Raw genomic sequence first — 55789 nt, 5'->3', positions numbered from 1 at the left:
CACGGCGCTGGTACGGGTGAATTAATCCAGATGCAGAAATTTTGAATCCCCTGAAAAACCCGGGGTCACCTATAAGGAGAGCAAGAAGACGACAAAGCAGTGGAGGAATTTATGAGCCTTGCAATGACAATCTTCAGCATGATCGCGGCTTGGATGGCAGTAGCCTTGGCGATGTTGTGGGGAGTGCTGCGAATCGCACGCCGTTATCAACCACCTGTTGCAGTGAGCGTTTATCGCGAACGCCGCGCGCCGATGGCCCGAGGCTGGGCGGTCAGCCTGAGTTCAAATTGATGTACTGGCGCTGATGCACCCGACCACGCCTGACGGGCGTTATTTTGTGGTGAAAGGCCAGTTGTGGCGCTGCAGCAATCCTTCGCTGAGTGAAGCTGAGCGACAAGGTTGGGTCGACGAGCTGATGGCCGCGCGGCGCGAGGTCAAAGCGGCGAAAGCGTCTGGCGACCCTGCGCAGATGAAGGCTGCGCGGGCTCATGTGCAGACGGCTAAAGTGGCGCTCGGCGAGCGCGGGCCGGTTTGGTGGGCGGACGGTGAGCCTGACTTTAATCGGCGACAGGTGCGCAATACGCCTTATGCGGATTGGTTCGAGGCGGTTAGTGCCGATGTTTCCTCCAACGAGAAATCCCCCGCCCCGCTTAAAAAAAGAAACCCCGATCAATGACCGGGGTTTCTGAACTTGCCGCGTTAGTTTGTTAATTCGTAACTCTGATCAAAGCGTCCATTTCAACGAGAACATCACGTTGCGCGGATCGCCATAAGTGCCGCTGCCGCTGGCGGTCGGGATGCCCTGCCAGTATTTCTCGTCGAAGACGTTGTTCAGGTTGACCCGCGCGTCCCAGTGCTCGTCGATTTCGTAGCCGGCCATCAGGCCCACCACGGCATACGCGTCCTGCTCGGCGTGGCCAGTGCCGACGCGGCCGTAGGTCGAACTCTGCCCAAGTACGTTGGCGCCGATGCGAGCCTTTTCCAGGTTGCCCGGCAAGTGGTAGGTGGTCGCGGCTTTGAACAGGTGTTTTGGCTGGTTCGGCGCGAACAACTCACCTTTGTCGTAAGTGCGGTCCTTGACGTATTGGCTCAGCACCAAGGTGTACGCCGCCGAGGCTTGCCAGTTAGGCGTGAGTGCGCCGCTGATTTCGGTGTCGATGCCGCGGCTGCGGACTTCGCCGGCGGCTTCGTAGCAGGTGCGGTTGGTGGCGCGGCAGCTCGCCGGTTGGTCAGGAATCGCATAGGCGCGGTTTTCCTGGGTCATGTCGAACAGCGCAACAGAAGCGTTCAAACCGCCGTTGAAGTATTCACCTTTAAGGCCGATTTCGTAGCTTTCGCCAGTCATCGGGTCCAGCACGGCGCCGCTGACGTCTTGCTGGGTTTGTGGCTTGAAGATTTCGGTGTAGCTGGCGTAGACCGAGTACGTGTCGTTCAGGTCGTAGATGATGCCGGCGTACGGCGTGACTTCCTGGGTGACCTTGTAGTCGCCGGCGCCCGAGCGGTTGTCGTAGTCGTACCAGCTCAAACGGCTGCCGATGATCACGTGCAACGGGTCGATCGGGTTGAAGCGCGCGGCCGCGTAAATGCCTTGCTCGGTTGCGGTGTTGCGGCTTTCGTAGGGTTGGCGATTGGCGATGTCAGGCTTTTCAATCACGCTGTGATCGAAGTTGTAGATATCGACCGGCGTCGCCGCGTTCCAGAAACCACCCTTCTGATCGAACTTCTCCTGCCGACGGCTCGCGCCAATCGTCAGCTCGTGTTCGCGCCCAAACAATTGGAACGGGCCCGACAGCGAGCCGTCGAGGTTGGTTTGCACGTCGGTGGTGTCGTACTGACCCGAAGACTGGGTAAAACCGCCGCCGGCCGCCGGGTTCAAGTAGCTGGAGAAGGTGTTGGATTCGGCCCAGATCTTCGCGAACGCGAGTTTCGAGGTCCAGCCGTTGTCGAAGCGCGTGGTCAGGTCGGTGAACATCGAAACGCTGTCGCGATCCCAGTACGCCCAGTCGTTGCTGAGGAACGTCGAGCGCGGCAGGTTCAAGTCTTCGCCATTGCGCCCGGAAGGCAGGCTGCCCCAGTCGGAGGTGGCGTCGTCACGCTGCTTGGAGGCGCCGAGGGTCCACGTGGTCGAATCGCTCAGGTCCGCTTCCAGCACGCCGTAAAAGGTTTGGCGCTGTTTGTCGCGAACATCGATGTAGCTTTTATCGTCTTCATAAGCCGCGACGACGCGACCACGAAGGGTGCCGGCTTCGTTGAGTTTGTTCGAGGCGTCGACTTCAGTGCGGTAGCGATCCCAACTGCCGGCGCTGGTGGTGATGCTGACTTGCGGCGTCGCGGTCGGACGCTTGCGCACCAGGTTCAAGGTTGCCGAGGGGCTACCGGCGCCGGTCATCAGGCCCGTCGCGCCGCGCACCACTTCGACGCGGTCGTACATCGCCAGGTCAGCGCCGGTAATCGTATCGAGCGTGAAGGTGCTGAGGCTGGTCGGCAGGCCGTCGTACATCAGGTTATCGATGGTGAAACCGCGCGCGAGAAACTGCTGACGGTCGCCGCCGAACTTGCGCAGGGTCAGGCCGGGAGCGTATTTGACCACGTCGTTGACGTCGTTCATGCCCTGGTCATCCATGCGCTGGCGCGTGATGACGCTGACCGATTGCGGGGTCTGGCGAATCGACAACGGCAGTTTGGTCGCGGTGGTCATCGCGCCGGTGGTGTAGGAACCGGTGCCTTCGGTGGTGGAGCTGCCAGCGATGCCCGCTTCGGCGTTGATGTTCACATTCCCGAGGGTCAACTGGCCTGCGCCATCCTGGGGTTTTGGCGGTTCCGTCGGTGGGGTCTCGGCCATGACAACCGCGGAAAAGCTGAGCGCCAGGGCACCGGTGAACGTGGGTGTGAACGAACGAAGCATCTCGAAGATCCTGCAAAGGGAAAGGAGACGTATCGACTTTGCAGGCCAACCTTCAGGCGTGAGGCGCTTGATGCAGGGCAAAGGGTTTACGCTTGGCCCGGCATATTAACGAATCATTCTCATTTGTGAACAGCAATTGTTAACAAATGCGACAGTTTTGTATCTTCATGTGACACAACTGTCTCTGCCCTCACGGCGCTGCCTCTATTGCGCGGCTTGGTGTTAAATAGCGCACTGAGATTTCCCGGACGCTGGCATCCCACGCGGTGCACCCCGTCCCTTTACGAATAGCCAATTTGAGAGAACAACATGATCGAGGTCACCGAGGTTTCCATTGCCGAGCTGCGCGCTGCGCTCGAATCGGGCCAGACCACGGCGGTTGAGTTGGTGCAGGCCTATCTGGCGCGAATCGACGCCTACGATGGCGCCGACACCGCCACCGCCCTCAACGCCGTGGTGGTGCGCAACCCCGAAGCCCTCTACGAGGCAAAAGCCGCCGACGCCCGTCGCGTCAAAGGTCAAACGCTGGGCCCGCTCGATGGCATTCCCTACACGGCCAAGGACAGCTATTTGGTCAAAGGTTTGACCGCCGCGTCCGGCAGCCCGGCCTTCGCGGATCTGGTCGCCTATCGCGATGCCTTTACCGTCGAACGCCTGCGCGGCGCCGGGGCGATTTGCCTGGGCAAAACCAACATGCCGCCGATGGCCAATGGCGGCATGCAGCGCGGGGTCTATGGCCGCGCCGAAAGCCCGTACAACGCCGATTACCTGACTGCGCCGTTCGCCTCCGGCTCATCGAATGGCGCCGGCACCGCCACTGCCGCGAGCTTCGCTGCGTTCGGTCTGGCGGAAGAAACCTGGTCGAGCGGTCGCGGCCCGGCCTCCAACAATGGCCTGTGCGCCTACACGCCTTCGCGCGGGGTGATTTCGGTGCGCGGTAACTGGCCGTTGACGCCGACCATGGACGTGGTCGTGCCGTTCGCCCGGACCATGGCCGACCTCCTGGAAGTGCTGGATGTGGTGGTCGCCGAAGACACCGAAACCCGTGGCGACTTGTGGCGCATGCAGCCGTGGGTGCCGATCCCGAGCGTGGCTTCGGTGCGCCCGGCGTCGTACGCCGAACTTGCCGCGAAACCCGAAGCGCTGGCCGGCAAACGCCTCGGTGTGCCGCGTATGTACATCAACGCTGACGCTGACGCAGGCACCTCCGAGGCGCCGGGCATCGGCGGCCCGACGGGGCAGCGGATCAACACGCGTGAATCGGTCATCGCCCTGTGGAAACAGGCTCGTCAGGTGCTCGAAGCGGCGGGCGCTGAAGTGGTTGAAGTCGACTTTCCGCTGGTGTCCAACTGCGAAGGCGATCGTCCGGGAGCGCCGACCGTGTTTAATCGCGGCATCGTGTCCAAGGAGTTTTTGCACCACGAATTGTGGGACCTGACGGCGTGGGCGTTTGATGATTTCCTACGTGCCAACGGTGATCCGAAACTGAACCGTCTGGCCGACGTCGATGGCCCGCTGATCTTCCCGCACGACCCCGGCACCCTGCCCAATCGCGAGGGCGACTTGGCCGCGGGCATGGACGAATACGTGCGCATGGCCGAGCGCGGCATCACCCCGTGGGACCAGATCAGCACCGTGCCGGACGGGCTGCGCGGACTGGAGCAGACGCGCAAGCTGGATTTGGAAGACTGGATGGATCGGCTGGGACTGGACGCGGTGTTGTTCCCGACGGTGGCCGATGTCGGGCCGGCGGATGCCGATGTGAATCCTGCGTCGGCAGACATTGCCTGGAGCAACGGTGTTTGGGTGGCCAACGGTAATTTGGCGATCCGCCATTTGGGCGTGCCAACGGTGACCGTGCCGATGGGTGTGATGGCGGATATTGGCATGCCGGTCGGGCTGACGTTTGCCGGGCGTGCTTATGATGATTCGGTGTTGTTGCGGTTGGCTGCAGCGTTTGAGGCGACCGGGTCTAAACGCCAGATTCCGCCTAGGACCCCGGCTCTTTCCGCTGGCTAAACACACATCTGCAGCAACATAAACACCCTGTGGCGAGGGGGCTTGCCCCCGTTCGACTGCGCAGCAGTCGCAAAACCATTGCCCGCGGTGCAACTGACGGTCCGCGGTTGCATGTATCAGGGCCGCTGCGCGACCCAACGCGGGCAAGCCCGCTCGCCACAGGGTTGAGGTTGTCTTGGGGGATTTGCCTTCCAACCCCCGAAACTCGCGTTCAATTCACAAATTTAATGAACCCTGCCCGCCTTCGCCTACCTAACGACATGACACTCAGGAGGTGGCTAATGCAAATCGAATACGTCTGGATCGCGCTCGCGGCAGTACTGGTAATTATTGAATTGTGGGCAATCAACAAAGTGATCAAGAGCGGCAGCAAGGTCGACAACAAAGGCGTGTGGATCGTCGTGATCGTGTTTGTGCCACTGTTTGGCCTGATCGCCTGGGCACTCGCCGGGCCGAAACACAGCACCCACCGTGCGCAATAGCCGAAGCACATAAAAAACAGCCCCGTTAACCCGGGGCTTTTTTATGCCTGCTCAAATCTTTCCGCGAATATCAAACCTGTGGCGAGGGGGCTCGCCCCCGTTGGATCGCGCAGCGGCCCCAAAACCTCCCGCCACCCTCACCATCCCTGCCTACTTCTGCGCCTCACACTGACTGCGCAAGTCACTGTCACGAATATTGCCGCAGCTCTGACCGTTCTGCTTCGCCGCGCACAACGCACGCTGGTCATTGTCGGAAATATTGCCGCAGGAACCGCCGTTCATCTCGGCAACACATGCCGCTTTCAAATCCGAATCCCGGATATTGCCGCAGCTCTGGCCATTGTTTTTCGCCATGCAGTAAGCGCGCTGGTCGTTGTCGCTGATGTTGCCGCAGGAGCCGCCATTCATCTCGGCAACACACGCCGCTTTCAAATCCGAATTCTGGATATTGCCGCAGCTCTGGCCATTGTTTTTCGCCATGCAGTAAGCGCGCTGGTCGTTGTCAGCAATGTTGCCGCAACTGGCGAAAGCGTAACCACTGAACATCAATAAAACGGCAAGGACTAGTTTCATTTCACACTTCCATGATTGACCAGGAACAGCCTGGCACTGCTTTAACTGCATTGCTGAGCGCCGCGGAAGGCTATCAGATTGACATCAGCCGCAGGAGAAGTTCCGGAGACGGGGCTGAGTTGATAATGGTTTTTTGCGCGCCAGGGAAATACGTTTCGATACCGGTGAAATTGCTTGAATCAACGTCTGAAAATCTTGTAGGAAAACAGCCTCTGCGATGAGGGAGCTTGTGCGTATTGGGCTGCGAAGTGTCCGCGATGTTCTGTCGCCGATTTCCGAAGAGGGGTTGTAACGGCCGGTTTATAAGGGCGGCACGGGCTGAGGGTGCAAGATGGGTATCGCCACACTGGTCCTACAGGCCTTCTGCCGCCGGGTTGTGAGTGGGTGGTTGGGTACCTATATTCGATCCGTCGCTGACTCAATTGGCGATAGGGTTTCGCAGCCCTCAAAGAAGAGCACCAAATTCCGCCATGGTTATGGCGGTTGTGATTTTCTTTATCGAACTGATACCCCATGACAAATCAAAAACCGCCCCGCCGCTTCACCCCAATGTCCCAACTCGCAACCGACTACCCTGTGCTCCACATTGACGCCAACGCGCCCATCCGGGAACTGTACAACTGCCTCAGTGAACGCCTCAACGCCGTGCTCAAATACCTCAACCTCATGGCCTGCACCAGCCTCCCCGACTACGCCGAACACGACATCAACACCGTCACCAACATCGCGCGGATTTTGCTCCAGGATATTAACGACGTATTTCGCGTGATTGAGCAGCGCGGGTTTGATGAACCAAAACCGAAGTAACTAAATTCAAGTCAAAAAAACCCGCAGCTTTGCGGGTTTTTTGCGTGCACGCGTTAATCCATGGGCAACTTCTGTAATCGGATTATCCGAGTGACCGTAGGACGGTTCTGTTTTCCATCTCAACAATCAACTCAACAGATAAACCCCATAAACTCCTGTTTCCGAGCATCTCCTGATGCACGATGATCACCCACTAAAAGGATATATTCGTGGCGAGCATTAGTTACATGAGCATAACGGGTAACAGACAAGGTCTGATTTCCGCCGGTTGTTCCAGCATCAGTTCTATTGGCAACAAATGCCAAATCGGCCATGAAGACGAAATAATGGTGCTGGCCTACTCGCACAACATGATCGCGGGCAACGATGGCGGAACGTCAAATGGGCGGGGTCAACACATGCCCATCATGATCACCAAAAACATCGATAAAGCCTCACCACTGTTGGCAACCGCCCTGCACGAGCAAGAGGAAGTCGACTGCATCATCAACCTCTACAGAACCTCCCCGGCCGGCGGCCAGGATAAATACTATTCAATCAAACTGACCGGCGCACGAGTTGCCCACATCACACTGCAAGTCCCCCACGCCCTCCATATGAATGAAGCCCAACCTCAAGAACTGGTTTCCATTAGATACCGCGATATCAGCTGGACACATATCCATGCAGGCACAAGCGCATACAGTACTTGGGGCAACCAGAGTGAATGAGTCAACGTGCGACATCCATGACGTAACAAGAGCCGCGTCAGACCTGGTCGCGTTCGGTTGCACACTGGGCGCGACTCAGTTTTTCGATAGCTTCATGCAGATTCAATTCAGTTCGATTATTTCTTCTTATGCGAATGAAATAATCGCCGCGGTAGACGAAGGAATTATCAGTGCGCAGGAGGCCTTGCAAGAAATCAGATTGGAATACGCGGAGCTTTCTTCGAAAGCGCTTTTTTATGCTCAAAACGGCGCCGGGGTTATCGCAGGCGCTGTGCAACTGGAATCAGGAATATCCAAGCTAGGGAATACCAGAGGTTTGGGTCTGATAGCCGGCGGACCGTTGATTGCACATGGAGTTAACAATATCTATGAAGGGTTTGGAAATATTTACAATGGCCCTGGCGCACCCAGCGTCGTAGGCCCTATTCGCAAAATATACCAGGAGCAATTAGAAGATCCCCAGACGGGTAATATGGCTTACTACTCCGTCGACCTGTATGTATCGATCCAGGGGTTGACCAGTTTCGTCCGCAGACCCAATTCGGTGCAGTTGTTTGGCCGCGACCCACTCAATTATCAAATGGCCTATGAACAGCTAGGAAAGCCAGCACTGGCGTTCGAGGCGATTATGGATGGGATAACCACTACATCAATCATTAACGAAATTAATACAGCGAATGCTCTAACTGAAAACAAATAAAAAATGGTTCAGCGAGCCCGCCGAGAAGCTTTATTAAGAAAACTGAACACCATCAGAATTAGCGCAAAGAAAAAAAACAATATAACAGCCATTAACACTACAGGCATATGACTCACAACTTGTATTTTTTGAACTTGCGGAAGAAAAATCATCGTTCCAGTTGCTGAGCCAAGCACGATCCCAATCCAGGATCCCGGAAGGCTAAGATATTTTTCCTCCATTGTCCCGCCTAACCATACATTGCGTAGCCTGGGGATATAGAAAAACAATCCGCAAACGCTCATTATCAGGAATGCGACTACTTGGATCATCTGAAAAAAACTGCTATCCACTGAAATGAATTGTTTCACGCCTCCGACGATTATCACCGTATAAAATCCCGCACATCCAAATACCATGGAGCACACCCATATGTAATATTGAATATCTTTCATTTTCATCATGATCAACCTCCCACCCATCTATAATTGCAACTATTGTAAAAATTCGCAGCAGGGAAAAACAGGGTATCGTTTCGGTGCTGGATTTTAACCTTTATTAAACTATTTAAAGCAGAAAAAACACTCATGCCTGCAATATGGGAATGGTCTTACAGAATCAACCTACTCATCGGACACCCTTATTTGATCCAGCGGGCATGCTTGTCAGATATTTATCTTCAGCCTTATTTCAAAATACAAAAAAGCTACAGATCAATTCATTCAGATCGACCTGTAGAACTTTCGCATCAATTCAACCCACTAGCGTCGAATGCGAAGTGAGGATAGCTGTGTACGGCACGTCTGATGTCGAACATCTCAATCTCCATTAACCATCCGTGGACGGAGAACTAAAAAGCCCCGTCCATTGCTGGCGGGGCTTTGGGTAGCTGCGTCAAATCTTATGAACGCGTGACCTCAGGGCCCGCCGGAAGCGGTTATGCAGGTGCACATCATGTTCATCTGGCGTGTGTAGGTCATGGGTCGATAGTGTTTGGGATGGTCCAGGTTGTCAATTTTGGGGGCGAAATAAATGCGCTCCCTTTCCCTAACGAGCTTCAGTCCAGCAATGCAATTTTCTTCAATAAATCGTAAAGACCTTCAGGCACCAACGGCGATTCGTTCGTAAAGCTCGCGGATGAATGCCACGCCGCTGTAAAAGCAGCACCATCACTCTCTTGAGCATTCAAGTACGGCAGTTCGTACACAGCTGAATCCACAAACATCGCATCGTAAACTCGCACAATCTCGTGCCCAGGCTTACCGGCATACGTAAAGAGGCTTTCAAGCGTGCCGATCAATTGGACATCGGTGATCGGCAAATCGAGTTCTTCCTGCACCTCTCGCACAATGGCGTCGGCGCTGGTTTCGCCAAAGTCGATTCCTCCGCCGATGGGTCGGAAGAAGGTTTGTTTGGTGATGGGGTCGGTGAATTCGTTGACCAGTATCTTTCCATCGTGATGGAAGACACAGAGCGCTAGTGCGCGGATGCGGTGGGTAGCCATGCGGTAAATCCATTTACTTTGAAGGATGCCTGTAGCAACGGATGAAAGTCGCTACAGGTCAGTGTCCATTTTTGATATCAGAAGTTAGCTGGCGTATTCGCGCTGATAATTTCCGCTTCATCCTGGCCAATATTGCGAAACCGGTGCGGCAGTGTCGTTGGGAAGTAATACCCATCGCCGGCGTTCAGCACACTGATCTGCCCATCCACGGTCAACTCCACCGTCCCGCGCGTCACCAGCCCGCACTCCTCGCCTTCGGCGTGGACGATGGGTTCTTCGCCCGAGCTCGCGCCGGGCGCGTATTGCTCGCGCAGCAAGCGCATCTGCCGGCTCGGCACGGAAGCGCCGATCAGCAGCAATCGCAGGCCATGACGGCCGAGATCCGGTTGTTCATTGGCGCGGAACACGTATTGGTGCTCACGCGGCGGCTGGTCGAAGGTGAAGAAGTCCGCGAGGGACATGGGGATGCCTTCGAGCAGTTTTTTCAGTGAGCTGACGGAGGGGCTGACGCGATTCTGTTCGATCAGGGAGATGGTGGCATTGGTGACGCCGCTACGCCGGGCCAGCTCGCGCTGGGACAGTTTGTAGCTTTCGCGTACTAATTTGAGTCGTGAGCCCGTGTCCATGACAGCCTTATGTGTGAACGACTTAAGGGGTTATGGGGGTGGATGGCGGGCGACTTTTGGCCGCGAGGTACGCCGCTTCCCTGTCCCAGAAACGTGAAAGGCGGGTATTAAATCACGTTTGGGGGTGTTGCTCAGCAGGTTCGATGGGCGGGGGGTAAAAAAGCCTGGCGGGGTTGGGTCAGGTCGCGATTGCGGTAGCTCGGGCGGGATTGATGGTGACTGATATGGTCTCATCGCGAGCAGGCTCACTCCCACAGTTTGACCGTGGCTGGGCGCAGTTTTTTTGTCTGGCAGAAATCCTGTAGGAGCTGAGCTTGCTCGCGAAAGCGGTGGGTCAGGTGACAGCAGTTCTGACTGTACCGCCGTCTTCGCGAGCAAGCTTCGCTCCTACAGTTTGACCGTGGCTGGGCACAGATTTTTGTTTGGCAGAAATCCTGTAGGAGCTGAGCTTGCTCGCGAAAGCGGAGGGTCAGGTGACAGCAGTTCTGACTGTACCGCCGTCTTCGCGAGCAAGCTTCGCTCCTACAGTTTGACCGTGGCTGGGCGCAGTTTTTTGTCTGGCATGGAGATCCTGTGGGAGCTGAGCTTGCTCGCGAAAGCGGTGGGTCAGGTGACAGCAGTTCTGACTGTACCGCCGTCTTCGCGAGCAAGCTTCGCTCCTACAGGGGTTGGGTGGTCAGATGCCGAAGCGGTCGCGCAGGGCGTAGTACGCGGCGCCCATGGCGGTGAGTGGGGCCTGGAAGGTGCGGCCGCCGAGCATCGGCATGTGTGGCAGCGAGGCGAAGGCGTCGAAGCGTTCGGCGTCGCCACGGATCATTTCCGAGATCAGTTTGCCGGCCAGGTGTGAGCAGGTGACGCCGTGGCCGCTATAGCCTTGCATGTAGTAGGCGTTTTTCTCGATGCGGCCGAATTGCGGCATGCGTGACATGGTCAGCAGGAAGTTGCCGGTCCAGCGGTAGTCGATTTTCACGTCCTTCAACTGCGGGAAGGTCTTGAGGATTTTCGGCTTGATCAACTGCTCGATGTCGTCCGGCTCGCGCGCGCCGTAGACCACGCCGCCGCCGTACAGCAAGCGGTTGTCGGCAGTGAGGCGGTAGTAATCGAGCAGGTAATTGCAGTCTTCAACGCAGTAATCGTTTTTGATCAGGCTGCGTGCGACTTGCTCGGACAGCGGTTCGGTGACGACGATTTGCGAGCCGCAGGGCATGCTTTTACGCGTCACGCGGTTGTCGAGGTCTTGCGGCAAATAGGCGTTGCCGGCGATCAGCAAATACTTGGCGCGGACCAGGCCTTTGGCGGTGCGCACGGTGATCGGCTCGCCGTAGGTGATTTCCACTGCGGCCGACTGTTCGTAGATTTTGCCGCCCAGGCCGATGATCGCCGAGGCTTCACCGAGCGCCAGGTTTAGCGGATGAATATGGCCACCCTGCATGTCGAGCAAACCGCCGACGTAGTTGTCGCATCCGACTTCGCGCTGGATATCCGCCGCGTCGAGCATTCGCAGGTTTTTGTTGCCATAGCGTTCCCAACTGCTTTTCTGCTCGGCCAAACCTTTGAGTTGCTTTTTGTTCAGCGCGGCGAAAATGCCACCGGGCTTGTAGTCGCACTGGATGTCGTAGTGCTGGATGCGCTGACGGATGATATCGGCGCCTTCGAAGATCATGCTGCCGAGGACTTCGGCGGTCTTGTCGCCGTAGCGTTCTTCGATCACATCAACGTCGCGGCTGTACGAGTTGACCAGTTGCCCGCCGTTGCGACCGCTGGCGCCGAAGCCGACTTTGGCGGCTTCGAGCACGGTCACGCTGTAGCCCGCTTCGGCGAGGAACAGCGCCGAGGACAAACCGGTGTAACCGGCGCCGATCACGCAGACGTCGCAGTCCACCGCTTGTTCCAGCACCGGGAATTCACCGGTGAAATTGCGGGTGGCGGCGTAGTAGCTGTTTACATGTGTGGTGTGTTTCATAAAGTTCTCCGATGGCCGTCGGCAATCGCCGGCGGCCGCCGTTGTAGAGGTGTCAGAGCTTGATCCAGGTCGCTTTGAGTTCGGTGTATTTGTCGAACGCGTGCAGCGATTTGTCCCGACCATTACCCGACTGCTTGAACCCGCCAAACGGCGCGGTCATGTCGCCGCCGTCGTACTGATTGACCCAGACGCTGCCGGCGCGCAAACCGCGGGCGAAGGTGTGGGCCTTGCTCAGGTTGCTGGTCCACACGCCCGCCGCCAGACCGAAGATGCTGTCGTTGGCAATCGCCAGCGCTTCATCGAAGGTGTCGAAGGTGATCAGCGACAGCACCGGGCCGAAGATTTCTTCCTGGGCGATGGTCATGGCGTTGGTCACGCCGTCGAAAATCGCCGGTTCCACGTAGAGGCCACCGGTGCTTTCGAGGGTGCGGCTGCCGCCCGCGATCAGTTGGGCGCCCTGGTCCTTGCCAACCTGGATGTAGCGCAAAACGTTGTCCAATTGGCGCTGATCGACGACCGCGCCGACGCTGGTTTCCGGGTCGAGTGCGTGCCCCGGTTTCCACGCTTGCAGCGCCTCGACCAGCAGCGGAATGAACTGCTCGCGGATCGAACGCTCGACCAGCAAGCGCGAACCGGCGGTGCAGACTTCGCCCTGGTTGAAGGCAATCGCGCCCGCTGCCGCTTGTGCTGCCGCGCGCAAATCCGGCGCGTCGGCGAACACCACGTTTGGACTCTTGCCCCCTGCTTCGAGCCAGACGCGTTTCATGTTGCTTTGCCCTGCATAGATCAACAGTTGCTTGGCGATCGCGGTCGAGCCGGTGAAGGCCAGCACGTCGACGTCCATGTGCAACGCCAGCGCCTTGCCGACGGTGTGGCCGTAGCCTGGCAGGACGTTGAACACGCCTTTCGGAATGCCCGCGTCCAGTGCCAACTGCGCGATGCGGATCGCGGTCAGCGGGGATTTTTCCGACGGTTTGAGGATGAACGAGTTGCCCGCCGCGAGCGCCGGGGCGAACTTCCAACTGGCCATGATCAACGGGAAGTTCCACGGCACGATGGCGGCGACCACGCCCGCAGGTTCACGGGTGATGAGGCCGAGTTGGTCGTGCGGTGTGGCGGCGACTTCGTCGTAGATTTTGTCGATGGCCTCGGCGCTCCAGCGGATCGCGTTGGCGGTCGCCGGGATGTCGATGCTCATCGAGTCGCTGATCGGTTTGCCCATGTCGAGGGTCTCGAGCAGCGCCAGTTCTTGCTGGTTGGCGAGGATCAGATCGGCGAATCGAATGAGGATTGTTTTGCGCTCGGCGGGTGCGAGGCGCGCCCACACGCCAGACTCGAAGGTCCGCCGCGCGACGGCGACGGCGGCGTTGGCGTCGGCTTCGTCGGTGCTGGCGACATTGGCCAGGAAGCGGCCGTCAACCGGGCTGATGCATTCGAAATTGTCACCGCTGAGTGCATCACGGTATTGGCCGTCGATAAATGCCCGACCTTCGATGGATAAAGACTGAAAGCGTTGCTCCCAGTCACTGCGAGTGTTTGTCATTGTTGTGACTCGACGCGGGGGGATGAGTGATCGTTGGGACATGGCGTGTCAGGTGATTGCAGTGGTGATAGCGCGGCCGTCATCGCGGGCAAGCCTTGCTCCTACGGGTTTGTGTCGGGCACAGAATTTGTGCACGTCGCAAAACTGTAGGAGCAAAGCTTGCTCGCGATGAGGCCATCACATCCAACATCAAACCCAACAGCCCACCCCGTTAAACGGTGTGCAGATACCAGTTGTACTCAAGGTCGGAGATGGAGTTCTCGAACTCGGCCAGCTCGCTTTCCTTGCACGCGACGAATACATCGATGTACAGCGGGTCGATGTACTTGGCCATGACTTCGCTGTCGTCGAGCTCACGCAATGCGTCGCGCAGGTTGTTCGGCAGGCTCTGCTCGTTCTGCTCGTAGCTGTTGCCTTCAACCGGGGCGCCGGGCTCGATCTTGTTGGTCAAGCCGTGGTGAATCCCGGCCAGCACCGAGGCCATCAGCAAGTACGGGTTGGCATCCGCACCGGCCACGCGGTGCTCGATGCGCACCGAGTCCGGCGAACCGGTTGGCACGCGCACCGCCACGGTACGGTTGTCGATGCCCCAGCACGGCGAGTTCGGCACATAAAACTGTGCGCCGAAGCGACGGTACGAGTTGACGTTCGGGCAGAGGAAAGCCATCTGCGCCGGCAGGGTCTCGAGCACACCGCCGATCGCGTGACGCAGTGCGGCGTTCTGCTCGGGATCCTCGCTGGCAAAAATGTTGTTGCCTTCCTTGTCGAGAATCGAAATGTGCACGTGCAAACCATTGCCCGCCTGGCCCGGATACGGCTTGGCCATAAACGTGGTGTCCATCTCGTGGTCGTAGGCGATGTTCTTCACCAGACGCTTGAGCAGCACCGCGTAGTCGCAGGCTTTGATCGGGTCGTTGACGTGATGCAGGTTGACTTCGAACTGCGCCGGGGCGCTTTCCTTGACGATCGCGTCGGCAGGAATGCCCTGCTCTTTCGCGCCTTCAAGGATGTCTTGCAGGCAATCGACGTACTCGTCGAGGTCATCGATCAAATACACCTGAGTCGACACCGGGCGCTTGCCCGAAACAGGCGAGCGCGGCGACTGCGGACGACCGTTGACGTTGTCCTGATCGATCAAATAGAACTCAAGCTCAAACGCCGCACAGATGGTCAGGCCCATTTCATCGAATTTGCGCACCACATTCGCGAGAACTTCACGCGGGTCGGCGAAAAACGGCTGGCCTTCGAGTTCGTGCATGGTCATCAGCAATTGCGCGGTTGGGCGCTTCTGCCAGGGCTCGATGCTCAGGGTGTCGGGGATGGGGTAGCAGATTCGGTCTGAGTCGCCGATGTCCAGACCCAGGCCGGTGCTTTCCACCGTAGAACCGTTGATGTCCAGGGCAAACAGCGACGCCGGGAGGTTGATGCCTTTTTCGTAAACCTTATGAAGACTGGTGCGTTCGATGCGCTTGCCGCGCACCACACCGTTCATATCCGCAATCAGAAGGTCGACGTACAAAACCTCAGGATATTTCTTAAGGAATGCGTTTGCTTCGTTGAGTTGAACGGTACGCAGAGGGACCGACATGATGCACCTATTAGCTGTTAATTATTATGTTCACTACGGTGTAGCGAGGCCAGTCAACCCGAACGGCAAAGTGAAGTCAATAGCGAACACTTGGCCTTTCAACCTTTATTTTCGGGCCTTTTATGGGCACGAGAGTGCCAATCAAGGCGCCAGACCCGCGCAGATCCTAAGCATCGGACGGTCGGCGTTTAGAATTTTTTACATGAGAGTTGTTAATTAAAATCAACAAGGCTAAGCTCCGGAAAAGCTCGTTCAAGTGTGAAACTTCGAGGTGATAAAAATGGCATTCAAGCCATTGATCGGCGTTACAGCGTGCGTCAAACAGATTGGCCCGCACCCCTACCACGTCAGCGGCGACAAGTACTTGCGTGCTGTCAGCGTCGCGGCTTTGGGGTTGCCCGTGGTCATTCCTTCCCTGGGCCAATTAACTGAAATCGACGACCTGCTCGCGCAGCTCGACGGTTTGTTGCTGACCGGCTCACCGTCCAATGTCGAACCCTTCCACTATCAAGGCCCCGCCAGTGCTCCGGGCACGGATCACGATCCGGCGCGGGACGCCACTACCCTTCCTTTATTGCGTGCAGCGATTGCCGCCGGTGTTCCGGTGCTGGGCATTTGCCGTGGCTTTCAGGAAATGAACGTGGCGTTCGGCGGCAGCCTGCATCAGAAGGTCCATGAGTTGCCCGGCATGCTCGATCACCGCGAGGCGGACAGTCCCGAGTTGGCGGTGCAATACGCACCGGCCCATGCGGTGGCGGTGCAGCCCGGCGGCGTGTTCGAAGCGCTGGAGTTGCCGGCCGAATTTCAGGTCAACTCGATTCACAGCCAAGGCATTGATCGACTGGCACCGGGCCTGCGCTGCGAGGCAGTGGCGCCGGACGGTTTGATCGAGGCGATTTCGGTCGTGGACAGCCAGGCCTTTGCGCTCGGCGTGCAATGGCACCCGGAATGGCAGGTGCTGGACAACCCTGCTTATTTGAGAATTTTCCAGGCGTTTGGCGACGCGTGCCGGCAACGCGCGGCGCTGCGTAAAAAACGCTGACGACTTAAACCCTCATCCATCGATTTAACTGCCCCTGTGAACGGGCGGGTGCGCCGACGCGCGCTGCTTCTTCACGCGTAAAAAACGAAACAAGACAACAACAAGCACCACCAGGCAGCCAGGATGGCGGCGCCGAATAAGCCCGAGCGGTATGGATTACCCCTGTAGGAGCAAAGCTTGCTCGCGATGGCGGTCGAACATTCAACATTGATGTCGATTGCCAGGCCCTCATCGCGAGCAAGCTTTGCTCCTACAAGGGACATCCGTACCGGCAAGGCTTGCAATCAACTATTAAGTCAGGCCGCGTTGGCCCGACGACTGAAACCTGTTGGGAGTTTCAAATGGCAAACGCCTCCAGCACTTACAGGAAGGCTCTTGAAGGTCATCAGGCACCGAAAAAGGTCTTGGTGAAAATCGATCGCGTGACCAAGAAGTTCGACGAAACCGTTGCCGTGGACGACGTGTCCCTGGAAATCCATCAGGGCGAAATCTTCGCCCTGCTCGGTGGTTCCGGCTCGGGCAAATCGACCCTGCTGCGCATGCTCGCAGGCTTCGAGCGACCAACCGAAGGGCGGATTCTGCTCGACGGCGTCGACATCACCGACATGCCGCCGTACGAGCGGCCGATCAACATGATGTTCCAGTCTTACGCGCTGTTCCCGCACATGACGGTGGCGCAGAACATTGCCTTCGGCCTCAAGCAGGATCGTTTGTCCGCCAGCGAAATCGACGCCCGCGTCGAAGAAATGCTGCGTCTGGTGCACATGACCCAATATGCCAAACGCAAACCCCATCAGTTGTCCGGCGGCCAGCGCCAGCGCGTCGCCCTCGCCCGCTCGCTGGCGAAACGGCCAAAGCTGTTGCTGCTCGACGAACCGATGGGCGCGCTGGATAAAAAACTCCGTTCGCAGATGCAACTTGAGCTGGTGCAGATCATTGAGCGGGTCGGCGTGACCTGCGTAATGGTGACGCACGACCAGGAAGAAGCCATGACCATGGCCGAGCGCATCGCGATCATGCACCTCGGCTGGATCGCGCAGATCGGCAGCCCGGTGGACATTTACGAAGCGCCGGTCAGCCGCATGGTCTGCGAATTCATCGGCAACGTGAACGCCTTCGACGGCACCGTGGTCGAGGACCTGGAAGGTCACGCGATCATCCACAGCCCGGACCTGGAACAGAAAATTTACGTCGGCCACGGCGTCAGCACCTCGGTGCAGGACAAGTCGATCACCTACGCCATCCGCCCGGAAAAAATGCTCGTCAGCACCACCCAACCGGAATTTCGCTACAACTGGTCCCGCGGCAAGGTCCACGACATTGCCTACCTCGGCGGCCACTCGGTGTTCTACGTTGAACTGCCGGGCGGCAAAATCGTGCAGTCGTTCATGGCCAACGCCGAACGGCGCGGCGCGCGTCCGACCTGGGACGATCAGGTCTACGTGTGGTGGGAAGACGACAGCGGCGTGGTACTGCGCTCATGAAAACCTTCAATCAGCAATTCCTCAGACTGGTCCCCAGCGGGCGCAAAGTGGTGATCGGGATTCCGTTCATCTGGCTGTTCCTGTTCTTCATGCTGCCGTTCTTCCTGGTGATGAAAATCAGCTTTTCGGAAGCGGCGCTGGCGATCCCGCCGTACTCGGAGATCTACACTTTCGCCGAGCAGAAATTCGAACTGCTGCTGAACCTCGGCAACTACAGCTTGCTGACCCAGGATGAGCTGTATGTCTCGGCGTACCTCGGCTCGTTGAAAGTCGCGCTGCTGAGTACGTTGATGTGCCTGGTGATCGGTTTTCCGATGGCCTATGCGATCACCAAAGCGAGCAAGGAAACGCAAAACGTCCTGCTGCTGTTGATCATGATGCCGACCTGGACCGCGATCCTGATCCGCGTGTATGCGTGGATGGGCATCCTCAGCAACAACGGTTTGCTCAACGCGTTCCTGATGTGGACCGGGCTGACCTCGGCACCGATCGAGATCCTCAACACCAACACTGCGGTGTACATCGGCGTGGTGTACGCCTACCTGCCGTTCATGGTGTTGCCGCTCTACGCCAACCTCGTCAAGCACGACAACAGCCTGCTGGAAGCCGCGTCGGACCTGGGTTCGAGCAACTTCAACAACTTCTGGAAAATCACTGTGCCGCTGGCCAAGAACGGCATCATCGCCGGTTGCATGCTGGTGTTCATTCCGGTGGTCGGCGAGTTCGTGATTCCAGAACTGCTGGGCGGCCCGGAAACGCTGATGATCGGGCGTGTGCTGTGGCAAGAGTTCTTCAATAACCGCGACTGGCCGGTAGCGTCCGCGCTGGCGGTGGTGATGCTGTTGATCCTGATTGTGCCGATTCTGCTGTTCAACCGCAGCCAGGCCAAAGAGATGGAGGCACGGGGATGAAACGCTTCGGATTTTCTAAGTTCATGCTGATTTTCGGCCTGTCGTTTATCTACCTGCCGATGCTGATTCTGGTGATCTACTCGTTCAACGCCTCGAAACTGGTGACGGTTTGGGGCGGCTGGTCGATCAAGTGGTACGTCGGTTTGCTCGACAACACGCAACTGATGGGCTCAGTGTTGCGCTCGCTGGAAATTGCCTTTTACACCGCGATTGCGGCGGTGGCGCTGGGCACGCTGGCGGCGTTTGTGCTGACGCGGGTTACGCGGTTCAAGGGTCGCACGCTGTTCGGCGGGCTGGTGACGGCGCCGCTGGTAATGCCGGAAGTGATCACCGGTCTGTCGCTGTTGCTGCTGTTTGTGGCGATGGCGCAGATGATCGGCTGGCCGATGGAACGCGGTATCGTCACCATCTGGATTGCCCACACCACGTTCTGTGCAGCATATGTGGCGGTGGTGGTGTCGGCGCGTTTGCGTGAGCTGGATCTGTCGATTGAAGAAGCGGCGATGGACCTTGGCGCGCGGCCGTTGAAGGTGTTCTTTTTGATCACCATCCCGATGATCGCGCCGTCGCTGGCGGCGGGCGGAATGATGTCGTTTGCGCTGTCGCTGGATGATCTGGTATTGGCGAGTTTCGTTTCCGGGCCAGGTTCGACGACGCTGCCGATGGAGGTGTTTTCGGCGGTACGTTTGGGCGTGAAACCTGAGATCAACGCGGTGGCGAGCCTGATTCTGTTGGCGGTGTCGATCGTTACGTTCATGGTCTGGTACTTCAGCCGCCGCGCCGAAGCCAACCGCAAACGCGCGATCCAGGAAGCGATGGACCAGACGGCCAATGAGTCGTGGACACAACCCAACAGCCAAAGAGCCGGAGCAACGGCCTAAGGTCGCTGCTGATCAGTCAAGTGAACACAAACCCTGTGGCGAGGGGGCTTGCCCCCGTTCGGCGGCGAAGCCGTCGTAAAACCAGTGAACGCGGTGTCCTTGGTACACCTCGGTTGCAGGTTTGGGGGCCGCTTCGCGACCCAACGGGGGCAAGCCCCCTCGCCACAGAAAGCTCACTCGCCACACGCTTGTGTTTTGAATAAAAAGAATGGAGTTGTACCGATGAAAATGTTTGGCAGGGCTCTGCTGACACTGTCCTTATTGGGCGCCATGGCGACAGTTGCCCAGGCCAACGACAAGGTTTTGCGCGTTTATAACTGGTCGGATTACATCGCCCCGGACACACTGCAAAAGTTCGAAAACGAGACCGGTATCCGCGTCACCTACGATGTGTTCGACAGCAATGAAACCCTCGAAGCACGCTTGCTCGCAGGTAAATCCGGGTACGACATCGTCGTGCCGTCCAACAGTTTCCTGGCCAAGCAGATCAAGGCTGGCGTCTATCAGGAACTGGACAAATCAAAGCTGCCGAACTGGAAAAACCTTAATCCGGTGCTGCTGAAAAACGCCTCGGCCAGCGACCCGGACAACGCGCATGCCTTCCCGTACATGTGGGGCTCGATCGGTATCGGTTTCAACCCGGCCAAGGTCAAGGAAGTGCTCGGTGCCGATGCGCCGACCAACTCCTGGGACTTGCTGTTCAAACCGCAAAACGCGGAAAAACTCAAAGCTTGCGGCATCAGTTTCCTTGATTCGCCGACCGAGATGCTGCCGGCCGCCCTGCACTATCTGGGTTACCCGGTGAACTCGCAGGACAAAACGCAAATCGCCGAAGCCGAAGCGCTGTTCATGAAGATTCGGCCGTCGGTGGCGTACTTCCATTCCTCGAAGTACATCTCTGATTTGGCCAACGGCAACATCTGCGTGGCGGTCGGTTATTCCGGCGATGTGTTGCAAGCCAAGGCACGCGCCAAAGAGGCTGGCGACAAAGTGAAGATCGATTACAGCATTCCGAAAGAAGGCGCTGGCAGCTTCTATGACATGGTCGCGATCCCACGGGATGCGGCGAACGTCGACAACGCCTACCTGTTCATGAACTTCCTGATGCGCCCGGACATCATCGCCGAGATCACCAACAACATCGGCTACAGCAACGCCAATGCCGCCGCGACGCCGTTGGTGGATGAAGCGATTCGCGACGACCCGGGCTCGTATCCGTCGCAAGCAGTAATGGCGACGCTGTACGCGATTCCCGACATGCCGATTGGCGTGCAACGCGTCATGACCCGCGGCTGGACGCGGGTCAAACTCGGTAAGTAATCACCGCACTGATCGTTCCCGCGCAGAGCGGGGGAGCGATCGGTCATTCCTGCTGGATATTCAGGACAGCAGCGGCCATTCGGCCAACTACAAATCTGGTTCCGCCCTCACAGAATCTGCTTCACCCCACATAATCTGGTTCATCTCACAACGCCATTGATCACGGGGAAATCTGCTCACTAGTCACTTGCGGCGGGTTCCAATCGATGGCGCCACTGCTTGAGCTGACCGACGGTAGTTCGGCGCGCCCGGCCAGGTTGCCTTCGACCTGCCCGGCGATGTACAGCGTCCCCGCCATCACCCCGGTGGTCGGGTTTTGCACCAGTTTGGTCCAGGCTTTATCGAAGGTATTGCCCAGACTGCTGCGGATCAGCGCTTCACTGTCGGGCCGATCATTGGCCTGAAGAATCGCGCGGATCCCGGCCACGCCAACCGTGATCAAACCGCCGGCAAAGCGCCCCGCTGCAGCCGCCACCGCGCTAGCCGCGCCGCGCGGGGCCATTTCGGCTTCCATGCGTTGGCTGGCGCGCTTGGCCACTGGCGCCATCGCCGTATCGGTAGAATCAACGCCCTTGTCGCCACCGGCCTTGTGGATCTTGTCGATCAGCGCCGCATACGCCGGCAACGTATTCAACGGCTCGGCTTGCATCACCTGATACAGCGAAGCGTTACGCGCCGGCGGCGGCCCGAGGGCAATCGCCGGGACTTTCTGCAGGCGAGCATTAAGTTGCGCCATCGGCACGCCGTGACGCTGGGAAATGCGCTGCAATTCCTCCTGGAGGATGTCGACGTAGAACGCCGTGGCCAAACCGAGAATCGCCTCGGGATCAATTTCTATCGCGGCCGGCGCCAAGACCCGCTGCTGGTATTGCTCCAGCAAATACGCGGCCAAACGCTTGGCCGACGCATCCTGCTCACCCTGGGAACTGATCGAATACCAACTGACTTTCATCGACAGCCATTCCTGGGTCCAGTAGCTGCTGAACCAAGGAATGAAGTTCTCTTCGGTCAATTGATAAACCCGCGTGCGCCAGTAATCCATGGCGCCACGGGCGTAGATTTTGGTCTGTTCGGTGGCGGATTGGGACGCGGCGACGATCTCCCGATCGACCTGCTGCCAAGTGGCGGGCGCGACGAAGACCGCCGGGACAACCACCGGCGCGCGCGCAGGCGTGGCGCATCCGGCCAAGACCAACAACACGGCGACGATCAGCGAACGCAGGTCCAAGATCGTGGTGTCCTGCAGGCGACGCCGGGCGGATTGCCCGGTGCTCATAAAGGTATTGAGTTGAGTATAGGTTGAGGATTTTCGCCGTTCGTCTGGTGGCTGGAGGTTGATGGGGCGATGGAAAAGCATCGCGAGCAGGCTCACTCCTACAGGGGCCGGGGTGATCGCAACATCTGTGAACGGCGCCAATCCCTGTAGGAGTGAGCCTGCTCGCGATGAGGCCCACAAGAACACCGATTCCCTCAACCATCACTCACATCGATATTCACCATCGCCACGCGCGCCTTCCGCAAAAAAAATGCCCGATGCACCATCAGCCCCATCGCCAACGCATCCCCGCATCGGAGGGGCACATCATGTTGATTCATCTGCTGACCTGCCTGGCCCTCAGCGCCGTCACCCTGACCCTGTTTGCACGTTTCTTCCTGGACATCGGCCACACCGAGGAGCACTCGTCATGACCCGCATCGTCAACCTGGCCGTGAGTTTCCCGGTATTCGGCAGCAACTACTATTCGCAGCACGTGGTCTCGCGCAAAGACCTCGCGCTGGTGTTCGACAAACAGTTCGAAGCCTTGCTGATGCCCGCGGCCGCCAATCACTTCAGCAACGAAGTGGTCGGGCTCAACGATCAATTCCGCTTTCTCAATGACGTACTCGTCGAACACCTGCTCGACGCCGAGCTGGCTCAACTCTCTTCACGCCAGTTCACCTTCTGATCGCTAGCAACGCCTAGAGCGTCTGCTGCGAGTTGCCGAGGGTGCGCGCCTGTTCGATGGCCCATTCAAACGCATCCTCCATGTCGAGCAGATGCGGCTTGGGCTCATGGTCTTCATTGATTACCGTGCCGTCCGGCTGGTAGACGCCGATAAACATCTGCAGCGAGCCATCGCGCAGAATCCTCGCTTTGACATCAATCCTGCACCCGTTCGACAGGGTTTCCGTGTGGACCAGATGGCGCTCGGTCATTGCCCTACTCCTCGTGTCGTTGACGTTTCAAACCGCTGGTAGCTATTCAATGTAGCTTCTATGCAGACCAGCGATATCCCGCGAAATCGCTCATTTGCCCGCGAAACCACCTGCAACAGGACAGCGGCGAATTGCCACCTATACTCCACGCAGTCAACCCGCAAAGGATCTGCGCCTCCAACAATAAAAAGCAGAGGTGGAACATGGTCTGGCAGCAAATCTACGACCCGTTCGGCAATCCGATGTTATCGACCTTCATGGCCGCCGTGCCGGTGGTGGTGATGCTCGCATCCTTGGCGTTTTTCCATGTGAAGGCGCATCTGGCGGCGTTGATGGCCCTGGCGTCAGCGCTGTTGATCGCGATTTTTGCGTTCGGCATGCCGGCCGACATGGCCGGTTCGGCGGCATTGTTCGGCGCGGCCAATGGCTTGCTGCCGATTGGCTGGATCGTCCTCAACATCATTTTCCTGCACCGTCTGACCACCGAGAACGGCTCGTTCAAGGTGTTGCAGGATTCCCTCGCGCGAATCACCGACGACCGGCGCCTGCAATTGCTGCTGATCGCGTTCTGTTTCGGCGCGTTCTTCGAAGGCGCGGCCGGGTTTGGCACGCCGGTGGCGGTGACCGGGGCGATTCTGATCGGCCTGGGTTTCTCACCACTGGCCGCGTCGGGCCTGGCGCTGATCGCCAACACCGCGCCGGTCGCGTTTGGCGCGCTCGGCACGCCGATCATCACGCTGGCCAAGGTCACCGGGCTGGACGAAATGGAGCTGTCGATGATGGTCGGTCGGCAACTGCCCTTCTTCTCGGTGCTGGTGCCGTTCTGGCTGATCTGGGCGTTTGCCGGGTGGCGCAAAATGCTCGAAATCTGGCCGGCGATTCTGGTCGCCGGGGTCAGTTTTGCCATCCCGCAATTTGTCGTCTCGAACTACCACGGGCCGATGCTGGTGGACGTGATCGCCGCGCTGATCTCCATGGCGTGCCTGACCGGTTTCCTCAAGGTCTGGAAACCGGCGACCATCCACACCTCTGCGGCACTCTCGGGACGCGTCGATAACTCGAAAATCGATCCCGAGCACGAGCAGAAACCCGAGACCAGCGGCACGTTTGCCGGTGACGCCAAACCCGCGGTGATGCGCGCGTGGATGCCGTGGATCATCCTCACGGTGTTCGTGTTTGCCTGGGGCACGCAGGGTTTCAAAAACATGTTCGATACCCGCGCCGTGGTCGATCCGCAAACCCAGTCGCAGCGGCTCGACCCGCAAGGCAAACCAGTGCGCGAGGCCAATCCGATCTTCGCCCCGGCGCTGACCTTCACCACGTTGCACCAGCAAATCGAGAAAGTGCCGCCGGTGGTGCCGCAGCCGAAAACCGAAGAAGCGATCTACAAATTCACCTGGTTCACCGCGACCGGCAGCGGGATTTTCTTCGCGGCGATTTTCGGTGGGCTGCTGATGGGGTATTCGATCCCGCAATTGGCACGCCAGTATCTGAAAACGTTGTGGGTGGTGCGTTATTCGCTGATCACGATTGTCGCGATGCTCGCCCTGGGTTACCTGACCCGCTATTCAGGATTGGACGCGACCATGGGCCTGGCATTTGCCGCGACGGGGATTTTCTACCCGATGTTCGGCACCTTGCTCGGCTGGCTCGGCGTGGCGCTGACCGGTTCCGACACCGCCTCAAACGTGCTGTTCGGCGGCTTGCAGCGCGTGACGGCCGAGCAACTGGGGATCAGCCCGGTGTTGATGGCAGCGGCCAACAGCTCCGGGGGTGTGATGGGCAAAATGGTCGACGCACAGTCCATCGTGGTCGCCTCCACCGCCACCCGCTGGTATGGGCATGAAGGCGAGATTTTGCGCTACGTGTTCTTCCATTCGATTGTGCTGGCGATTCTGGTCGGCGGGCTGGTGACGTTGCAGGCGTACGTCGCGCCGTTCAGCAGCATGGTGGTCGGCGGGCCTTGAAAACCCACCCATTGCCTGGTGCGTGTGCGGCTATGTTTCGGGCGACAGGGAACCTTCCCCTGTCGCCGCCTATCCCTTGATAATCGACCCGGCTTAAACCACTGAGTCAGTACGCCAGGGCGCGTTGAGTTGTCGATTCAGATCCTCGATTAAACCTCCACCCGTTTTACGCTTAGAATGCTGACTTTCACCGCCGCCACGTCAGTGACGGCGGCTGCATTTATCTGTTTGCGACTGCGGTAGTAAACGGCGCTGTCGATGATTGCTCGAATCGGGCGCAAGCCTGATAAATTTTGTCGCGGCGCAGGACGTCGCCTTTTCAAGGCACTGGCATGACCACTTCTCCTGACGCTTCAACCGACGTTGCGCCACCCAAGCAACGGGCGCTGCACCCACTGGACTTCGGCGTGGTCGGCATTGGCGCGTCCGCCGGCGGCTTGCAAGCGATCAAACTGTTTTTCGAGAACATGCCGCAGGACAACGGCATGGCGTTCGTGATCATCCTGCACCTGTCGCCGGACCACGAAAGCATCGCCGACAAGATCATCCAGGAATCGACCAAGATGCCGGTCCTGCAAGTCACCGAATCGGTGGCGATCGAACGCAATCACGTCTACGTCATTTCCCCCGCGCACCGCTTGGCCATGGATGACGGCAGGCTTGAAGTCAGCCCTGCCGACCCGCGCCTGGGCCGGACCTCAGCCATCGACCTGTTCTTCCGCGACCTCGCGGACGTGCACCGCGAGCGCGCGTTTTGCCTGGTGCTGTCCGGCACCGGTTCGGACGGCGCGGTGGGTCTGTCGCGGATCAAGGAACAGGGCGGCGTGACCCTCGCCCAGGCGCCGGAAGACGCCGAGTTCGACGGCATGCCGCGCGCGGCTATTGAAACGCAGATGGTCGATCTGGTGCTGCCAGTCGTCGAGATGCCGCAAAAATTGCTGGAATTATGGCGCAACGCCAAAGCGATCTGCCTGCCCACCGCCAACGATCCCGACCTGCAAACCATCGCCTCAGCCGCCGAACGCGACGCCGTGGCCGCCGAACAATTGCTGCGTGACGTGTTGGTGCAGCTGCGCGCCGGCACCGGCCATGACTTCAAACACTACAAACGCGCCACGGTGCTGCGCCGCATCGAGCGACGCATGCAAGTCACCGCGCAGCCCGACCTCGCGGCTTATTACCGTTTCCTGCTGACCAGCCCCGAAGAAACCAAAGCGTTGCTCGCCGACATGTTGATCGGTGTGACCAATTTCTTCCGCGACCGCGAAGCCTTTGAAGCGCTGGAACGCGACGTGGTCCCGCAACTGGTCAGCGCTGCCGTTTCGGCGCACCCGGAGACAGAAGAGATCCGCGTCTGGTCGGCCGGTTGCTCGACGGGAGAAGAGGTCTACAGCCTGGCGATGTTGCTCAACGATCAGATGCAGCTCGACGCCAGCGAGGCGGCGTTGCAACTGTTTGCCACCGACATCGACGAACGCGCGATCAGCATCGGCCGCAGTGGTTTGTACCCGCAAGCGATCGTCACCGATGTGCCGCCAACCCGCTTGCGGCATTACTTCAGCAAGGAAAACCAGCACTACCGGATTCGTAAAGAGCTGCGCGAAAAGGTCTTGTTTGCCAAGCACAGCCTGTTGTCCGACCCACCGTTCTCGCACATGGACCTGATCGTTTGCCGCAACCTGCTGATCTATCTGGATCGCGAGGTGCAACGTGAAATCCTGCAGATGTTCCACTTTGCCTTGCGCCCCGGCGGCTTCCTGTTTCTGGGCACCTCCGAAAGCGCCGACGCCTGCCACGACCTGTTTGCCCCGGTCGACAAGCGCAACCGGATCTTCCGCGCCAAAACCGGCACCGGCAGCAGCCGCCGGGCTCCGACCATGCCACGTGGAGGCTATGTGCGCACCGACATTACCCGTCAGGCACCGCCCAGCAACAAGCCGCGCAAATTATCATTCGCCGACATTCACCAACGTGCGCTGGAACACTCGGCACCCCCGAGCATGATCGTCGATGCCAACGCCGACATCCTGCACATGAGCGAAAGCGCCGGGTGTTATCTGCGCCATGTAGGCGGCGAGTTGTCGCGCAATCTGCTGACGCTGATCCTGCCCGAATTACGCCTCGAAGTACGCACCACGCTGTTCCAGGCCCAACAGGGCAGCCACGTCGTCAAGTCGCGCACCGTGGCGATCAAACGCGCAGAGCGCAGCTTTCGCATCGACCTGATAGCGCACCCGTACCGTGAAGAAGAGGCCGACAGCGAATTGGTGCTGTTGATGTTTGAGGAAGTCGAAGTCGACCCGTCCGAGGCGTCGAGCTCGACCGTGCTGCAAAGCGAAAATCAGGTGTTGTCCAACCTCGAACGCGAGTTGCAGCGCACCAAATTGCAGTTGCAGGACACCATCGAACAATCGGAAGTCTCCAGCGAAGAGCTCAAGGCTTCCAACGAAGAAATGCAGGCGATCAACGAAGAACTGCGCTCGGCCACCGAAGAGCTGGAAACCAGCAAGGAAGAGTTGCAGTCGATCAACGAAGAGCTGCTGACGGTCAACTTCGAACTGAAAACCAAAGTCGAAGAAACCGACAAGATCAACGATTACCTGACCAACCTGATCGCCTCCACCGACATCGCCACGGTGTTTGTCGACAGCAGCATGCGCATCAAATGGTTCACGCCACGCGCCACCGATATCTTCAGCATGTTGCCGGTGGACACCGGGCGCTCGTTGCTCGACATCACCCATCGGCTCAATTACGACGACTTGGTCGGCGACGCCGCGCAAGTTTTCGAATCGCTGAACATGATCGAACGCGAAGTCAGCAGCACCGACAATCGCTGGTACATCGCGCGCCTTCTGCCCTACCGCTCCAGCGCCGATCACATCGACGGCACGGTGCTGACGTTCATCGATATCACCAAGCGCCACGCCGCTGAAGAAGAGTTGCGCCAGGGCGAGGAACGTATGCGCCTGGTCGCCGAAAGCACCCGCGATTACGCAATCATCACGCTCGACGAATTGGGCATCATCACCACGTGGAACAAAGGTGCAGAACTGATCTTCGGCTACAGCAAAGCCGAGGCCGAAGGCGCTTATTACGACTTCATTTTCTCGGCTGAGGACCGCGCGGCCGGCGTCCCGGAAAACGAGCTGTCGACGGTGCGCATTCAGGGTCGCAACGAAGACGAACGCTGGCATCTGCACAAGGATGGCACGCGCTTTTATTGCAGCGGCGAAGTCACCCTACTGCGCGGCGACAACCTGCAAGGCTACGTGAAAATCGCCCGTGACCTCACCGGCCACAAGCGCCTGCATGAAGAGCAAAACCAGCAACTGGCCGAGACTCAGAGCAGCAGCCATTTGAAGGATGAGTTCTTCGCGGTGATGTCCCACGAGCTCAAGCATCCGCTGAACCTGATCCAGCTCAACGCCGAATTGCTGCGGCGTTTGCCGCTGATCAAATCGACCGCTCCGGCGGAAAAAGCCGTCAACACCATTTGCGATGCCGTGAGCAGTCAGGCGCGGATCATCGATGACTTGCTCGACGTCGCCCGCGTGCGCACCGGCAAGCTGCGCCTCAAGCGCAGCACCGTCGATTTGAACCGGATGCTCCAGGACGTTTATCAAGTGGTGATCAACGCGCACCAGAACGTCGATGTGAAGCTTGAATTGCCTGAGGCGCTGATGATTGACGCCGACCCGACGCGCGTCGAGCAGATCATCTGGAACCTGGTGAACAATGCGCTGAAGTTCACCCCGGCGGGCGGCAAGATCCGTTTGATCGCCTCGCGCGTCGGCGCAATGGCCCGGCTCGACGTGCAGGACAGCGGCCTGGGCCTGAGCGCTGACAGCTTGCATGAAGTGTTTGACCTGTTCGGTCAGGCGGCCAATCAGCACGCGACGCATCACCGCGAAGGCCTGGGCATCGGCCTGTCACTGGTGCGCCAGTTGACCGAGGCCCACGGCGGCAGCGTCAAGGTCAAATCCGCCGGGCTGGGGCTGGGCTGCACGTTCACCGTGTTGCTGCCACTGAGCCAACCGGATGATCAACTGACGCCAGCGGCGCAGGCCGATCAACAGTCCGGGCGGCTGGCCGGTTTGACCGTGTTGCTGGTTGATGACTCGCCGGACGTGCTGGAGACGCTGAAGATGCTGCTGGAAATGGAAGACGCCGAAGTCATCGCGTTTTGCGAACCGCAGCAGGCGCTGGCGGCAGCGCAAACCGGGCAATTCGACGTGGTGGTTTCTGACGTGGGCATGCCGGGCATGAGCGGCTACGAACTGATGCGCGCGCTGCGGGCATTGCCACATATCCGCGCAACCCCGGCAATCGCCCTGACCGGTTATGGCGCTGAAAGCGACGTCGAGAAATCACGCAAATCCGGCTTCGACCGCCACCTCGGAAAACCGGTGTCGTACGACGCATTGATCGACACCATCGAAGAACTGCACCGGGCGAAAAACGACTGACCAGCCCCTCCAGCCCAAATCGGACACAGCCCCTGTGGCGAAGGGGCTTGCCACAGGGGTTGACTGTTTGCAGCCCGGTTATGGGTGAACGGTTTTGCGCGGTCGATCAAGCACCAACACCATCACCCACGCATACACCGTCACCGCAATAAACAACCCCATGCGCACCGCAAACGCGCTGTAGACATCCTTGCCCGCCGCGCTGTCCTGCACCGACTGCCCCAGCAAAATCAGCAGCGTGATCAGCGTATTCAGCCAAAACCCCGGACTGCACCGCGTCGGGCTCAGCGCATAGAGCTTGCGCCCGAGCAACAAGCCGAACAGCAGCATCCACAAAAAGAACATCCACAAGTGCACAAACACACTCAGCGCACACCAGAACACCACCGCCAACAACCCGCCAAGCAGCGTCGACCCCAGCAGTTCGAATCCAGCATCGCGTGCGTTGCGCGTGGAACTCTGCTGACCAAGGCTGACCGCTTTGAGGATGATCGGCAGATAACTTGCCGGATCGATCAGCGCCAACAGGAACGCCGGCAGCACAATCAGCGTTGCGCGCAACGCCACGCGGTCAACATCCTGCGCCGCGAGTTTTGGCGCGACCGCTGATGGCGGCGCATTCACCGGTTCGGGGAACACCCCATGACTGACGGCAACCACGATTACCGCCAGCAGCAAGCCCTTGACCAGCGCACTGATCACCATCAGCGCCAATTCAAAACTGGCGGTGCCGGCGGCGGAAATCATCGTCAGGCCGATCACCAGAAACGTCACGATCAGGTTATTGCCGCCGCGCAATCCAAAACGAAACACCAGCAACAGTCCGAGCGCGATCAGCAGCAAACCGCTCAGCGGGTAGTACCGTAGCAACGGAATCAACAGCAAGCCGATGCCAGTGGTCAGCAGCGCCACCAGCGCTAACCCCACGCCAGCCTTGAGCGGCAACGGCTGATTGCGCGTGGCGAGCAACAGCAGCGCCAACACCGGGCCGAGAAACGGCAACGGCAAATCGAGCCCGAAACTCGCCGCCAGGCACAGCGCGGTGCCACTGGCCAGACGCAAACAACGTTGCGCCCGAGGGTTGCGCTCAGTAGGCATACGACATCCAGCTCATCAGCCGCAAAAACACCCGGCCGAGCGGGTTCAGCGGATGGCCGTGGCTGGGGAACGCCATGACTTCAGCCTGCCCGCCGGCACGAATCGCCCGACTGTCGCGGAGGCGGTTCACCGCATCTTCATCAAACTCGATCACCACCGGGAAACGCTGCGCCGGGCGCAACCAGTCGCGGCTGTTCTGCACGCTCGGCAAGGTCCCGGGCGCTGGCGCCTGACCGACACTGACGCCATAACCGACGCTGCGCACGCGGCCCTGAAACACCTCGCCCGGCAACGCATCGAGCACAATCGCGACCGGCGTCTGCGCCTGGATCAGGCCCAGATTGTTTTCGGTCATGTCGGCAATAACCCACACATCGTGGATCGCAATCAGGGTCATCACCGGGCTGCCGGCGCCGGCAAACTGGCCGACGTCGGTGCGCAAATCGGTGATCAACCCGGCCGAGCGCGCGCCGATGCGGGTGTTGGCCAGGTCCAGTTGAGCTTTCGCCAACGCCGTCGCCGCGCTGCGCAGCAAGGCATTTTCCGCCTCGCTGCCGCCCTCCTGTTCTTTCGCCCGCAGCACTTCGGCCTCGGCGGCGGCGACTTGGCTGGAGGCTTTTTCGAGATTGGCCCGCGACACTTCCAGCAAGCGCACGGACACCGTGCCCCGGTCGGCGCGGTACAAACTTTCGAGGCGCTGATTGTCCTGGCGCATGCGGTTTTCGTTGGCCTGCGCCGCGCGCAACGAGGCTTGCGCGGAAGCGATGCCGGCGGTACTGGCGCCGATCTGCCGACGGGTCGATTCGAGGTCGGCGCGGGCGCGGTCCACAGCGATCTGATACGGCTGCGGATCGACTTCAAACAAAATATCGCCGGCGCGCACGTCCTGGTTATTGCGCACATTGACCCGCACCACCCGGCCTGCCACTTCCGCCGCCACCGGAATCACAAACGCGCCGACCCGCGCCTGTTGCGTGTAAGGCGTGAAGCGGTCCGCGAGCAGATACCAGGCGAGGCTGATCAGGATCACCAGCAACACCCACTTGATCGCCTTCTTCTCCGGGGGCGCCGCAGGTTCGGCAATTGGTGGCGGGACGGCTTCACTCATCGTCATTCACCTTCAAGGGTTGCGGAAAAGCGGGTTGGCTGTCCGCCGAGGTGTCGAGCAGGCCGCCCCAGTCGGTGCGGTTGTCCATTTGCTTGCGTGTTGGCTGGTCAAGCAGCGGTTGCGCCGCATACCAGCCACCGCCGAGCGCCTTGTACAACGCCACCAGATTGCTCACCGCTGTGCTGCGGCTGATCAGGTAGCTGTCCTGCAATTCGAGCAGTGCCCGTTGCGCATCCAGCACTCGCTGAAAGTCGGAAAAACCCTCGGTGTATTGCGCGCGCGCCAGCACCAGCGAACGCTCGGCGGCGACTTCGGCCCGAGCGAGGATGCGTTCGCGTTCAAGGGCTTTGCTCAATCCATTGGCGGCATCGTCGGCCTCGCGGGCGGCTTGGCGCACGGTGTCGCGATAGACCTCGATCAGTTGCTGCAAACGCGCATCCTGAACCCGCACGTTGTTGCTGATCTGGCCGTGATCGAACAGGTTCCAGCGCAGGCTCGGGCCACCGACAATCTCCAGCGTGTTGGAACTGCCGCCCAGCGAATTGGCGCTCCAGACGATGCTACCGAGCAAGCTCAGCGACGGATACAGATCACTCAGCGCTACGCCGATCAGCGCCGACTGCGCGGCGACATTCAGCTCGGCGGCGCGCACATCGGGGCGGCGCAGCAGCAGATTGGCCGGCACATCCTGCAGCACGGCGCGGTCCACCAGCGGGATCAGTTCTTCGTTGACCGTGACTTGCGGCAAATCGCCCGGCGCCTGCCCGGTCAGCACCGCGAGGGCGTTGCGGGTGCGGTGCAATTGATCTTCAAGACTGGGAATGCTCGCGAGCGTGCCAAGGTATTGCGCGTTGGCCTGCTGCAGATCGAGCTCGGCGGTCTGGCCGCTGTTGAACAGCTTGCGGGTGATGTCGAGGCTGCGCTGTTGTTGCCGGGTGTTATCGCGGGCAACGTGCAGCCGTGCTTCGGTGGTGCGCAGGGAAAAGTAACTGTCGGCGACTTGCGCGCGCAGCAGCACCAGCACGTCTTCGTAGTTGGCCTGGGCGGCGAAATAACTGGCGTCCGAAGACTCGATGGCGCGGCTGAAACGGCCCCAGAAATCCAGTTCCCAACCGATGTCGAACCCATCGCCGAATTGCCAGAAACGGCTGTTCTGCGGGTTGTCGCCGTTGTACTGGCGCCGCTCGACGTGCAGCAGATCGACGCTGGCCTGCTGGAATTGCGGATAACGCCCGGCGCGGGCGATGGCCAATTGTGCGCGTGCTTCGAGCACCCGCAGGCCGGCGATTTTCAGGCTCGAATTGTGCGCGTCGGCAGCGCTGATCAACTGGTCGAGCACCGGGTCATTGAACACCTGCCACCACTGGCGCAGATCCGGGCTCGCGCCGCGTTCGCTGGATTGTTGCAGCGCCGGCGTGCTCCAGTGTTTGACCCAGTCCTCGCCGGGCGGCTGGAAGTCCGGACCAACGCGCGTGCAGCCGCAGAGGCCGAGCAGCGGCAGCAGAAACAGGAGCATGGCGGTGCGTGCGGGCATGAATGAATTCCCGGCCAAGGAAGATGACTGGAGCATAGCCGCCCGAAGCAAACCCGGCCGCCGCCAGGCAAAACCCGCAACGGCTCGCTTTTATCCGGTAACTGCTACGCTTTCAAGTGCCCGGAAATCACGGCTTTCTGCCAAAGCTCCGCAAAAAGGCTCTCCATCAAGGTTCTCCATTAAAGCTCTTCATCAAGATTCCCCATCAACACAGGTGCGAGCGACATGACCACTCAACCCCACTCCGCCGGCTGGCGTTTCAAACTGGGCATTATCATTCTCTGCGTGATGCTGGGGTCATGGTTGATGGTGCCGCTGGCCGCCGCCATCGGAGTGCCGGGTTCCAAGGTGGCGGCGCTGACCGGCGTGCTGTTTATCAGCAACAAGGTGTTGTTGCTGTTGGTGATCGCGGTGATGGGCAAGGCCGGTTTCCAGCAATTGAAGCGCAACGTGTTTGGCTACGTGACGTCGCTGGCGCCCAGCGCAGATGCCGAAGTCGGCCCGCTGCGGCACCGGATCGGCCTGGTGATGTTTTGTCTGCCGCTGATTTCGGCGTTTCTCGAACCCTATGTCGACAGCTTCTGGCCGGGACTGCGGCCGAACCTGTGGCAACTGCAACTGCTCGGCGACGTAATGCTGGTTGGCAGCTTTTTCGTGTTGGGCGGCAATTTCTGGGACAAGGTCCGCGCACTGTTCATCCGCACGGCCAAGGTTTCGAATGCTTGAAACTGATCAAAAGGAAGGCTAATGACCCGTTTGACCGCAAAAGACTTCGCCCCCGAGTTGCTGGAACTCTACGACTATTACGTGCACGGCCAGATCAACCGCCGTGAGTTTCTCGACCGCGCGGCGTTGTTCACCTTGGGCGGCCTGACCGCGTCCGCCCTGCTCGCTTCGCTGAACCCCAATTACGCGATGGCCGAGCAAGTCGCGTTCACCGACCCGCAAATCATTGCCGAATACATCACCTATCCGTCGCCCAAGGGCCACGGGCAAGTGCGCGGTTATCGGGTGCGCCCGGCGCAAGCCACGGGCAAGCTGCCGGCCGTGGTGGTGGTGCATGAAAACCGTGGGCTCAACCCGTATATCGAAGACGTCGCGCGGCGCGTGGCCAAGGCCGGTTTCATCGCCCTCGCCCCCGATGGCTTGACCTCGGTGGGCGGCTATCCCGGCAATGACGACAAGGGCCGCGAGCTGCAAATGACCGTCGACCCGGAAAAACTCATGAACGACTTCTTCGCCGCCATCGAGTGGCTGATGAAGGATGACGCGGGCACCGGCAAGGTCGGTATCACCGGGTTCTGCTATGGCGGTGGTGTGGTCAACGCGGCGGCCGTGGCCTATCCGGAACTGGGCGCCGGCGTTTCATTTTACGGGCGCCAGGCCGAGAGCAAGGACGTGCCGCGAATCAAGGCACCGCTGCTGCTGCATTTCGCCGAACTGGACACGCGCATCAACGAAGGTTGGCCGGCCTATGAGCAGGCGTTGAAAGCGGCGGGCAAGACCTATGAGGCGTACATTTATCCGGGGGTCAATCATGGCTTCCACAACGATTCGACGCCGAGGTTTGATGAGGCGGCGGCGAATCTGGCGTGGGACCGGACGATTGCCTGGTTCAGGCGTTATCTGTAGGAGCATGGCTTGCCCGCGATGGGATTTTGCGTCCGTCATCGCGGGCAAGCCTTGCTCCCACAGTGAGCCGCGATGGGTGGATTGAGGTTCTCGGTTAACCATGTCTTCTGGAAAAATCAGCCGCATGCCACGCATTCTGGTGTACGTCCTTGTCGCGATTGCAGCGCTGTATTTGCTGATGTGCCTGGCGTTGTTCGTGTTTCAGCGCTCGCTGATTTATTTCCCGCAACCGAGTGCGCCAGGTGCCGCCGAAAACGTGCTGAAGCTGGCCGTCGCCGATGCGGATTTGCAGGTATCTGTGCGGCTGCGCGAAGGTCCGAAGGCGCTGATTTATTTCGGTGGGAATGCCGAGGACGTCTCGCAGAATCTGCCTTCGTTCGCCGCAGCTTTCCCGGAGCACGCCCTGTATTTGTTGCACTACCGTGGTTTTGGCGGCAGCTCTGGCTCCCCTTCCGAAGAGGCGATTGCGCGCGATGCGCTGGATCTGTTTGACCGGGTGTATGCCGAACATCCGCAGGTCGCCGTAGTCGGTCGCAGCCTCGGCACCGGCGTCGCCATCCGCCTCACCAGTCAACGCCCGGCGGCGCGGCTGATTTTGATCACGCCGTACAACAGCCTGCTGGAACTCGGCGTCCGGCAATATCCGATCTTCCCGATCAAGTGGTTGTTGAAGGACACCTTTGATTCCGGCCAATACGCCGCGCACATCCGCGTGCCGACATTGCTGATCGCAGCGGAGGATGACGAGGTGATTCCGCGTGCGAGCACGCAGCGACTGCTTGGGCATTTTGAGTCGGGCGTGGCGTCGCTGCGAGTGATCAACGGCGTGGGGCACAACTCCATTTCCGAAAGTCCCGAGTATCTGCGATTGATCAATGGCGCTTTGTAATTCTCGTCCAACCCCGCCCAACCCCTGTAGGAGCAGAGCTTGCTCGCGAAAGCGGCAAATCAGTCACCGGAGATGTCGACCATGACGACGCCTTCGCGGGCAAGCCTCGCTCCTACAGGAGCCGGGATGGCCGAGATAGAGCGTTTACGGCGCTAAACGACTTTTCGTCGATTTTTTAAAATGTAAAAAAGAATTTCAAGAATCTCCTGCGGTCCATGACTGACATTCTTCAGGATTTCACCGTTATGACTTTTGCAAAATTCTGCCAATCTTTATCCAATTGGGCCGGCAGTTCGAAAACCTTCATTCTCGCCATCGTGCTGATCGTCGTCTGGGCGAGCACCGGGCCGTTCTTTCATTACAACGACACTTGGCAACTGATCATCAACACCTCGACCACGATCATCACGTTCCTGATGGTCTTCCTGATCCAGAACACCCAGAACCGCGACAACGACATTTTGCATTTGAAGATCGACGAATTGCTGCGTGCCAGTCAGGAAGCGCAAAACGCCTTGCTGTGCCTCGACAAAATGGGCACCAAGGAACTGCGTGCGTTGCGTGAGCAATACAGCACTATCGGCGAGAGCGAGGAAATGCACTTTCCGTCGCCGGCCGAAAAAGCGGATGCGGCACCTACCGTCTAAGCACTCTCCGGCTAGTCGCCACAAGGTTTGACCAGCCGTAAAAGCCCCGCCGCCCTTCAAGCGCCGGGGCTTTTTGTTGGGTGGCAGGCACGCGGCGCTTGACGCTTCACGCCGATAAGTGGGAGAAAGTGCGGGCGAGAATGGAAGCAAGCTACCGATTGCCCCCCGGATCAAGGACGACTCATGAAGACATTATTGTGTTTGCTGATCGCCATCGCGGTCGGCGCCACGTTGCAGTACGAGGGCCTGCCGCACGGGCTGCTGCTCGGCTCCATCCTCAGCACCGCGCTGATCGCCAGCAACTTGCGCTTCTCGCCGACCCTGCCCTTGAGCCTCGGCTACGTACAAATCGTGCTGGGGATCGCCACGGGGCTGATGTTCAAATCGTGGGACAGCCAGACCGCCACCGCGCTATTGCCCAGCCTGGGTTTTCTGTTTGTATGCCTGATGGCGCAAATCAGCTTCGCCGGTTTGTGGCTGTTCAAGGTCTCGGGCTGGAACGCCAAGGACTCGCTGATCGCGGTCTACCCCGGCGCCCTCGCGGCAGTGTTCGATCTGCTGGAATCGGAGCGCGCGTCGAGCAAAGTCATCGTTGTGCACTTGGTGCGGCTGTTGTCGATTACCGTGCTGGTGAGTTTTCTGATCCCCGACCCGGTGCACCTGGCCTTCAGCGAAAGCACTGCGCTGGGCCTGAATACCGGGCTGATCGCGCTGTCACTGATCGTCGTGTGCATCGTGCTCGGGCGCGTGTTGTTGCGCATCGGCGTGCCGGCGCCTTTCATGCTCACTGCGATCATTGTCACCGGCGTCTATATCAAGTTTGGCTACCTGCAAGATTTCCAGATGCCGCAATGGAGCGTGGATTTCGCCACGCTGATTCTCGGCGTGCTGATCGGTGCGAAATTCAAGGATATTTCCCTGGCGGAGCTGCTGCGCCATGGTCGCGCCGGGGTGATGTCGGTCGGTTTGATGTTGCTGACGGCTGCCGCGTTTGCCGGCATCGCCGCGCGCGTGTTGGGCAGTGACCCGCTGACGTTGTGGCTGGCGTACATGCCCGGCGCCATCGAAACCATCACCATCGTCGCGTTCGGTGGCGGGCTGAATGTGGTGTTTATCCTGACCCACCATCTGGTGCGCATGATGGCGCTGCATTTTGCCCCGGCGGTGCTGGTGCAGGCGCGCCGCTGGCGGCAAAGCGAACTGTAAAAAACTCGAACTCCGCGCCTGTCGTTGCATCCAACGTTTAAGCCAATGGAGGTATGCGATATGAACAATGACTCGAAAAACCCAGCCAATCCCCTGCCGACCGATACGTCGGGCAAACCTGTGAACGTGGTCGAACGCGATCTTCAGGACCGCGACGACGACACCCGCGCCGTCGACGAAGTCATCACCCCGACCTCGACCCGCGTCAAAGAGCAAGACGCCGAAGAGCTACGGCGCAAAACCGATGAGATCGAACGCAAAGTGGCCGATGGGAACTGATAACGTCAGCCGTCAAAACCTGCAAGCAGACCTGCCACAGGTCTCGCGGTAGCCCCGGCCGAATTGGCTAGGGCTCCACATAAAAATGCCCGCTGACCATCACAGGTTCAGCGGGCTTTTTTTGTGTTCAGGCCGGAGAAATCGTCGCAAGCGCTCCGATCAAAATCGTCAGCACCAGAAACCCACCCAGGAAAATCGCCATTCTAGCCATCAGGCCTCCTACTACTTGAGGTTGCGGCGCAACAGGCGCAGTGAGACAAGTTGATCTCAGGGCGGCCAGGCCGGTGAGGCATTCTGGGACTTGCACTGATCTGGTTACAGATGCAGATAACACCAGAAAATACGGATCAGATTCCGATCCCTAACTGCACACTCCCCCTTGTAGCAGCTGGCGAAGCCTGCGTCCGGCTGCGCAGCAGTCGTAAAACCTGTGCTCGCGGTCTGTCTGATACACCGCGTTTCCTTGACGGGGCGACTGCTTCGCAGCCGGACGCAGGCTTCGCCAGCTGCTACAGGGGATTTGTGGGGGTTGGACGGTTGATAAAAAACCCGCTGATGTAGCAGCTGGCGAAGCCTGCGTTCGGCTGCGCAGCAGTCGTAAAACCTGTGTTCGCGGTCTGTCTGATACACCGCGTTTCCTTGACGGGGCGACTGCTTCGCAGCCGGACGCAGGCTTCGCCAGCTGCTACAGGGGATTTGTGGGGGTTGGACGGTTGATAAAAAAAACCCACTGATGTAGCAGCTGGCGAAGCCTGCGTCCGGCTGCGCAGCAGTCGTAAAACCTGTGCTCGCGGTCTGTCTGATACACCGCGTTTCCTTGACGGGGCGACTGCTTCGCAGCCGGACGCAGGCTTCGCCAGCTGCTACAGGGGATTGTGGGGGTTGGACGGTTGATAAAAAACCCACTGATGTAGCAGCTGGCGAAGCCTGCGTCCGGCTGCGCAGCAGTCGTAAAACCTGTGTTCGCGGTCTGTCTGATACACCGCGTTTCCTTGACGGGGCGACTGCTTCGCAGCCGGACGCAGGCTTCGCCAGCTGCTACAGGGGATTTGTGGGAGTTGGACGGTTGATAAAAAAAACCCGCTGACGGAGCAGCGGGTTTGGTTTTTGCGGCGGTTTACTTGAGGTCGAAACGGTCGAGGTTCATCACTTTGACCCACGCTGCGACGAAGTCTTTGACGAATTGCTCTTGCGCCCCGCTGCTGGCGTAAACCTCCGCCAAGGCGCGCAACTGCGCGTTCGAACCAAACACCAGATCGACCCGCGTCGCCGTCCATTTCGCCGCGCCGGTTTTGCGGTCGCGCCCCTCAAACTCTTCTTGCGCGTCCGAGGTCGGTTTCCACTCCACGCCCATGTCCAACAGGTTGGTGAAAAAGTCCGTGGTCAACGCTTCGGGCCGCTCGGTAAACACGCCGTGTTTGCTCTGACCGACATTGGCGTTCAATACGCGCAAGCCGCCAACCAGCGCGGTCATTTCCGGTGCGGTCAGCGTCAGCAGTTGCGCCTTGTCGATCAGCAACGCTTCAGCCGACACCCGGTAACGGGTTTTCAGGTAATTGCGGAAGCCGTCGGCAATCGGTTCGAGAAAGCCGAACGACTCGACATCCGTTTGCTCCTGCGAGGCGTCCATGCGCCCCGGCGTGAACGGCACTGTGACGTCATGTCCGGCATTTTTCGCCGCCTGCTCGACGCCGACGCTGCCCGCCAGCACGATCAAATCCGCCAGCGAGACCTTCTTGCCGCCATTGCCGAACTCGTTTTGGATGCTTTCCAGCTTCGCCAGCACATTCGCCAGTTGCTCAGGCTGATTGGCTTGCCAGAACTTCTGCGGCGCCAGGCGCAGGCGTCCGCCATTGGCGCCGCCACGCTTGTCGGAACCACGGAAAGTCGACGCTGCCGCCCACGCCGTCGAGACCAATTGCGCGACGCTCAGGCCCGAATTCTGGATTTTGCTTTTCAGCGCGCTGATGTCATTTTCATCAACCAACGGATGATCGACTTCGGGAATCGGATCCTGCCACAACAGCTCTTCGGCGGGCATTTCCGGGCCGAGGTAACGAGACAATGGGCCCATGTCGCGGTGGATCAGCTTGTACCAGGCGCGGGCGAAGGCGTCGGACAGTTGCTGCGGATTTTCCAGGAAGCGCCGGGCAATCGGTTCGTAGATCGGGTCGAAACGCAGCGCCAGGTCGGAAGTGAGCATGGTCGGATTGCGCCGTTTCGACGGGTCGTGAGCATCCGGAATGATCCCGGCGCCAGCACCGTTTTTCGGCGTCCACTGATGCGCACCGGCCGGGCTTTTGGTCAGCTCCCAGTCGAACCCGAACAGATTTTCCAGATAGTTGTTGCTCCACTGCGTCGGCGTGGTGGTCCAGGTCACTTCCAGACCGCTGGTGATAGTGTCAGGCCCTTTGCCGGTGCCGAAGCTGTTCTTCCAGCCAAAGCCTTGCTGCTCAAGCCCCGCCGCTTCCGGTTCAGCGCCGACATTGTCGGCAGGCCCGGCACCGTGGGTTTTACCGAAGGCGTGACCACCGGCAATCAGCGCCACGGTTTCTTCATCGTTCATGGCCATGCGGCCGAAGGTTTCGCGAATGTCCCTGGCCGACGCGACCGGATCAGGATTGCCTTCCGGCCCTTCCGGATTCACGTAGATCAGGCCCATTTGCACGGCGGCGAGTGGGTTTTCCAGGTCGCGGCCGTCCTCGGTGCGGCTGTCCTCGTTTTCCCCCGGTTCGGCCACCAGCGGACCTTCGCCGGGTTCCTGCATCGGCGCGTTGTCCTTGGCGTAGCGGCTGTCGCCGGCCAGCCATTTGTGCTCCGAACCCCAGTAAACATCTTCGTCCGGCTCCCACACATCCGGCCGCCCGCCGGAATAACCGAACGTCTTGAAGCCCATCGACTCCAGCGCGACGTTGCCGGTCAGCACAATCAGGTCGGCCCAGGAAATGCTCTGGCCGTATTTCTGCTTGATCGGCCACAGCAAGCGGCGCGCCTTGTCGAGGCTGACGTTGTCCGGCCAACTGTTGAGCGGCGCAAACCGTTGCTGGCCCGACCCTGCCCCGCCACGCCCGTCAGCGGTGCGATAAGTGCCGGCGCTGTGCCACGCCATTCGAATAAACAGTGGCCCATAGTGACCGAAATCGGCCGGCCACCAATCCTGGGAATCGGTCATCAGCGCGGTCAGATCCTGCTTCAACGCCTGGAAATCGAGGCTTTTGAACGCTTCGGCGTAGTTGAAACCCTCGGCCAACGGATCGGAGAGTGGCGAGTGCTGATGGAGGATTTTCAGGTTCAGTTGGTTCGGCCACCAGTCGCGGTTCGTGGTGCCGCCGCCAGCCGCGTGATTGAACGGGCATTTCGATTCAGTTGCCATGTATGAGCTACCTTTGGTCGAGTTCATCGCGCTACCCGGCCCGGCCTGGGCCAGCAATAGCAATCAGCGAAATCAATGACACAGGTTTTCCGGCCGAGCAGTTGAAGCAACTGCGCACTGCGGCCACACGGGAACTCTGGAGGGTGGCGAACGGTTCGCCAGCACACGGGCCCACGGCAAGCCTGTGACTCTTTGTTATCTCTTCATCAGGTGTTGAGCGACCGGCAGACGCCAGCGCAAAGGTAAGACTAGTCCGTCTTCGGAGGAGCGCTAATAGCCGCAGTGTTTGCGCGTGATAGGCAGAATCTTTTTTCGGCGCTAACCGAATGCGGCCCGACCGCTGGGGTCAGGCCGCAATTGCACAGCTCAATCAGGCTGCGTTGGCTTCTTTCTTCAGGCTGTTCATGTCGATGACAAAACGGTATTTCACATCGCCCTTGAGCATCCGCTCATACGCTTCGTTGATGTTCTGGATGTCGATCATTTCGATGTCCGAAACGATGCCGTGTTTAGCGCAGAAATCCAGCATGTCCTGAGTTTCCTGAATCCCGCCGATCAACGAACCGGCGAGGCTGCGGCGTTTGAAGATCAGGTTGAACACCGACGGCGACGGGTGCGGACTGTCCGGCGCGCCGACCAGCGTCATGGTGCCATCGCGCTTGAGCAGATTTAGGAACGCGTCGAGGTCATGCGGTGCGGCGACGGTGTTGAGGATGAAATCCAGAGTGTTGGCAAACTTGGCCATTTCATCCGGGTTCTTCGACACCACCACTTCATCGGCGCCCAGGCGCAGACCGTCTTCACGCTTGTTCGGCGAGGTGGTGAACAGCACCACGTGCGCGCCCATCGCATGGGCGATCTTCACCGCCATGTGCCCGAGGCCACCGAGGCCGAGCACGCCGACCTTCTGCCCAGGCCCGACTTTCCAGTGGTGCAGCGGCGAATAGGTGGTGATGCCGGCGCACAGCAGCGGCGCGACAGCGGCCAGATTGGTGTCGTCGTGGGAGATGCGCAGGACGAATTTCTCCTTGACCACGATGTTGTCCGAGTAGCCGCCGAAGGTGTTCTCGCCGCCGAACACTGGACCGTTGTAGGTGCCGGTGAAACCGCTTTCGCAATACTGCTCATCGCCCTCGGCGCAGGATGCGCAGTGCTGGCAACTGTCGACCATGCACCCGACGCCGGCCAGATCGCCGACCTTGAATTTGCTGACATTGGCGCCAACGGCGGTCACCCGACCGACAATTTCGTGGCCCGGCACCGATGGATACAAGGTGTTTTGCCACTCGTTGCGCGCGGTGTGCAAGTCGGAGTGGCAGACGCCGCAGTACAGGATGTCGATCTGCACATCATCGGCGCCCGGCGCGCGGCGTTCGAAAGTAAACGGCTTGAGCGAGTCCTTGGGATTCTGCGCGGCGTAGCTATAAGTCTTGGCCATGGAAATCACCTTTTGGGTTTGTGGCTTAGGGTTATTGGCTGAATAGAGAGGAGTGTCGCAGTTGCTGAATCGTTCAAGTGGATGACCTCAGGTCAATCCGTTGAACGAACGTTGAAGAAGTCTTCGCTGATATTTGCGACTGTGTGGCGCGGCGCTGCACAGAGAATAGGACACGGCTTGGCAGACGCGATGGCCGCATCCTGCCGAGTTATTGCCTAATCCCGCCGAAATTGAAGGAATGGCTGATTTTCCGCAGTCCGCGGCGGCTCGACAAAAGTAATGGCGAATTAGTAGCATGCAAGACCTTCGGGACAACACAGGGTTGCTTCCTGATCACGGACGAACATCGATGAACAAAAGTGGTTACCTTTGCCTGGCCTTCATGCTGGCCGTGGGCGGCATGAGTTTTTTCCTCCCGCGTGAAGCGGCGCTGGGGTCCCTCGCGTTGATCGCGCTGTTTTCCTTCGGCTACTTCGTTTTCTACCTGATCAGACACAACCTGCACCACGGCATCATCAAAAGTCTGCTGCTCTCGGTACTGGTCATGGCCATCGGCATCATTCCCGTGCTGGGCTGGATCGTGATCATCGGCTTCGTGATCTACAACATCTCCAAAGCCCTGGAAGGTTTGAAAAGCCTGCTTCCGGACGTGCTCGCCAGCCTAGTGATCTACGGCCTGCTGTGCGCACGCCTGGCCTTCGACATCCGCGACCCCATGGCCGTCGCGGCGCTGGCAGGCGCTTACCTTATCGCATCAATTCTGTACTGCCGCAGCCTCAATGGCTTCTCCACCGAACACGCGCTGTTCAAGATGAGCGTCATGTGGCTATCCATCCCCTTCGCCGCCCTCACCATCATCTCCATCGTATCGGCCCTGGGTAACCTGTTCCGCACCGTCAGCTCCACCATCACCCGCACCGTCATCTCGCCACAAATAGTCTCGGCGCATATGCGTGGCGGCATGCCCATCGATGCGTACACCCGCAACATCAGCACCAGTGTGACGAGCACCGTGACCAATCTGGCGCCGGGCGCGGGGGTTATCACAGCGGGGGTGACGGGGGATCTGGCGCGGAAGGTGACGGAGAAGTCGTGAATAGATTAATTCGCGTACTGCTTTTACTCGCCCTGTGCACGCTGTCGAGCGGGGCAAGCGCGGCACCCGGCTGCGAGGATTTCCTGTCGAAGATCAGTGATAAACCTGCCTATGTGGAGTTTCTACAGTGCACACAAGCCACTGACCGACAGGGAAAACCCTTCGTTGCCCAATACCGCATAACGGGTGCTAACGCGCTCAAGGCCGAGCGATACATGAACCAGCATTTTGGCCTGCCTCCGCTCAAGTTTTACTGCTGCGTCTGGGATTCCATGCCCTATTTTTATCGCGATAAAAAAACAGATATCGGGTATGGCTTCGTCATGGCTTCTGAGGAAACGCCCATCAACCAACGCGAATTGTGGCCGGATATAAAGTTCTTCTACATCGAAGTATCGGTCGACACCGAAGAGATTTGATCGCTCTATGATTCGATGAATACGAGGCAGGCAGCACAATAATGAAAAATCGTGTCACGCAATTTGCCGTGTTTGTTTCAACGCTCTCAACAATGTGCGGGCCCGCACAAGCAGGCGCGTGGGCAAAATTGTGGTTTGGAGCTGCTAGTCACGGATGTGTTGAAACGACCCTATCCGCAGGTACAGGCCAAAATCCTGAAAGCCAGCCCGGCATCGGCCACGGTGGAATGCCCAAAGGTCGGGACGACAGTCACTTTCACTCTGGAAAAAATCGATTATTAAAACCCGCTGCCACGCCGACAGAGGCCTAAAAGGGGAAAGTCGGTGCGGGTTGACTATCGGTATTTGGATGGGGTGTGTAAGGGTGATGGTAATAGTTATGAGTGTCGGATTGAGCATTATCCAATGGAGAGGCGATAACGCGTTTAAGCGTACTCATTCCGCGAATTAAAAAACTTGCCGCCAGGTACTGGCTGCCCAACGAAAGGAAAAAGAGGGATATATGAATCAAACAGAATGGTTGACACTCGCCCGCAAAGTTAGAGCTGCCTATGCAAAGAACCCCAAGGCGCTAGCCGACAAAGCAAAGTTGACTAAGGTTCTCAACGCGTTTGAATCGGTATATGACGACCGATCAACCACAAATGAAGAACATTTTTATCTAGGAAAGTTGATTGGTACGGGGCGAATCGAAGGCACACAAGAGCAGGTCCTAGGCACGGTTAAAGATGCTATCCGTCGGACTATCAACTTTGTCGCCAACGAACCGAATATGGACTGTAGCCGCGCAGAGCTGTACAGCACAGCACTTGTAAACTGCCTTGATAAAGAAAAATTCAAGTCAAACCTTGGTGTCATCCTGGCAAAATACCGTCCAACTTTGGAAGACATTGCTAAAGGCAACGTCTAAATGCGGAACCTGCCCTGAGCAGCCATACAGCCTGAGAACGCAGCCAACGACACCTAGGTGCTGGATTAATATGGAATTAAATCTTTCCCCTTTTACTCCATCCGCTGCCACGAAAACCTGACCTTACAAAATTCCTGTTAAATCACTGCCGCAGACTGATCTTTGATCTTGAGAAACACAAAAAAGCCCCATCGCAATAATTGCGATGAGGCCTTTTATGTTGTTTTAGCTTCAATATCTGTGAGCGGGCGATGCGCAACTTACTCGCAGGAGCTACCAGTGGATGAATCCGCGAAAATGGAAGAAAAAGTTGCTGCAATCAACAAGCTCGTGGATGAACGATTGAAGACGCCAGAGCAGCTGGCTGCGGATAAAATTGCTGCCGAGAAAGCAACTGAAAAGTCGGTTGCAGCCGATAAGGAATACGCGGATATGAAGGCTAAAGAAGCAGAGGATGCTGCTGCGAAGAAAGGAGTTGGCGCAGAGAAAAAGTAGATCTCAAATCAATTCAACGGCCCGCTTCGGCTAACTTTTCGTTGGCCGGAAAGTGAATGGCAAGCATCAAGGACCGGCTGCTTCAGTCCAGCTTTCCTGGGAGAAATGAAGCGTTGGCAGAGGCCAACGCTCTGGATGAGTTGTAAAAGAAAACCGAATAATGGACCGCGAATATTCGGGGCGGATTTATCGCTTTAGATCTGCTTCGCAGCCCCCGCGGGAGCAAGCACCCTCGCCACAGGATGCTCGTCAGCTTCAAATGTTGCGTGACCTGCGAGAGCCGAATCCCACCCACAAAAAAGCCCACTGACCGTTGCCGGTTCAGTGGGCTTTTTGCGATCTGGCTGTTAGTTACAGAGCCATGTCACTGGCAGCATTGGCTTTAGCGGCCGCTGGTGCTTCAGTCGGTGCAGCAGTAGCAGCCGGGGCTGCTGCCTGAGGGATTACCGGCGGAGTAGTCAGCTGCAACACCTTGGCGGTGTAAGCCCACTCTTCTGCGACTTTCTCAGGATTGCCGTTCAACTGAGTGCCGTAGCTTGGCACGATCTGATGCAGTTTTTCCTGCCAGGCTGGCGAAGCAACCTGGTCCTTGAAGACCTTTTGCAGGACCGACAGCATGATCGGTGCAGCGGTCGATGCGCCCGGCGATGCGCCCAGCAGACCGGCGATGGAGCCGTCAGCGGAGGTCACGATCTCGGTGCCCAGTTTCAGCACGCCACCGGCCGCTTCATCACGCTTGATGATTTGCACGCGTTGGCCGGCTTGCCACAGGCGCCAGTCTTCAGCTTTGGCGTTCGGGAAGTACTCTTTCAGGGCGTTCAGGCGGTCTTCGTCAGACAGCATGAGTTGGCCAGCAAGGTACTCGACCAGCGGGTATTCCTTGATCCCGACTTTGGTCATCGGCCAGATGTTGTGGGTGGTGGTGCTGGTCAGCAGGTCCAGGTACGAGCCTTCTTTGAGGAACTTGGTGCTGAAGGTCGCGAATGGGCCAAACAGAATGACGCGCTTGCCGTCCAGAACACGGGTGTCCAGGTGCGGAACCGACATCGGCGGTGCGCCCACCGAAGCTTTACCGTAGGCCTTGGCCAAGTGTTGCTCGGCGATGGTCGGGTTCTCGGTCACGAGGAACGAGCCGCCCACCGGGAAGCCTGCGTATTCCTTGGCTTCAGGAATGCCGGACTTCTGCAGCAAGTGCAATGCACCGCCGCCCGCGCCGATGAAGACGAACTTGGCGTCGGTTTCGGTTTTGGTGCCGTCTTTCAGGTTCTTGTAGCTGACGCGCCAGGTGCCGTCGTCGTTCTTGGTGATGTCCTGTACTTCACTGGACAGCTTCAAGTCGAACTTGGGCGTGGTTTGCAGGTGCGCAACGAACTGGCGGGTGATTTCGCCGAAGTTCACGTCCGTGCCGATCGGCGTCCAGGTGGCCGCGATTTTCTGGCTCGGGTCACGCCCTTCCATCATCAGCGGAACCCACTTGGCGATCTGCGCCGGGTCTTCGGAATACTGCATGCCGGCGAACAGCGGGCTCGCTTGCAGGGCTTCGTAGCGTTTTTTCAGGAACTTGATGTTGTCATCGCCCCACACAAAGCTCATGTGCGGAGTGGAGTTGATGAACGAACGCGGGTTCTTCAGGACGCCTTGCTGAACCTGCCACGACCAGAACTGGCGGGAGATCTGGAAAGCTTCGTTGATTTCAACGGCTTTCGGGATCTGCACCTTGCCGTTCTCGTCTTCCGGCGTGTAGTTCAGCTCGGCCAGTGCGGAGTGACCGGTACCGGCATTATTCCAGCCATTGGAGCTTTCCTGGGCGACGCCATCGAGGCGCTCGACCATTTCCATCGACCAGTCCGGTTGCAGCTCGTTGAGCCAGACACCCAGGGTCGCGCTCATGATGCCGCCGCCAATCAGCAGCACATCGACTTTCTTTGCCTCTTCCGCTTGAGCGGACGTGATCCCCATCGACAAAGCCAGCCCCAGCAGGGCCGTGTTGAGTTTCTTCAGCATCTGTAGCACCTATGATAAAACGCCATCCGCCCTTCCATCCGCACTCGCCAGAACCACGTTTCACGACATTCAGGCAGGATATCGCGGGCTCTCGCACAGCAGGATTGGAGGGTGGGCACACAAGGCCGACGTGTCCATCGACCTCAGTTTATATGTCCCTACTGAACTGACTTTTTATCATTATTGGCTTCAGCTACTTGAGCGACATTGATCCTGTTGGCACGCCTCGAGAGCGTACTAACTGAATAGGTCAAAGCAAGTTGGCGCGCAGAATATCACGCCAGGCACACCCGCGCGTCTGTTCGCGACCTGCCGGTCCGGGAATTGCCTTGCAGATTCCCTCAATTACGCGGGAAGAGGCCCGCCCGAACACCCTCAATCCAACCCGCACGCCGCAAGCAACCCACGCAAAACCAACGCATTCCCCGGCGCAAACCTGCTCGCCGTGTTATCGAAAACGCACCAGGTTTCAGCGCCCGCCTCCACCGACAACTGAATTTTCGCCGCCAGTGCCTGCAATCGTTGCAAATCGTAATCGCTGTAATAAACCCTCGGCGAGCCGTGCATCCGCCAATAACGCACCCCGGACCAGCCGCCCGGCACCTCGCCACCGGTGATCGGCGACGGGTCGGCGGCCACTCGGCCAATTCGCTGTTCGACCAGCAAACCATGGGCCGCGCGCCAGGTTTCATGGCGCGGTTCAAGCACCACCGTGCCCTCGTAGCGGCGCCGCAGCATGCGCAGAAATTCCTCCGCCACCGCCGGGTCATAGGCCAGCGACGGCGGCAATTGAATCAACAGGCAACCCAACTTGTCGCCCAACTGCAAACACTGCGACAGGAACTCATCCAGCAAGCCTTCGCACTGTTGCAAACGTTGAACATGGGTAATCACCTTCGGCATTTTTACCGAGAAACGAAATCCTGCGGGCACTGATTCGGCCCAGCGCAAATACGTTTGAGGCCGGTGCAGGCGATAAAACGAGCTGTTGATTTCGACCGCGTTCAGTTGCGCCGCATAGCGCTGCAAGTGCGTGCCGGGCTCGGGAAACAATGGCCAGTGTTCCCGGGGCAAACTCCAGCCGGCACAGCCGATAAAAAGCGAACTCAATAGAGCACCGCCGCCGCATCGCGCATGAAAATTTCGATGGTTTTCGGCCCGACGCCTTCAAACTCGCCGAGACGTTTTTCGAAAGCTTTGCGATCTTCGCTGGCACTTTGGATGTTGCCAATCTTGCCCGCGTATTCATCGACGAGTTTTTTGCCTAGATGGCGCAAGCGCTCGGCTGTGGTTTCGTCGTAACGCACGTAATGTGCTTCGCCGAGCATGACCACCAGTTCTCGATGGCTGCAACCGGCCAACTTGCGGGCGGTATCGCGCGAATGTTTTTCGACGATCACGCGATACGCTTCGGCAGCAATGTCCGCCTGGATGCGTTTGCCCATCAGGAAACTGGCAATAAACCATTTGAACAAGGCACTTTCATCGCTCTGCTTTAATTCAATGCGCAGATCACCAGCGCTGATTGTTTTACTCATAACTTGCCCATCCTTGCGCGCTGACTCAGGTCCCGCCGCCAACACCTTGGATCGAATTGGCAAACGCAACGCCTGCCTCCCTCACAAGTACCCGCCACTCCGAACTATTGATAAGCCCGGCACGTTCCATTTCATCGGCCGCTTTCAGCAGTTCATCGTATTGCTCTTCGCTGTCCATGCGAATTTCCGGCTGGCGCAAAAGTTTGTACCAGGCAACCAGGGCTTCGCGCTTTTGTTCACTGTTCATGGCTGCTTCTCTCGAGGGTTGTTTTCTCTTGGAAGCGTCGTGCCTGGGAGCCGTTCCTCACGCCCGACAGATGGCTATGGCGACTTAAACCACGCGCTGCACACATCCAGAAATATCTGCTAAGTTGTACGACGACTGACAAATAGAGTCAGTCCGAACCTCACAACAACAAGGAAAAACCCATGACCAAAGCCAAACTGCTGATCGGTTTTCTGTGCCTCTTCAGCGGCTACGTCGCCGCCGCCCCGGCGACCGCCGAGAACGATGTCGCACAAGCCGTCGATCATCTGACCCAAGCCATGCTGCACAAAGATATCCCCGCGCTGGAGAAACTCACCGCGCCGACCCTGAGCTACGGCCATTCGAGCGGCAAGGTTCAGGACAAAAAAGCCTTTATTGCCGATATCGAAACCGGCAAAAGCGCTTTCAAAACGCTGGAGATGCAGAAGCAGACCATCACCCTGTCGGGCGATACCGCGCTAGTGCGTAATCACTTTTCGGCGCAGGCGTTGAATGGCACCGAAGTGGTACCGACCGAAATCGAGAACTTGCAGATCTGGCAGAAACAGCACGGCAAGTGGCTGTTGGTGGGACGCCAGGCGTTTCGGATCTGAGGAATGACTTGCACTGAATAACGCTTTCGCGAGCAGGCTCACAGGCTCTTGCCAAAACACCAAACCCTGTGAGAGCCGAGCTTGCTCGCGATGGCGTCAGCCCGGCCACCATCAATGCTGGATGACAGACCGCCTTCGCGGGCAAGCCTCGCTCCTACAAGATCTCGGAATGAGCCTGCTCGCGATGAGGCCATTAACCCACCCTGACCTAACGCTGCGTATGCGCCACATCCAGCTGACTGAACGTCACCTGCCCGCCCTCATTCTTGTAGCCGGTGTTGTCCAGCGCATAAACGCCAGCCTTGAAGTACAGCTTTTTGTTCTTCCAACTCGAGCTGATTTGCTTGCCCCAGCTGTAGCCTTGCGAATCGACGTTCAAGTAACCCGCCGAACTGAAGCGCACTTCATAAGAAAATGTCTTGCCGAGGGCTATGTCCCTGGCGATCACGATGGTCACGTCTTCGCTGCCCGGTTTCAGCCGGTAGTTGGCAATCACATCGCCCTTTTTTCTGGCCGCATCGTATTGATATTCAACTTTCAGCAGCGGGCCTTCGCCCTGATAGATATGGATTTGGCCAATCACGATCCTGCCGATCGAGGGCACTTGGTTAACTTTCAAGACCGCTTTGAGGCGGTGATTGGCTTCGGGATAGGTCCAGTTGCGCAGCGTGCCGTCACTCAGGGTTTCGCGCAGTTCGCTGCGGGGGAATTCGGATTTCGCGGTGCTGGAACCGGTGACCGGCGCCCAGAAAAACAGTTTGTCGCCAGATCGGAAATATTGGTCGGAATAGCCATCCACCAATCTCGGGGTATCGATGACTTTGGCCGGTGTGCCGACAGGAATCGTCAAGTTCCAGGTTGCCAGTTCAATCATCTCAGCTCTCCTTTGGGGGCGAGCGGACCATACAGCAAGAACAGCGCCATTGAACTCTGCTCGTCGGCGAGCCTCCTACGTTATGTGCTACTTCATTTTTGCTTTGCGCTTTTGGAGGACACCGCCATGCGCCGCATGCTCTTCGTATCCAGTCTTGTCTTGTGCCTGCCGTTCGGTTCGGCTTTCGCCCGTGTGGACGCCGGCGATGTCGCGACCTCCGCCGGGGTATCCGCTTCGCTGTATTCCACCTTCAAAGATCACAAAATGGTGATTCCGGCCCGTGATGACGTGTCGGCGTTCGTCGCCAGTGATGGTGCGATTCGTGGGGTTTACATGGAGTCGGTGTTGAAACAGATTCGCCAGGATAACCCTGGTTTGAATGCCACCGATGAAGACCTGGCAAATGCGATTCTTGTGCAGTACGAAGGGTTGGCCGCTCATTAACCGCCGTGGTGCATAGGGGTGAGTGTCAGGGGCAGGCGCATTGGCTGCTTGTCCTTGAGGTCCGTCGAATCGCTGTGGGCAAAACCGTTGATGGGCTTCTATGATTGAGCCCATGACGACTTCCGCACCGATCCGCTCACCCTGCCCGCCCGGCGCCTGCATCTGCGGGCGCGATCCGCTGCTGGAAACACCGGGAGCGGATGTGCGGATCCTGTTTCTGACTCGTCAGGAGGAGAAGCGACTGCTTGATCGGTTGGAAAATCTGCAAAGCCTCGCCGACCTGCAACGAGTGCAACAACGGATGTTTGAACAATTAGGTGTTCGCGTGGAGTTGGCGCCTGGTTTCAATGAAGTGCGAACCATGCGCGGGATCGGCATTACTGTTGAAGAATTGCCGGGGTTGTGTCGCAAAACGCGTGCATCTATTCCAGCTGCGATTCGTCGCAGTCTGGAAAAACGGCCAGAAATTGCCTACGAGTTGTTGAACGCTAATGACTTGTTGCGCGATGCCTGAAGTGTGTTGATGAAGCAACATCTAAAGCGACGAGAAGCCGCGACAAGAAGCGATCTGCGTTTTTGCCATCGTTAGCTATAGTGATTTTCCAGGCACTGTTTCAGGGCCTGATATTGAGTCGGTGTCGGGCTGAATGTTTAGCCAGGCACCGAGTTATCCATCAAGGAGATTTTCATGAAGCGTTCTGCACTTGCTGGTTTGTTTATTGCCGCTACGTTGCTGGCACCCTCCGCGTTCGCTGCGGCTGACCTGTGTACGGTCAATCTGCAAAAGATCAAAGACGCTCAAGTGAGTACGGAAGTACAGAGCGAGGGGCTTAAGACCAATATTGAAGACACGGTGAAAAAGGCTGAAGCGGCAAAGGCCAAAGGCACTGAAGAAGGCACCAAGGACTGCATTTCGTTAACCACGCAAGCCTTGCAGGACATTCAAAACAACACCAAGGGCGATCAATAATCCTTGGCTGACTGCCGTGTTTCGGTAGGCGTTGCCGAAAGGCACGCCTGGCGAATCCGCAGTTTAGAGTTTCTGATTAAGAGTTTCTGATGGGTTTTAGAGTTTCTGATATTGAGTCGGTGCCGGGCTGATTTGTTGCACCAGCGCCGAGCTATCCATTAAGGAGATTTCCATGAAGCGTTCTGCACTTGCCGGATTGTTTGTTGCTGCTACGTTATTGGCGCCCGCCGCATTCGCTGCGGACGATCTTTGCGCTGTCAATCTGCAAAAAATCAAAGATGCTCAACCGCAGATGAAAGTCCAGAGTGTCGAGTTGAATGCCAGGATTAAACAAGCCGTAGAAAATGCTCAAAAGGAACAGGCTAAAGGCACGGAAGAAGGCAAAAAGAATTGCATCTCGTTGACCGAAAGAGCCCTTAACGATATTGACGACACTGACGACGGCCGCGAATAAGGCCTGTTTTCTGAGCAGCCCTATAACCTGTTCGGGCATCCGGTAGGAGCTGTTCCTACCGGTAGCCATGCAGGCTGCTTATTGTTGAGCCAAGCCACTTTTAGCTTGCTGCTCCAGATGCAACTGCAACTCTGGCTCGATCTTCAATGCTGCGGCCAGTTCATCCAGATACGCGCGCTCGGCGTCCTGCTGATCGTTGACCAACATCACACTCGCCAGATACATTTCCGCTGCCATCGCCGGGTCGGTGGCGGATTGCGCCACATCGGCAGCATCCAGCGGACGCGCGACTTCGTCGTCGAGCCATTGCTGCAGTTGCGGGTCTTCGGTGTGGCGGCCGACTTCAGCGCTGATCATCTGTTTTTCATTGGCATCGATGCGGCCATCAGCCTTGGCGGCACCGATCAAGGCGCGCAACACGGCGTGGCTGTGTTCCTCGACTTCCGGGCCGGACAGCAGATCGACAGTGCGCGGCGCCTGTTGCGGCGCCGAGGCCTGGCTGCGTTGCCAGGCTTGGTAGGCCTGAAACGCCATCATCCCGAGGGAGGCCAGTGCCGCGTAATTAGTGCCGCCGGCCGAGCGCGTGCGCGCCGAACCACCCAACGCCGAGCCACCGCCCAACAGGCCACCAAGTAGACCGCCGAGGCCGCCACTGCCGCCACCCGACCCGGCGCCTGCGCCTAACAGACCGCCGAGCAAGCCACCGAGGCCGCCCGGCGATGGCGAAGCGCCGCCACGTTGTTGCGACGTCGAGCCTTGGCCGCCGCGCAGGAGTTGTTCAAGCAGATCGCTGGTGTTCATGACGCCATCCTCATTAATAGACGTGGCTTAAACAGGCATAAGCAGTCAGCCAACAATAGTCTCCGGTGGTGATTGCGCCAGCACCGTCTGACTGAATCGAAGGCCAATAGGCCGCGAGTGCCAAACATTTGCCCCCTCACCGCAATGTCCTGTGAAATGCCCCCGGCAAATTTCTCCAACGTTTTTGCGCGCGACCCAGCTAAGATTGAGAGGTGGTGAACCTTATTCCCGCTTTTCCGGTCGATACCTGCAACCCGACCCGGTTTGCCGACGCCCCCAATAGAAGGGTGCTGACTGGCTTGCTTCACTTTTTGGAGAACGCCCCCGTGATATCAACCCTACACATCGCCAGGCTGAAAGCATGGGGCGCCCATGGTTTTACCGCGACTGGCGTGGTCACTGCTTTCCTGGCCACCCTCGCGCTGCTGGAAAATCAAGCCACGCATTGCCTGCTCTGGTTGGGCGTGGCGCTGATCGTCGACGGCCTCGATGGCGCACTGGCGCGCAAGGTCAATGTGCAATCGGTGCTGCCGAGTTTCGATGGCTCGATCCTCGATCTGGTCATCGATTACCTGACTTACGTGTTTATCCCGGCGCTGTTCATCTACCGCTACATTCCCCTGCCGGAATACACGCTGCTGCTGACCGTGTCGCTGATTCTGGTGTCGTCGCTGTTCTGCTTCTGCAACGTCAACATGAAGAGCAAGGACAACTACTTCCAGGGCTTCCCCGCTGCCTGGAACGTCGTTGCGTTGTGCCTGTACATCATCAGCCCGTCGCCGTGGGTGACCTTCCTCACCGTGATCGGCCTGGCGCTGCTGACCGTCACGCGGATGAAGTTCCTGCACCCGTTCCGCGTGCGCAAGTTCATGCCGATCAACATTGCCGTCACCGCCATTTGGCTACTGTGCAGTTTGTCGCTGGTGGTCAACCATCCAGTGATCAACCCGTTGGTCATGGGCCTGTGGCTGCTGATGTCGGCGTACTTTCTGGGCATTTGCATCTGGCGCACGGCGATGGAGTGGTTTGACGTTTCGCGGCACAAGTAAACGTTTGTGCGCATTCCGATCGGAGCGCCGCCCACCGTGCGGCGTGCCGATGCAAGGGTGCCGAGATCGTTGCTGATCACAGGGATAAGTGAAAGGTGAATAGTCAGATTCGTCTTGCGTGTGCTGATGATGCGGCTGCGATCAGCCGCGTTATCGTTCAGTCTTTGCGCCGATCCAATGCCCAGGATTACCCGGCTGATGTGATTGCCCGGGTCGAGAAAGGTTTTTCTGCCGAATCCATTCTCGCGTTGATGAGCCTGCGGCAGGTGTTTGTGGCGACGGTTGATCAGCGCGTCATTGCAACCGCGAGTCTGGATCACGACGTTGTTCGTAGTGTGTTCGTTGATCCTGACCATCAAGGTCTTGGGCTGGGCAGGCAGTTGATGGCGACGCTGCACTCCGTGGCCCGCGATGCCAACATTAAAACCCTGCGCGCCCCCTCCTCGATTACGGCCGAAGGTTTCTACCTGACATTGGGTTTTGTGAAAGTGCGCGATGAATTCCATGGCGCTGAGCGCACCATCATCATGGAACTGCAGATTTAGCGGCGGCGCCTGTTGGTGAACGGTTCCGTCAGCCGGGATTTATTTCAGCGGACAGATCGCCATCGCGAGCAGGCTCACTCCTACATTGGATAGTGTGCAACCAAGATATTTGCGGCCAAACACAGATCACCTGTAGGAGTGAGCCTGCTCGCGATGGCGTCCTGTCAGGCACCCACAACCTCATCTGCCAGACCGCTCAACGATCAACGATCAACGATCAACGCCTGGTAATCACCACCTCCAGATACTCACTCGGCACCACCAGTGAATCGGCGCCCGCACGGTTGAGTTTATTGAGCAATTCAGTCAAATCCTTGTCCAGCGCCTCGGCGCCTTCCGGCGGCAGCACGGCGAATGCTTTGTGAACCGGGCCATACCAGGTGCGGAAGATTTCGATGAAATGCGCCGCCGAGCGGTAGCGGAAGTTGAAATGCCGCCGCGTAACCTGAGTCTGGA

Annotated in this window: 56 protein-coding genes (2 of these 56 running past the window's edge); 34 read left to right on the top strand and 22 right to left on the bottom strand. The window is 58.5% G+C overall.

What is annotated here, in order from left to right; translation table 11 throughout:
- The 3 genes from BLU01_RS24640 to BLU01_RS24630 form a co-directional block, all read left to right on the top strand.
- A protein-coding gene (locus BLU01_RS24640) for a LacI family DNA-binding transcriptional regulator (RefSeq protein WP_092280376.1) crosses the window boundary here: on the top strand, positions 1-25 show its 3' portion. The gene continues 980 nt to the left of window position 1, outside the view; only the last 25 of its 1005 coding nucleotides appear in the window; its start codon lies off the left edge, out of view; its stop codon occupies positions 23-25.
- Between the two features lie 86 nt (positions 26-111).
- Positions 112-291, top strand: a complete 180-nt coding sequence (locus BLU01_RS24635; protein ID WP_092280374.1) for a hypothetical protein — start codon at positions 112-114, stop codon at positions 289-291.
- 13 nt (positions 292-304) lie between these two features.
- Entirely contained in the window at positions 305-676 is a 372-nt protein-coding gene (locus tag BLU01_RS24630; protein ID WP_092280372.1) for a hypothetical protein, read from the top strand.
- Positions 677-724: 48 nt separating this feature from the next.
- On the opposite strand, the gene BLU01_RS24625 is transcribed toward BLU01_RS24630, so the two are convergent.
- Positions 725-2905: a TonB-dependent siderophore receptor gene (locus tag BLU01_RS24625; RefSeq protein ID WP_092280370.1), complete on the bottom strand. Its 2181-nt coding sequence runs from the start codon at positions 2903-2905 to the stop codon at positions 725-727.
- A gap of 309 nt (positions 2906-3214) precedes the next feature.
- On the opposite strand from BLU01_RS24625, the gene BLU01_RS24620 reads away from it, so the two are divergent.
- Positions 3215-4924 (top strand): amidase, encoded by a 1710-nt coding sequence (locus tag BLU01_RS24620; protein WP_092280368.1) that lies wholly within the window; start codon positions 3215-3217, stop codon positions 4922-4924.
- 281 nt (positions 4925-5205) lie between these two features.
- The gene (locus BLU01_RS24615; protein WP_092280366.1) at positions 5206-5406 is read left to right on the top strand and encodes a PLD nuclease N-terminal domain-containing protein; all 201 of its coding nucleotides are present in this window, start codon (positions 5206-5208) and stop codon (positions 5404-5406) included.
- Positions 5407-5556: 150 nt separating this feature from the next.
- Here the strand turns inward: BLU01_RS24615 and BLU01_RS24610 are convergent, their stop codons facing one another.
- Positions 5557-5979, bottom strand: coding sequence for a hypothetical protein (locus BLU01_RS24610; protein ID WP_092280364.1), 423 nt, complete (start codon positions 5977-5979; stop codon positions 5557-5559).
- Positions 5980-6492: 513 nt separating this feature from the next.
- Here BLU01_RS24610 and BLU01_RS24605 point away from each other — a divergent pair.
- The 3 genes from BLU01_RS24605 to BLU01_RS24595 all read left to right on the top strand — a co-directional run bounded on the left by BLU01_RS24605 (position 6493) and on the right by BLU01_RS24595 (position 8196).
- A complete protein-coding gene (locus tag BLU01_RS24605; protein WP_092280362.1) occupies positions 6493-6786 on the top strand; it encodes a fructose-bisphosphate aldolase in 294 nt (97 codons plus the stop codon).
- Positions 6787-6995: 209 nt separating this feature from the next.
- Positions 6996-7496: an Hcp family type VI secretion system effector gene (locus BLU01_RS24600; RefSeq protein ID WP_092280360.1), complete on the top strand. Its 501-nt coding sequence runs from the start codon at positions 6996-6998 to the stop codon at positions 7494-7496.
- A complete protein-coding gene (locus BLU01_RS24595) occupies positions 7450-8196 on the top strand; it encodes a DUF4225 domain-containing protein (RefSeq protein ID WP_167370450.1) in 747 nt (248 codons plus the stop codon). The genes BLU01_RS24600 and BLU01_RS24595 overlap by 47 nt, the downstream gene beginning before the upstream one ends.
- Before the next feature lie 8 nt (positions 8197-8204).
- On the opposite strand, the gene BLU01_RS24590 is transcribed toward BLU01_RS24595, so the two are convergent.
- The 6 genes from BLU01_RS24590 to BLU01_RS24565 form a co-directional block, all read right to left on the bottom strand.
- Positions 8205-8639 carry a hypothetical protein gene (locus tag BLU01_RS24590; protein ID WP_092280356.1) on the bottom strand — a complete coding sequence of 145 codons (435 nt, stop codon included), beginning with the start codon at positions 8637-8639 and terminating at the stop codon, positions 8205-8207.
- A 593-nt stretch (positions 8640-9232) separates the two neighbouring features.
- Entirely contained in the window at positions 9233-9679 is a 447-nt protein-coding gene (locus BLU01_RS24585; protein ID WP_092280354.1) for an NUDIX hydrolase, read from the bottom strand.
- Between the two features lie 77 nt (positions 9680-9756).
- Entirely contained in the window at positions 9757-10305 is a 549-nt protein-coding gene (locus BLU01_RS24580) for a cupin domain-containing protein (protein ID WP_008068184.1), read from the bottom strand.
- 676 nt (positions 10306-10981) lie between these two features.
- Complete coding sequence (locus BLU01_RS24575; protein WP_092280352.1) at positions 10982-12268, bottom strand: NAD(P)/FAD-dependent oxidoreductase; 1287 nt, start codon at positions 12266-12268, stop codon at positions 10982-10984.
- 52 nt (positions 12269-12320) lie between these two features.
- Positions 12321-13811 (bottom strand): aldehyde dehydrogenase, encoded by a 1491-nt coding sequence (locus BLU01_RS24570; RefSeq protein WP_092280350.1) that lies wholly within the window; start codon positions 13809-13811, stop codon positions 12321-12323.
- Positions 13812-14022: 211 nt separating this feature from the next.
- Entirely contained in the window at positions 14023-15399 is a 1377-nt protein-coding gene (locus BLU01_RS24565) for a glutamine synthetase family protein (RefSeq protein WP_092280348.1), read from the bottom strand.
- Positions 15400-15679: 280 nt separating this feature from the next.
- Between BLU01_RS24565 and BLU01_RS24555 the strand changes: the two genes are divergently transcribed.
- From BLU01_RS24555 to BLU01_RS24535, 5 genes are all read left to right on the top strand, one after another.
- Positions 15680-16441: a gamma-glutamyl-gamma-aminobutyrate hydrolase family protein gene (locus BLU01_RS24555; protein ID WP_092280344.1), complete on the top strand. Its 762-nt coding sequence runs from the start codon at positions 15680-15682 to the stop codon at positions 16439-16441.
- A 341-nt stretch (positions 16442-16782) separates the two neighbouring features.
- Positions 16783-17925, top strand: coding sequence for a polyamine ABC transporter ATP-binding protein (gene potA / locus BLU01_RS24550; protein WP_092280342.1), 1143 nt, complete (start codon positions 16783-16785; stop codon positions 17923-17925).
- Positions 17922-18836: an ABC transporter permease subunit gene (locus BLU01_RS24545; RefSeq protein WP_092280340.1), complete on the top strand. Its 915-nt coding sequence runs from the start codon at positions 17922-17924 to the stop codon at positions 18834-18836. Before potA ends, BLU01_RS24545 begins: the two co-directional genes overlap by 4 nt.
- The gene (locus BLU01_RS24540; protein ID WP_092280338.1) at positions 18833-19717 is read left to right on the top strand and encodes an ABC transporter permease subunit; all 885 of its coding nucleotides are present in this window, start codon (positions 18833-18835) and stop codon (positions 19715-19717) included. Before BLU01_RS24545 ends, BLU01_RS24540 begins: the two co-directional genes overlap by 4 nt.
- A 222-nt stretch (positions 19718-19939) precedes the next feature.
- The gene (locus BLU01_RS24535; protein ID WP_092280336.1) at positions 19940-21037 is read left to right on the top strand and encodes a polyamine ABC transporter substrate-binding protein; all 1098 of its coding nucleotides are present in this window, start codon (positions 19940-19942) and stop codon (positions 21035-21037) included.
- Between the two features lie 160 nt (positions 21038-21197).
- Here BLU01_RS24535 and BLU01_RS24530 read toward each other — a convergent pair whose 3' ends face one another.
- Entirely contained in the window at positions 21198-22265 is a 1068-nt protein-coding gene (locus BLU01_RS24530; RefSeq protein WP_092281735.1) for a hypothetical protein, read from the bottom strand.
- A 457-nt stretch (positions 22266-22722) separates the two neighbouring features.
- On the opposite strand from BLU01_RS24530, the gene BLU01_RS24525 reads away from it, so the two are divergent.
- Entirely contained in the window at positions 22723-22983 is a 261-nt protein-coding gene (locus tag BLU01_RS24525) for a hypothetical protein (RefSeq protein ID WP_092280334.1), read from the top strand.
- A 13-nt stretch (positions 22984-22996) separates the two neighbouring features.
- On the opposite strand, the gene BLU01_RS24520 is transcribed toward BLU01_RS24525, so the two are convergent.
- On the bottom strand, positions 22997-23233 hold the full coding sequence (locus BLU01_RS24520; RefSeq protein WP_092280332.1) for a hypothetical protein: 237 nt from the start codon (positions 23231-23233) through the stop codon (positions 22997-22999).
- A 203-nt stretch (positions 23234-23436) separates the two neighbouring features.
- On the opposite strand from BLU01_RS24520, the gene BLU01_RS24515 reads away from it, so the two are divergent.
- Both BLU01_RS24515 and BLU01_RS24510 read left to right on the top strand, forming a co-directional pair.
- Positions 23437-25200 carry an L-lactate permease gene (locus BLU01_RS24515; RefSeq protein WP_092280330.1) on the top strand — a complete coding sequence of 588 codons (1764 nt, stop codon included), beginning with the start codon at positions 23437-23439 and terminating at the stop codon, positions 25198-25200.
- A gap of 332 nt (positions 25201-25532) precedes the next feature.
- The gene (locus tag BLU01_RS24510) at positions 25533-29669 is read left to right on the top strand and encodes a CheR family methyltransferase (RefSeq protein WP_092280328.1); all 4137 of its coding nucleotides are present in this window, start codon (positions 25533-25535) and stop codon (positions 29667-29669) included.
- A 78-nt stretch (positions 29670-29747) separates the two neighbouring features.
- On the opposite strand, the gene BLU01_RS24505 is transcribed toward BLU01_RS24510, so the two are convergent.
- Genes BLU01_RS24505 through BLU01_RS24495 form a run of 3 tightly spaced genes read right to left on the bottom strand, consistent with a single transcriptional unit; the run spans position 29748 to position 33409 of the window.
- A complete protein-coding gene (locus tag BLU01_RS24505; protein WP_092280326.1) occupies positions 29748-30767 on the bottom strand; it encodes a DUF2955 domain-containing protein in 1020 nt (339 codons plus the stop codon).
- Positions 30757-31875, bottom strand: a complete 1119-nt coding sequence (locus BLU01_RS24500; RefSeq protein ID WP_092280324.1) for an HlyD family secretion protein — start codon at positions 31873-31875, stop codon at positions 30757-30759. Before BLU01_RS24500 ends, BLU01_RS24505 begins: the two co-directional genes overlap by 11 nt.
- Positions 31868-33409: an efflux transporter outer membrane subunit gene (locus BLU01_RS24495; protein ID WP_092280322.1), complete on the bottom strand. Its 1542-nt coding sequence runs from the start codon at positions 33407-33409 to the stop codon at positions 31868-31870. Before BLU01_RS24495 ends, BLU01_RS24500 begins: the two co-directional genes overlap by 8 nt.
- Positions 33410-33634: 225 nt before the next feature.
- On the opposite strand from BLU01_RS24495, the gene BLU01_RS24490 reads away from it, so the two are divergent.
- The 6 genes from BLU01_RS24490 to BLU01_RS24465 all read left to right on the top strand — a co-directional run bounded on the left by BLU01_RS24490 (position 33635) and on the right by BLU01_RS24465 (position 38062).
- The gene (locus BLU01_RS24490) at positions 33635-34135 is read left to right on the top strand and encodes a transporter suffix domain-containing protein (RefSeq protein WP_092280320.1); all 501 of its coding nucleotides are present in this window, start codon (positions 33635-33637) and stop codon (positions 34133-34135) included.
- A 21-nt stretch (positions 34136-34156) separates the two neighbouring features.
- A complete protein-coding gene (gene yghX / locus BLU01_RS24485; RefSeq protein ID WP_092280318.1) occupies positions 34157-35041 on the top strand; it encodes a YghX family hydrolase in 885 nt (294 codons plus the stop codon).
- A gap of 100 nt (positions 35042-35141) precedes the next feature.
- Entirely contained in the window at positions 35142-35930 is a 789-nt protein-coding gene (locus BLU01_RS24480) for an alpha/beta hydrolase (protein ID WP_092280316.1), read from the top strand.
- Between the two features lie 245 nt (positions 35931-36175).
- Positions 36176-36577, top strand: coding sequence for a low affinity iron permease family protein (locus BLU01_RS24475; RefSeq protein ID WP_092280314.1), 402 nt, complete (start codon positions 36176-36178; stop codon positions 36575-36577).
- 183 nt (positions 36578-36760) lie between these two features.
- A complete protein-coding gene (locus tag BLU01_RS24470) occupies positions 36761-37783 on the top strand; it encodes an AbrB family transcriptional regulator (RefSeq protein ID WP_092280312.1) in 1023 nt (340 codons plus the stop codon).
- Positions 37784-37843: 60 nt separating this feature from the next.
- Positions 37844-38062 carry a hypothetical protein gene (locus BLU01_RS24465; RefSeq protein WP_092280310.1) on the top strand — a complete coding sequence of 73 codons (219 nt, stop codon included), beginning with the start codon at positions 37844-37846 and terminating at the stop codon, positions 38060-38062.
- Positions 38063-39179: 1117 nt separating this feature from the next.
- Here the strand turns inward: BLU01_RS24465 and katG are convergent.
- Positions 39180-41435 carry a catalase/peroxidase HPI gene (katG, locus tag BLU01_RS24460; RefSeq protein ID WP_092280308.1) on the bottom strand — a complete coding sequence of 752 codons (2256 nt, stop codon included), beginning with the start codon at positions 41433-41435 and terminating at the stop codon, positions 39180-39182.
- A gap of 370 nt (positions 41436-41805) precedes the next feature.
- Positions 41806-42873 (bottom strand): NAD(P)-dependent alcohol dehydrogenase, encoded by a 1068-nt coding sequence (locus BLU01_RS24455; RefSeq protein ID WP_092280306.1) that lies wholly within the window; start codon positions 42871-42873, stop codon positions 41806-41808.
- Between the two features lie 349 nt (positions 42874-43222).
- Between BLU01_RS24455 and BLU01_RS24450 the strand changes: the two genes are divergently transcribed.
- The 5 genes from BLU01_RS24450 to BLU01_RS24430 all read left to right on the top strand — a co-directional run bounded on the left by BLU01_RS24450 (position 43223) and on the right by BLU01_RS24430 (position 45793).
- Positions 43223-43969, top strand: coding sequence for a hypothetical protein (locus BLU01_RS24450; RefSeq protein WP_092280304.1), 747 nt, complete (start codon positions 43223-43225; stop codon positions 43967-43969).
- Entirely contained in the window at positions 43966-44388 is a 423-nt protein-coding gene (locus tag BLU01_RS24445) for a DUF4952 domain-containing protein (protein ID WP_092280302.1), read from the top strand. Before BLU01_RS24450 ends, BLU01_RS24445 begins: the two co-directional genes overlap by 4 nt.
- 41 nt (positions 44389-44429) lie before the next feature.
- Positions 44430-44699 carry a hypothetical protein gene (locus BLU01_RS24440; protein WP_331716112.1) on the top strand — a complete coding sequence of 90 codons (270 nt, stop codon included), beginning with the start codon at positions 44430-44432 and terminating at the stop codon, positions 44697-44699.
- 191 nt (positions 44700-44890) lie between these two features.
- A complete protein-coding gene (locus BLU01_RS24435; protein ID WP_092280300.1) occupies positions 44891-45298 on the top strand; it encodes a hypothetical protein in 408 nt (135 codons plus the stop codon).
- Positions 45299-45577: 279 nt separating this feature from the next.
- A complete protein-coding gene (locus BLU01_RS24430) occupies positions 45578-45793 on the top strand; it encodes a hypothetical protein (RefSeq protein ID WP_092280298.1) in 216 nt (71 codons plus the stop codon).
- A 351-nt stretch (positions 45794-46144) separates the two neighbouring features.
- Here the strand turns inward: BLU01_RS24430 and mqo are convergent, their stop codons facing one another.
- From mqo to BLU01_RS24410, 4 genes are all read right to left on the bottom strand, one after another.
- On the bottom strand, positions 46145-47797 hold the full coding sequence (gene mqo / locus BLU01_RS24425; RefSeq protein ID WP_092280296.1) for a malate dehydrogenase (quinone): 1653 nt from the start codon (positions 47795-47797) through the stop codon (positions 46145-46147).
- 375 nt (positions 47798-48172) lie between these two features.
- Positions 48173-48907, bottom strand: coding sequence for a DUF72 domain-containing protein (locus BLU01_RS24420; protein WP_092280294.1), 735 nt, complete (start codon positions 48905-48907; stop codon positions 48173-48175).
- Positions 48904-49335 carry a DNA methylase gene (locus tag BLU01_RS24415; RefSeq protein WP_092280292.1) on the bottom strand — a complete coding sequence of 144 codons (432 nt, stop codon included), beginning with the start codon at positions 49333-49335 and terminating at the stop codon, positions 48904-48906. The genes BLU01_RS24420 and BLU01_RS24415 overlap by 4 nt, the downstream gene beginning before the upstream one ends.
- Before the next feature lie 25 nt (positions 49336-49360).
- Positions 49361-49582 carry a hypothetical protein gene (locus BLU01_RS24410; RefSeq protein WP_092280290.1) on the bottom strand — a complete coding sequence of 74 codons (222 nt, stop codon included), beginning with the start codon at positions 49580-49582 and terminating at the stop codon, positions 49361-49363.
- A 182-nt stretch (positions 49583-49764) separates the two neighbouring features.
- Between BLU01_RS24410 and BLU01_RS24405 the strand changes: the two genes are divergently transcribed.
- Positions 49765-50196 carry a nuclear transport factor 2 family protein gene (locus tag BLU01_RS24405; protein WP_092280288.1) on the top strand — a complete coding sequence of 144 codons (432 nt, stop codon included), beginning with the start codon at positions 49765-49767 and terminating at the stop codon, positions 50194-50196.
- A 208-nt stretch (positions 50197-50404) separates the two neighbouring features.
- Here the strand turns inward: BLU01_RS24405 and BLU01_RS24400 are convergent, their stop codons facing one another.
- The gene (locus BLU01_RS24400) at positions 50405-51070 is read right to left on the bottom strand and encodes a polysaccharide lyase family 7 protein (RefSeq protein ID WP_092280286.1); all 666 of its coding nucleotides are present in this window, start codon (positions 51068-51070) and stop codon (positions 50405-50407) included.
- A gap of 126 nt (positions 51071-51196) precedes the next feature.
- On the opposite strand from BLU01_RS24400, the gene BLU01_RS24395 reads away from it, so the two are divergent.
- From BLU01_RS24395 to BLU01_RS24380, 4 genes are all read left to right on the top strand, one after another.
- A complete protein-coding gene (locus BLU01_RS24395) occupies positions 51197-51514 on the top strand; it encodes a DUF2388 domain-containing protein (protein WP_092280284.1) in 318 nt (105 codons plus the stop codon).
- Between the two features lie 112 nt (positions 51515-51626).
- On the top strand, positions 51627-52028 hold the full coding sequence (locus BLU01_RS24390; protein WP_092280282.1) for a hypothetical protein: 402 nt from the start codon (positions 51627-51629) through the stop codon (positions 52026-52028).
- A 174-nt stretch (positions 52029-52202) separates the two neighbouring features.
- Positions 52203-52484, top strand: coding sequence for a hypothetical protein (locus BLU01_RS24385; protein ID WP_092280280.1), 282 nt, complete (start codon positions 52203-52205; stop codon positions 52482-52484).
- A gap of 172 nt (positions 52485-52656) precedes the next feature.
- The gene (locus BLU01_RS24380; protein WP_092280278.1) at positions 52657-52938 is read left to right on the top strand and encodes a hypothetical protein; all 282 of its coding nucleotides are present in this window, start codon (positions 52657-52659) and stop codon (positions 52936-52938) included.
- Between the two features lie 78 nt (positions 52939-53016).
- Here the strand turns inward: BLU01_RS24380 and BLU01_RS24375 are convergent, their stop codons facing one another.
- A complete protein-coding gene (locus BLU01_RS24375) occupies positions 53017-53739 on the bottom strand; it encodes a tellurite resistance TerB family protein (RefSeq protein WP_092280276.1) in 723 nt (240 codons plus the stop codon).
- 326 nt (positions 53740-54065) lie between these two features.
- Here BLU01_RS24375 and pcsA point away from each other — a divergent pair, with 326 nt between their 5' ends.
- Together pcsA and BLU01_RS24365 are read left to right on the top strand one after the other, a co-directional pair.
- Positions 54066-54788, top strand: coding sequence for a phosphatidylcholine synthase (pcsA, locus tag BLU01_RS24370; protein WP_092280274.1), 723 nt, complete (start codon positions 54066-54068; stop codon positions 54786-54788).
- 95 nt (positions 54789-54883) lie between these two features.
- Complete coding sequence (locus BLU01_RS24365) at positions 54884-55333, top strand: GNAT family N-acetyltransferase (protein ID WP_092280272.1); 450 nt, start codon at positions 54884-54886, stop codon at positions 55331-55333.
- A gap of 217 nt (positions 55334-55550) precedes the next feature.
- Here the strand turns inward: BLU01_RS24365 and BLU01_RS24360 are convergent, their stop codons facing one another.
- Positions 55551-55789, bottom strand: partial view of a class I SAM-dependent methyltransferase gene (locus BLU01_RS24360; RefSeq protein ID WP_092280270.1) — the 3' end only. The gene runs 574 nt beyond the window's last position; 239 of the gene's 813 nt are visible here — the last part of the coding sequence; the start codon falls outside the window, past its right edge; it ends in the stop codon at positions 55551-55553.

It is taken from the genome of Pseudomonas prosekii, assembly GCF_900105155.1.
GTDB lineage: Bacteria > Pseudomonadota > Gammaproteobacteria > Pseudomonadales > Pseudomonadaceae > Aquipseudomonas > Aquipseudomonas prosekii.
Note: the sequence above shows the minus strand (reverse complement) of the source record. Positions and strands in the feature narration are given on the sequence as shown.

What these genes read in the sequence shown, in the direction of transcription:
- BLU01_RS24415 (WP_092280292.1), bottom strand. Translation starts at nt 49,335, where the DNA reads ATGAGTAAAACAATCAGCGCTGGTGATCTGCGCATTGAATTAAAGCAG.
- BLU01_RS24470 (WP_092280312.1), top strand. Translation starts at nt 36,761, where the DNA reads ATGAAGACATTATTGTGTTTGCTGATCGCCATCGCGGTCGGCGCCACG.
- potA (WP_092280342.1), top strand. Translation starts at nt 16,783, where the DNA reads ATGGCAAACGCCTCCAGCACTTACAGGAAGGCTCTTGAAGGTCATCAG.
- BLU01_RS24405 (WP_092280288.1), top strand. Translation starts at nt 49,765, where the DNA reads ATGACCAAAGCCAAACTGCTGATCGGTTTTCTGTGCCTCTTCAGCGGC.
- BLU01_RS24435 (WP_092280300.1), top strand. Translation starts at nt 44,891, where the DNA reads ATGAATCAAACAGAATGGTTGACACTCGCCCGCAAAGTTAGAGCTGCC.
- BLU01_RS24515 (WP_092280330.1), top strand. Translation starts at nt 23,437, where the DNA reads ATGGTCTGGCAGCAAATCTACGACCCGTTCGGCAATCCGATGTTATCG.
- BLU01_RS24570 (WP_092280350.1), bottom strand. Translation starts at nt 13,811, where the DNA reads ATGACAAACACTCGCAGTGACTGGGAGCAACGCTTTCAGTCTTTATCC.
- BLU01_RS24630 (WP_092280372.1), top strand. Translation starts at nt 305, where the DNA reads ATGCACCCGACCACGCCTGACGGGCGTTATTTTGTGGTGAAAGGCCAG.
- BLU01_RS24475 (WP_092280314.1), top strand. Translation starts at nt 36,176, where the DNA reads ATGACTTTTGCAAAATTCTGCCAATCTTTATCCAATTGGGCCGGCAGT.
- BLU01_RS24385 (WP_092280280.1), top strand. Translation starts at nt 52,203, where the DNA reads ATGAAGCGTTCTGCACTTGCTGGTTTGTTTATTGCCGCTACGTTGCTG.
- BLU01_RS24440 (WP_331716112.1), top strand. Translation starts at nt 44,430, where the DNA reads ATGAAAAATCGTGTCACGCAATTTGCCGTGTTTGTTTCAACGCTCTCA.
- BLU01_RS24625 (WP_092280370.1), bottom strand. Translation starts at nt 2,905, where the DNA reads ATGCTTCGTTCGTTCACACCCACGTTCACCGGTGCCCTGGCGCTCAGC.
- yghX (WP_092280318.1), top strand. Translation starts at nt 34,157, where the DNA reads ATGACCCGTTTGACCGCAAAAGACTTCGCCCCCGAGTTGCTGGAACTC.
- BLU01_RS24575 (WP_092280352.1), bottom strand. Translation starts at nt 12,268, where the DNA reads ATGAAACACACCACACATGTAAACAGCTACTACGCCGCCACCCGCAAT.
- BLU01_RS24390 (WP_092280282.1), top strand. Translation starts at nt 51,627, where the DNA reads ATGACGACTTCCGCACCGATCCGCTCACCCTGCCCGCCCGGCGCCTGC.
- BLU01_RS24615 (WP_092280366.1), top strand. Translation starts at nt 5,206, where the DNA reads ATGCAAATCGAATACGTCTGGATCGCGCTCGCGGCAGTACTGGTAATT.
- BLU01_RS24580 (WP_008068184.1), bottom strand. Translation starts at nt 10,305, where the DNA reads ATGGACACGGGCTCACGACTCAAATTAGTACGCGAAAGCTACAAACTG.
- BLU01_RS24545 (WP_092280340.1), top strand. Translation starts at nt 17,922, where the DNA reads ATGAAAACCTTCAATCAGCAATTCCTCAGACTGGTCCCCAGCGGGCGC.
- BLU01_RS24500 (WP_092280324.1), bottom strand. Translation starts at nt 31,875, where the DNA reads ATGAGTGAAGCCGTCCCGCCACCAATTGCCGAACCTGCGGCGCCCCCG.
- BLU01_RS24620 (WP_092280368.1), top strand. Translation starts at nt 3,215, where the DNA reads ATGATCGAGGTCACCGAGGTTTCCATTGCCGAGCTGCGCGCTGCGCTC.
- BLU01_RS24505 (WP_092280326.1), bottom strand. Translation starts at nt 30,767, where the DNA reads ATGCCTACTGAGCGCAACCCTCGGGCGCAACGTTGTTTGCGTCTGGCC.
- BLU01_RS24590 (WP_092280356.1), bottom strand. Translation starts at nt 8,639, where the DNA reads ATGATGAAAATGAAAGATATTCAATATTACATATGGGTGTGCTCCATG.
- BLU01_RS24455 (WP_092280306.1), bottom strand. Translation starts at nt 42,873, where the DNA reads ATGGCCAAGACTTATAGCTACGCCGCGCAGAATCCCAAGGACTCGCTC.
- BLU01_RS24605 (WP_092280362.1), top strand. Translation starts at nt 6,493, where the DNA reads ATGACAAATCAAAAACCGCCCCGCCGCTTCACCCCAATGTCCCAACTC.
- BLU01_RS24635 (WP_092280374.1), top strand. Translation starts at nt 112, where the DNA reads ATGAGCCTTGCAATGACAATCTTCAGCATGATCGCGGCTTGGATGGCA.
- katG (WP_092280308.1), bottom strand. Translation starts at nt 41,435, where the DNA reads ATGGCAACTGAATCGAAATGCCCGTTCAATCACGCGGCTGGCGGCGGC.
- BLU01_RS24510 (WP_092280328.1), top strand. Translation starts at nt 25,533, where the DNA reads ATGACCACTTCTCCTGACGCTTCAACCGACGTTGCGCCACCCAAGCAA.
- BLU01_RS24490 (WP_092280320.1), top strand. Translation starts at nt 33,635, where the DNA reads ATGACCACTCAACCCCACTCCGCCGGCTGGCGTTTCAAACTGGGCATT.
- BLU01_RS24375 (WP_092280276.1), bottom strand. Translation starts at nt 53,739, where the DNA reads ATGAACACCAGCGATCTGCTTGAACAACTCCTGCGCGGCGGCCAAGGC.
- BLU01_RS24595 (WP_167370450.1), top strand. Translation starts at nt 7,450, where the DNA reads ATGCAGGCACAAGCGCATACAGTACTTGGGGCAACCAGAGTGAATGAG.
- mqo (WP_092280296.1), bottom strand. Translation starts at nt 47,797, where the DNA reads ATGCTGAAGAAACTCAACACGGCCCTGCTGGGGCTGGCTTTGTCGATG.
- BLU01_RS24380 (WP_092280278.1), top strand. Translation starts at nt 52,657, where the DNA reads ATGAAGCGTTCTGCACTTGCCGGATTGTTTGTTGCTGCTACGTTATTG.
- BLU01_RS24565 (WP_092280348.1), bottom strand. Translation starts at nt 15,399, where the DNA reads ATGTCGGTCCCTCTGCGTACCGTTCAACTCAACGAAGCAAACGCATTC.
- BLU01_RS24525 (WP_092280334.1), top strand. Translation starts at nt 22,723, where the DNA reads ATGACCCGCATCGTCAACCTGGCCGTGAGTTTCCCGGTATTCGGCAGC.
- BLU01_RS24480 (WP_092280316.1), top strand. Translation starts at nt 35,142, where the DNA reads ATGTCTTCTGGAAAAATCAGCCGCATGCCACGCATTCTGGTGTACGTC.
- BLU01_RS24585 (WP_092280354.1), bottom strand. Translation starts at nt 9,679, where the DNA reads ATGGCTACCCACCGCATCCGCGCACTAGCGCTCTGTGTCTTCCATCAC.
- BLU01_RS24555 (WP_092280344.1), top strand. Translation starts at nt 15,680, where the DNA reads ATGGCATTCAAGCCATTGATCGGCGTTACAGCGTGCGTCAAACAGATT.
- BLU01_RS24395 (WP_092280284.1), top strand. Translation starts at nt 51,197, where the DNA reads ATGCGCCGCATGCTCTTCGTATCCAGTCTTGTCTTGTGCCTGCCGTTC.
- BLU01_RS24450 (WP_092280304.1), top strand. Translation starts at nt 43,223, where the DNA reads ATGAACAAAAGTGGTTACCTTTGCCTGGCCTTCATGCTGGCCGTGGGC.
- BLU01_RS24465 (WP_092280310.1), top strand. Translation starts at nt 37,844, where the DNA reads ATGAACAATGACTCGAAAAACCCAGCCAATCCCCTGCCGACCGATACG.
- BLU01_RS24535 (WP_092280336.1), top strand. Translation starts at nt 19,940, where the DNA reads ATGAAAATGTTTGGCAGGGCTCTGCTGACACTGTCCTTATTGGGCGCC.
- BLU01_RS24610 (WP_092280364.1), bottom strand. Translation starts at nt 5,979, where the DNA reads ATGAAACTAGTCCTTGCCGTTTTATTGATGTTCAGTGGTTACGCTTTC.
- BLU01_RS24520 (WP_092280332.1), bottom strand. Translation starts at nt 23,233, where the DNA reads ATGACCGAGCGCCATCTGGTCCACACGGAAACCCTGTCGAACGGGTGC.
- BLU01_RS24540 (WP_092280338.1), top strand. Translation starts at nt 18,833, where the DNA reads ATGAAACGCTTCGGATTTTCTAAGTTCATGCTGATTTTCGGCCTGTCG.
- BLU01_RS24495 (WP_092280322.1), bottom strand. Translation starts at nt 33,409, where the DNA reads ATGCCCGCACGCACCGCCATGCTCCTGTTTCTGCTGCCGCTGCTCGGC.
- BLU01_RS24410 (WP_092280290.1), bottom strand. Translation starts at nt 49,582, where the DNA reads ATGAACAGTGAACAAAAGCGCGAAGCCCTGGTTGCCTGGTACAAACTT.
- BLU01_RS24400 (WP_092280286.1), bottom strand. Translation starts at nt 51,070, where the DNA reads ATGATTGAACTGGCAACCTGGAACTTGACGATTCCTGTCGGCACACCG.